This is a genomic window from Aquimarina agarilytica ZC1 (genome assembly GCF_000255455.1).
GTDB lineage: Bacteria > Bacteroidota > Bacteroidia > Flavobacteriales > Flavobacteriaceae > Aquimarina > Aquimarina agarilytica.
The window spans coordinates 20,484-78,154 of sequence record NZ_JH621262.1 but is presented as its reverse complement, the minus strand read 5'-3'; the positions used below and the strand labels follow the sequence as shown (position 1 = coordinate 78,154).

Annotated in this window: 59 protein-coding genes and 2 tRNA genes (1 of these 61 only partly in view); 39 read left to right on the top strand and 22 right to left on the bottom strand. The window is 32.5% G+C overall.

Translation table 11 applies throughout. From position 1 onward, the window contains the following. A protein-coding gene (locus tag KQA_RS0210895) for a hypothetical protein (RefSeq protein ID WP_010181033.1) crosses the window boundary here: on the bottom strand, positions 1 to 463 show its 5' portion. It extends 338 nt beyond the left edge of the window; only the first 463 of its 801 coding nucleotides appear in the window; the start codon lies at positions 461 to 463; its stop codon lies beyond the left edge, outside the window. Positions 464 to 727: 264 nt separating this feature from the next. Here KQA_RS0210895 and KQA_RS0210890 point away from each other — a divergent pair, with 264 nt between their 5' ends. Both KQA_RS0210890 and KQA_RS0210885 read left to right on the top strand, forming a co-directional pair. Next, the gene (locus KQA_RS0210890; protein WP_010181031.1) at positions 728 to 1,687 is read left to right on the top strand and encodes a calcium/sodium antiporter; all 960 of its coding nucleotides are present in this window, start codon (positions 728 to 730) and stop codon (positions 1,685 to 1,687) included. 74 nt (positions 1,688 to 1,761) lie between these two features. Next, entirely contained in the window at positions 1,762 to 2,358 is a 597-nt protein-coding gene (locus KQA_RS0210885) for an SRPBCC family protein (protein WP_010181029.1), read from the top strand. A gap of 56 nt (positions 2,359 to 2,414) precedes the next feature. Here KQA_RS0210885 and KQA_RS0210880 read toward each other — a convergent pair whose 3' ends face one another. Next, positions 2,415 to 3,422, bottom strand: a complete 1,008-nt coding sequence (locus KQA_RS0210880) for a glutamine synthetase beta-grasp domain-containing protein (RefSeq protein ID WP_010181027.1) — start codon at positions 3,420 to 3,422, stop codon at positions 2,415 to 2,417. 314 nt (positions 3,423 to 3,736) lie between these two features. On the opposite strand from KQA_RS0210880, the gene KQA_RS0210875 reads away from it, so the two are divergent. From KQA_RS0210875 to KQA_RS0210855, 5 genes are all read left to right on the top strand, one after another. After that, positions 3,737 to 4,918, top strand: a complete 1,182-nt coding sequence (locus KQA_RS0210875; RefSeq protein ID WP_010181025.1) for an AIR synthase related protein — start codon at positions 3,737 to 3,739, stop codon at positions 4,916 to 4,918. Positions 4,919 to 5,202: 284 nt separating this feature from the next. After that, positions 5,203 to 6,366, top strand: a complete 1,164-nt coding sequence (locus tag KQA_RS0210870) for a cytochrome-c peroxidase (protein WP_010181023.1) — start codon at positions 5,203 to 5,205, stop codon at positions 6,364 to 6,366. A gap of 193 nt (positions 6,367 to 6,559) precedes the next feature. Then, positions 6,560 to 7,504, top strand: coding sequence for an expansin EXLX1 family cellulose-binding protein (locus KQA_RS0210865; RefSeq protein ID WP_010181021.1), 945 nt, complete (start codon positions 6,560 to 6,562; stop codon positions 7,502 to 7,504). Between the two features lie 301 nt (positions 7,505 to 7,805). Next, positions 7,806 to 8,738, top strand: coding sequence for a peptidylprolyl isomerase (locus KQA_RS0210860; protein WP_010181019.1), 933 nt, complete (start codon positions 7,806 to 7,808; stop codon positions 8,736 to 8,738). A gap of 126 nt (positions 8,739 to 8,864) precedes the next feature. After that, positions 8,865 to 9,668, top strand: coding sequence for an endonuclease/exonuclease/phosphatase family protein (locus KQA_RS0210855; protein ID WP_157366653.1), 804 nt, complete (start codon positions 8,865 to 8,867; stop codon positions 9,666 to 9,668). Here the strand turns inward: KQA_RS0210855 and KQA_RS0210850 are convergent. The 12 genes from KQA_RS0210850 to KQA_RS20260 all read right to left on the bottom strand — a co-directional run bounded on the left by KQA_RS0210850 (position 9,665) and on the right by KQA_RS20260 (position 18,482). Next, positions 9,665 to 10,570, bottom strand: coding sequence for a hypothetical protein (locus KQA_RS0210850; RefSeq protein WP_010181015.1), 906 nt, complete (start codon positions 10,568 to 10,570; stop codon positions 9,665 to 9,667). The two genes, KQA_RS0210855 and KQA_RS0210850, sit on opposite strands and share 4 nt — an antisense overlap. Before the next feature lie 4 nt (positions 10,571 to 10,574). Continuing rightward, a complete protein-coding gene (locus tag KQA_RS0210845) occupies positions 10,575 to 11,837 on the bottom strand; it encodes a hypothetical protein (RefSeq protein WP_010181013.1) in 1,263 nt (420 codons plus the stop codon). Between the two features lie 2 nt (positions 11,838 to 11,839). Further along, complete coding sequence (locus KQA_RS0210840; protein WP_232285885.1) at positions 11,840 to 12,310, bottom strand: hypothetical protein; 471 nt, start codon at positions 12,308 to 12,310, stop codon at positions 11,840 to 11,842. Further along, on the bottom strand, positions 12,261 to 12,632 hold the full coding sequence (locus KQA_RS19590; RefSeq protein WP_010181009.1) for an excalibur calcium-binding domain-containing protein: 372 nt from the start codon (positions 12,630 to 12,632) through the stop codon (positions 12,261 to 12,263). Before KQA_RS19590 ends, KQA_RS0210840 begins: the two co-directional genes overlap by 50 nt. Then, positions 12,622 to 12,927, bottom strand: coding sequence for a membrane protein insertion efficiency factor YidD (gene yidD / locus KQA_RS21015; protein ID WP_010181007.1), 306 nt, complete (start codon positions 12,925 to 12,927; stop codon positions 12,622 to 12,624). Before yidD ends, KQA_RS19590 begins: the two co-directional genes overlap by 11 nt. Next, positions 12,927 to 13,166 (bottom strand): hypothetical protein, encoded by a 240-nt coding sequence (locus KQA_RS0210825; protein WP_010181005.1) that lies wholly within the window; start codon positions 13,164 to 13,166, stop codon positions 12,927 to 12,929. Before KQA_RS0210825 ends, yidD begins: the two co-directional genes overlap by 1 nt. Before the next feature lie 134 nt (positions 13,167 to 13,300). Continuing rightward, positions 13,301 to 13,471 (bottom strand): YjzC family protein, encoded by a 171-nt coding sequence (locus KQA_RS20265; RefSeq protein ID WP_010181003.1) that lies wholly within the window; start codon positions 13,469 to 13,471, stop codon positions 13,301 to 13,303. A gap of 95 nt (positions 13,472 to 13,566) precedes the next feature. Next, positions 13,567 to 15,174, bottom strand: a complete 1,608-nt coding sequence (locus tag KQA_RS0210815) for a DUF4041 domain-containing protein (RefSeq protein ID WP_029209561.1) — start codon at positions 15,172 to 15,174, stop codon at positions 13,567 to 13,569. A gap of 35 nt (positions 15,175 to 15,209) precedes the next feature. Then, positions 15,210 to 15,428, bottom strand: coding sequence for a hypothetical protein (locus KQA_RS0210810; RefSeq protein WP_010180999.1), 219 nt, complete (start codon positions 15,426 to 15,428; stop codon positions 15,210 to 15,212). 147 nt (positions 15,429 to 15,575) lie between these two features. After that, positions 15,576 to 16,244, bottom strand: a complete 669-nt coding sequence (locus tag KQA_RS0210805) for a response regulator (protein ID WP_010180997.1) — start codon at positions 16,242 to 16,244, stop codon at positions 15,576 to 15,578. Between the two features lie 12 nt (positions 16,245 to 16,256). Continuing rightward, positions 16,257 to 18,179 (bottom strand): tetratricopeptide repeat-containing sensor histidine kinase, encoded by a 1,923-nt coding sequence (locus tag KQA_RS0210800; RefSeq protein ID WP_010180995.1) that lies wholly within the window; start codon positions 18,177 to 18,179, stop codon positions 16,257 to 16,259. Between the two features lie 129 nt (positions 18,180 to 18,308). Beyond that, positions 18,309 to 18,482 (bottom strand): hypothetical protein, encoded by a 174-nt coding sequence (locus tag KQA_RS20260; protein WP_157366652.1) that lies wholly within the window; start codon positions 18,480 to 18,482, stop codon positions 18,309 to 18,311. A gap of 340 nt (positions 18,483 to 18,822) precedes the next feature. On the opposite strand from KQA_RS20260, the gene KQA_RS0210790 reads away from it, so the two are divergent. Continuing rightward, positions 18,823 to 19,758 carry a hypothetical protein gene (locus KQA_RS0210790; RefSeq protein ID WP_010180993.1) on the top strand — a complete coding sequence of 312 codons (936 nt, stop codon included), beginning with the start codon at positions 18,823 to 18,825 and terminating at the stop codon, positions 19,756 to 19,758. 129 nt (positions 19,759 to 19,887) lie between these two features. Here the strand turns inward: KQA_RS0210790 and KQA_RS0210785 are convergent, their stop codons facing one another. After that, a complete protein-coding gene (locus KQA_RS0210785; protein ID WP_010180991.1) occupies positions 19,888 to 20,277 on the bottom strand; it encodes a PUR family DNA/RNA-binding protein in 390 nt (129 codons plus the stop codon). 73 nt (positions 20,278 to 20,350) lie between these two features. Further along, positions 20,351 to 22,111 carry an ABC transporter ATP-binding protein gene (locus KQA_RS0210780; RefSeq protein ID WP_010180989.1) on the bottom strand — a complete coding sequence of 587 codons (1,761 nt, stop codon included), beginning with the start codon at positions 22,109 to 22,111 and terminating at the stop codon, positions 20,351 to 20,353. 199 nt (positions 22,112 to 22,310) lie between these two features. On the opposite strand from KQA_RS0210780, the gene KQA_RS0210775 reads away from it, so the two are divergent. Genes KQA_RS0210775 through yajC form a run of 3 tightly spaced genes read left to right on the top strand, consistent with a single transcriptional unit; the run spans position 22,311 to position 24,054 of the window. Beyond that, positions 22,311 to 23,222: a transcription antitermination protein NusB gene (locus KQA_RS0210775; RefSeq protein WP_010180988.1), complete on the top strand. Its 912-nt coding sequence runs from the start codon at positions 22,311 to 22,313 to the stop codon at positions 23,220 to 23,222. Positions 23,223 to 23,276: 54 nt separating this feature from the next. After that, the gene (locus KQA_RS0210770) at positions 23,277 to 23,750 is read left to right on the top strand and encodes a DUF1573 domain-containing protein (protein WP_010180986.1); all 474 of its coding nucleotides are present in this window, start codon (positions 23,277 to 23,279) and stop codon (positions 23,748 to 23,750) included. Position 23,751: 1 nt separating this feature from the next. Next, positions 23,752 to 24,054: a preprotein translocase subunit YajC gene (gene yajC, locus KQA_RS0210765; protein ID WP_010180984.1), complete on the top strand. Its 303-nt coding sequence runs from the start codon at positions 23,752 to 23,754 to the stop codon at positions 24,052 to 24,054. A 304-nt stretch (positions 24,055 to 24,358) separates the two neighbouring features. On the opposite strand, the gene KQA_RS0210760 is transcribed toward yajC, so the two are convergent. Both KQA_RS0210760 and pepT read right to left on the bottom strand, forming a co-directional pair. Then, the gene (locus KQA_RS0210760; RefSeq protein ID WP_010180982.1) at positions 24,359 to 24,883 is read right to left on the bottom strand and encodes a DUF3575 domain-containing protein; all 525 of its coding nucleotides are present in this window, start codon (positions 24,881 to 24,883) and stop codon (positions 24,359 to 24,361) included. 7 nt (positions 24,884 to 24,890) lie between these two features. Continuing rightward, complete coding sequence (pepT, locus tag KQA_RS0210755; RefSeq protein WP_010180980.1) at positions 24,891 to 26,129, bottom strand: peptidase T; 1,239 nt, start codon at positions 26,127 to 26,129, stop codon at positions 24,891 to 24,893. 106 nt (positions 26,130 to 26,235) lie between these two features. Between pepT and KQA_RS0210750 the strand changes: the two genes are divergently transcribed. Together KQA_RS0210750 and KQA_RS0210745 are read left to right on the top strand one after the other, a co-directional pair. Beyond that, positions 26,236 to 27,267 carry a quinone-dependent dihydroorotate dehydrogenase gene (locus KQA_RS0210750; RefSeq protein WP_010180978.1) on the top strand — a complete coding sequence of 344 codons (1,032 nt, stop codon included), beginning with the start codon at positions 26,236 to 26,238 and terminating at the stop codon, positions 27,265 to 27,267. Between the two features lie 400 nt (positions 27,268 to 27,667). After that, positions 27,668 to 28,183 (top strand): hypothetical protein, encoded by a 516-nt coding sequence (locus tag KQA_RS0210745; RefSeq protein ID WP_010180976.1) that lies wholly within the window; start codon positions 27,668 to 27,670, stop codon positions 28,181 to 28,183. On the opposite strand, the gene KQA_RS0210740 is transcribed toward KQA_RS0210745, so the two are convergent. After that, on the bottom strand, positions 28,173 to 28,982 hold the full coding sequence (locus KQA_RS0210740; protein WP_010180974.1) for an HAD family hydrolase: 810 nt from the start codon (positions 28,980 to 28,982) through the stop codon (positions 28,173 to 28,175). The two genes, KQA_RS0210745 and KQA_RS0210740, sit on opposite strands and share 11 nt — an antisense overlap. Positions 28,983 to 29,053: 71 nt before the next feature. Between KQA_RS0210740 and KQA_RS0210735 the strand changes: the two genes are divergently transcribed. Together KQA_RS0210735 and KQA_RS0210730 are read left to right on the top strand one after the other, a co-directional pair. Beyond that, positions 29,054 to 29,476, top strand: a complete 423-nt coding sequence (locus KQA_RS0210735) for a secondary thiamine-phosphate synthase enzyme YjbQ (RefSeq protein WP_010180972.1) — start codon at positions 29,054 to 29,056, stop codon at positions 29,474 to 29,476. A 7-nt stretch (positions 29,477 to 29,483) separates the two neighbouring features. Further along, complete coding sequence (locus KQA_RS0210730; RefSeq protein WP_010180970.1) at positions 29,484 to 30,347, top strand: hydroxymethylglutaryl-CoA lyase; 864 nt, start codon at positions 29,484 to 29,486, stop codon at positions 30,345 to 30,347. A 22-nt stretch (positions 30,348 to 30,369) separates the two neighbouring features. On the opposite strand, the gene KQA_RS0210725 is transcribed toward KQA_RS0210730, so the two are convergent. The 3 genes from KQA_RS0210725 to KQA_RS0210715 all read right to left on the bottom strand — a co-directional run bounded on the left by KQA_RS0210725 (position 30,370) and on the right by KQA_RS0210715 (position 31,447). After that, positions 30,370 to 30,618 carry a hypothetical protein gene (locus tag KQA_RS0210725; protein WP_010180966.1) on the bottom strand — a complete coding sequence of 83 codons (249 nt, stop codon included), beginning with the start codon at positions 30,616 to 30,618 and terminating at the stop codon, positions 30,370 to 30,372. Between the two features lie 105 nt (positions 30,619 to 30,723). After that, complete coding sequence (locus KQA_RS0210720) at positions 30,724 to 31,092, bottom strand: hypothetical protein (protein WP_010180964.1); 369 nt, start codon at positions 31,090 to 31,092, stop codon at positions 30,724 to 30,726. A 4-nt stretch (positions 31,093 to 31,096) separates the two neighbouring features. Beyond that, the gene (locus KQA_RS0210715) at positions 31,097 to 31,447 is read right to left on the bottom strand and encodes a DUF6686 family protein (protein WP_010180962.1); all 351 of its coding nucleotides are present in this window, start codon (positions 31,445 to 31,447) and stop codon (positions 31,097 to 31,099) included. A gap of 180 nt (positions 31,448 to 31,627) precedes the next feature. Between KQA_RS0210715 and KQA_RS0210710 the strand changes: the two genes are divergently transcribed. The 24 genes from KQA_RS0210710 to KQA_RS0210595 all read left to right on the top strand — a co-directional run bounded on the left by KQA_RS0210710 (position 31,628) and on the right by KQA_RS0210595 (position 57,617). Further along, positions 31,628 to 32,851 carry an imelysin family protein gene (locus KQA_RS0210710; protein WP_010180959.1) on the top strand — a complete coding sequence of 408 codons (1,224 nt, stop codon included), beginning with the start codon at positions 31,628 to 31,630 and terminating at the stop codon, positions 32,849 to 32,851. A gap of 111 nt (positions 32,852 to 32,962) precedes the next feature. Beyond that, positions 32,963 to 34,375 carry a di-heme oxidoreductase family protein gene (locus KQA_RS0210705; protein ID WP_010180958.1) on the top strand — a complete coding sequence of 471 codons (1,413 nt, stop codon included), beginning with the start codon at positions 32,963 to 32,965 and terminating at the stop codon, positions 34,373 to 34,375. Between the two features lie 20 nt (positions 34,376 to 34,395). Beyond that, positions 34,396 to 35,535: an imelysin family protein gene (locus tag KQA_RS0210700; protein ID WP_081483254.1), complete on the top strand. Its 1,140-nt coding sequence runs from the start codon at positions 34,396 to 34,398 to the stop codon at positions 35,533 to 35,535. A 59-nt stretch (positions 35,536 to 35,594) separates the two neighbouring features. Next, complete coding sequence (locus KQA_RS0210695) at positions 35,595 to 36,038, top strand: heme-binding domain-containing protein (RefSeq protein WP_010180954.1); 444 nt, start codon at positions 35,595 to 35,597, stop codon at positions 36,036 to 36,038. A 385-nt stretch (positions 36,039 to 36,423) separates the two neighbouring features. Continuing rightward, positions 36,424 to 36,981, top strand: a complete 558-nt coding sequence (locus KQA_RS0210690; protein WP_010180951.1) for a hypothetical protein — start codon at positions 36,424 to 36,426, stop codon at positions 36,979 to 36,981. 400 nt (positions 36,982 to 37,381) lie between these two features. Continuing rightward, on the top strand, positions 37,382 to 38,623 hold the full coding sequence (locus tag KQA_RS0210685; RefSeq protein ID WP_010180949.1) for a DUF4856 domain-containing protein: 1,242 nt from the start codon (positions 37,382 to 37,384) through the stop codon (positions 38,621 to 38,623). 92 nt (positions 38,624 to 38,715) lie between these two features. Then, positions 38,716 to 39,792: an imelysin family protein gene (locus tag KQA_RS19585; RefSeq protein WP_010180947.1), complete on the top strand. Its 1,077-nt coding sequence runs from the start codon at positions 38,716 to 38,718 to the stop codon at positions 39,790 to 39,792. 7 nt (positions 39,793 to 39,799) lie between these two features. After that, a complete protein-coding gene (locus KQA_RS0210675; RefSeq protein ID WP_010180945.1) occupies positions 39,800 to 41,167 on the top strand; it encodes an HTTM domain-containing protein in 1,368 nt (455 codons plus the stop codon). Next, on the top strand, positions 41,100 to 43,598 hold the full coding sequence (locus KQA_RS0210670; RefSeq protein WP_232285884.1) for a TonB-dependent receptor: 2,499 nt from the start codon (positions 41,100 to 41,102) through the stop codon (positions 43,596 to 43,598). Before KQA_RS0210675 ends, KQA_RS0210670 begins: the two co-directional genes overlap by 68 nt. Positions 43,599 to 43,709: 111 nt before the next feature. Then, on the top strand, positions 43,710 to 44,222 hold the full coding sequence (locus KQA_RS0210665) for a PAS domain-containing protein (protein ID WP_010180941.1): 513 nt from the start codon (positions 43,710 to 43,712) through the stop codon (positions 44,220 to 44,222). Between the two features lie 454 nt (positions 44,223 to 44,676). Then, positions 44,677 to 45,201, top strand: a complete 525-nt coding sequence (locus KQA_RS0210660; RefSeq protein WP_010180939.1) for a hypothetical protein — start codon at positions 44,677 to 44,679, stop codon at positions 45,199 to 45,201. Between the two features lie 293 nt (positions 45,202 to 45,494). Continuing rightward, on the top strand, positions 45,495 to 48,152 hold the full coding sequence (locus KQA_RS0210655) for an Ig-like domain-containing protein (RefSeq protein ID WP_010180937.1): 2,658 nt from the start codon (positions 45,495 to 45,497) through the stop codon (positions 48,150 to 48,152). A gap of 135 nt (positions 48,153 to 48,287) precedes the next feature. After that, positions 48,288 to 49,571 carry a DUF2851 family protein gene (locus tag KQA_RS0210650; RefSeq protein ID WP_010180936.1) on the top strand — a complete coding sequence of 428 codons (1,284 nt, stop codon included), beginning with the start codon at positions 48,288 to 48,290 and terminating at the stop codon, positions 49,569 to 49,571. Positions 49,572 to 49,962: 391 nt separating this feature from the next. Beyond that, positions 49,963 to 50,430, top strand: coding sequence for a hypothetical protein (locus KQA_RS0210645; RefSeq protein WP_010180934.1), 468 nt, complete (start codon positions 49,963 to 49,965; stop codon positions 50,428 to 50,430). 201 nt (positions 50,431 to 50,631) lie between these two features. After that, positions 50,632 to 50,850 carry a PspC family transcriptional regulator gene (locus tag KQA_RS0210640; RefSeq protein ID WP_010180933.1) on the top strand — a complete coding sequence of 73 codons (219 nt, stop codon included), beginning with the start codon at positions 50,632 to 50,634 and terminating at the stop codon, positions 50,848 to 50,850. A gap of 2 nt (positions 50,851 to 50,852) precedes the next feature. Next, positions 50,853 to 51,875, top strand: coding sequence for a potassium channel family protein (locus KQA_RS0210635; RefSeq protein ID WP_010180931.1), 1,023 nt, complete (start codon positions 50,853 to 50,855; stop codon positions 51,873 to 51,875). An 80-nt stretch (positions 51,876 to 51,955) separates the two neighbouring features. Continuing rightward, positions 51,956 to 53,575, top strand: coding sequence for an alanine/glycine:cation symporter family protein (locus KQA_RS0210630; RefSeq protein ID WP_029209559.1), 1,620 nt, complete (start codon positions 51,956 to 51,958; stop codon positions 53,573 to 53,575). Next, positions 53,575 to 54,207, top strand: coding sequence for a ComEA family DNA-binding protein (locus KQA_RS0210625; protein WP_010180926.1), 633 nt, complete (start codon positions 53,575 to 53,577; stop codon positions 54,205 to 54,207). Before KQA_RS0210630 ends, KQA_RS0210625 begins: the two co-directional genes overlap by 1 nt. A gap of 292 nt (positions 54,208 to 54,499) precedes the next feature. Continuing rightward, positions 54,500 to 55,639, top strand: coding sequence for an acyl-CoA dehydrogenase family protein (locus KQA_RS0210620; protein ID WP_010180924.1), 1,140 nt, complete (start codon positions 54,500 to 54,502; stop codon positions 55,637 to 55,639). A gap of 130 nt (positions 55,640 to 55,769) precedes the next feature. Next, positions 55,770 to 55,964: a 30S ribosomal protein S21 gene (gene rpsU / locus KQA_RS0210615; protein WP_010180922.1), complete on the top strand. Its 195-nt coding sequence runs from the start codon at positions 55,770 to 55,772 to the stop codon at positions 55,962 to 55,964. A 100-nt stretch (positions 55,965 to 56,064) separates the two neighbouring features. After that, positions 56,065 to 56,961 carry a tyrosine-type recombinase/integrase gene (locus tag KQA_RS0210610; protein ID WP_010180920.1) on the top strand — a complete coding sequence of 299 codons (897 nt, stop codon included), beginning with the start codon at positions 56,065 to 56,067 and terminating at the stop codon, positions 56,959 to 56,961. 36 nt (positions 56,962 to 56,997) lie between these two features. Beyond that, positions 56,998 to 57,303 carry a ribosome hibernation-promoting factor, HPF/YfiA family gene (hpf, locus tag KQA_RS0210605; RefSeq protein ID WP_010180918.1) on the top strand — a complete coding sequence of 102 codons (306 nt, stop codon included), beginning with the start codon at positions 56,998 to 57,000 and terminating at the stop codon, positions 57,301 to 57,303. A gap of 112 nt (positions 57,304 to 57,415) precedes the next feature. Then, a tRNA-Thr gene (locus tag KQA_RS0210600) sits at positions 57,416 to 57,489 on the top strand. A 46-nt stretch (positions 57,490 to 57,535) separates the two neighbouring features. Beyond that, a tRNA-Tyr gene (locus tag KQA_RS0210595) sits at positions 57,536 to 57,617 on the top strand. Positions 57,618 to 57,671 lie beyond the last annotated feature (54 nt).

The window sequence follows — 57,671 nt, the reverse complement described above, 5'->3', positions numbered from 1 at the left end:
TACTAAAAGAAAAAGAAAAGGGATGTTCCGATAAAAAGGAGTCAAAGGATTCATTTGCTTTTTCAAATTCGTCCATAATAGCACTTATTCGATCCGATTGTAAGTTACCTTTAGTGGTGATATACAATGAACCATTTTTACTACCTAATTCCAAATCAGCAATAGGAACGTTGGATGACATGGCATAATTACTTTTTTGACTCCCTTTTTGGAGTAAAATTTTGATGCCTATAATTTCATCCTTCTCATTGTAGTTTACTTCCGAAATATCAAGTTTTAGTTCATTTTGCTTAAAATAAGCAATCAAATCTTCAAATTGTTTTTCGGTAGTATTTTTAGAAATTGTACCAATTACCTCTTCAGCAGTTATTTGCTTGTAGGTTGTGGTAGTGTGTATGTTTGAATTCGCATAAGTGCTATACAAAGCACAAGAACTAAAAATTAATAAGCATAATCGTTTCATGGCGCTGTAGTTTTTGTTTTGTTTCTGTAACTTATATACGAAAAAGCCTAAAATATGTGACAAATTTTTAGTGATTGAATTTATTTAGTTGTTTGGAATATAATTTTTTAAGGCTACATGTGTGGCTGTTAATGGTTTTTGTAGACTTTTGAAATACAGTATTATAAATTTATTTTTTCAGAAAATATGTAGTGTCTTAGGTAGAGTTTGTTGATTGAGTCTGGGTATATTTTTTCTATATTTGTTGCTTCAAAAAAAGAATCTATGAGTGTTTTTTATATTGTTGTTGGACTAGTTTTATTGGTTGTAGGCGGGGAGTTTTTGGTGCGATCTTCGGTAGCATTGTCTTTTAAATTCAATATTTCTAAAATGGTCATAGGGCTTACGGTGGTCTCTTTCGCGACATCGGCTCCAGAGTTGCTGGTTAGCTTACAAGCAGCCATGGATGGGTATTCATCAATATCATTAGGGAATGTAATAGGATCTAACATAGCTAATATAGGATTGGTTTTGGGTATTACAGCTATTTTAGGTTCGTTGTATGTAGAACGTGATTTTTTTACCATGCATTGGCCTTCAATGATAGTCTTTTCGGGGCTACTTTATTTGTTTTTAGTTAATGATAATGTATTGTCTTTTTACGAAGGAGGGATGCTATTAGGAGCAATTATTATTTTTCTGGTAGTGTTAATTAGAAGTGCTAAAAGAAGTTCATTAAAAGGAGAGGAATCTGTAAGCGATGAAGTTGATGAAAATTTAGAAAGTGTTTCATTTTTTAAAATTATGATGTGGTTACTCATTGGAGGAGCGGCTTTATATTTTGGTTCGGAATTATTGGTAAAAGGAGCCGTTGATTTGGCTACATTAATGGGAGTTAGTGAGCGCGTTATAGCGGTAACTATGATTGCGGTAGGAACAAGTGTGCCAGAGTTGGCAGCTTCAGTCATAGCGGTATTAAAACAAGAAAAATCAATATCTATAGGGAATTTAATAGGTTCAAATATATTTAATATAGGTTCTGTACTAGGAATTACTGCTTTGGTACAACCAATTAAAGTGGAAAGTGCTCAAATTGTTACCAATGACATCTTTTGGATGTTGGCTTTTGCACTTGTTTTATTGCCAATTACATTACTTCCACAAAGGAATGAAATAAATAGGCTAAAAGGAGGAGTGATCTTTTTGGGGTATGTAACCTTTATAGCCTTAACCTTTTTAAAATAGAAATTGAGTAGGATATAGTACGAGTAAATGGATTATGAGTATATTAAGCTATTGATTAATAGTATTCATAACTCGTGAATTTTAAATTAGTAGTATTTTTTGTTTTAATTATTTCTTTGAGTAGAGCTTGTTCTGCTCAAGGCTGGAAAGTGGTTGCTCAAAAAAAAGGGATACTTATTGAAAAAAGTAGTAAAACCAAAAATGATACCTATCATTTTAGAGCAACAGCAAAAGTAAAAGCTTCACTAGTCGAACTGGAAAAATTAGTTGAAAACATTCCTAATTATTCCAATTGGTTGTATAAATATGAACTTGCCGAGGTGTTGGAAGCTTCGGGAAACATTCATGTTTTTAGAGCAAAAATACTAGCGCCATTCCCACTGAAAAATCGAAAACTTCAAATTAAATTAATTAAAAATAAAACAGAAGACTTTGTAAGTTACCAAATGCAAGGTATACAGGTAGCCGATGAACAGTTTTGTATAGCATGTGAGGAGGTCGTAGGGATTTCTGGTAGTTGGGAATTAAAAAAAATAACAGATCAATTAACAGAGGTGAGAAATACCACAAAAGTGATCGTTGATTTGCCCTTGCCAAAGAGTTTGCTTTATCCTTTGTTTTATAGAGCACCTCAAAAAAGTTTTGAAAATCTTTTGAAAATGTATCCATAAAAAAAAAGGCTTTCAAATAAATGAAAGCCTTTTCAATATGTTGCTTATTGTACTGATTAAACTTTAGCAGTTTTAACAGTTTTGATAATACGTGCAGCAATTTTGTATGGGTCTCCGTTTGAAGATGGACGACGATCTTCCAGCCATCCTTTCCATCCTTTTTCCACAGTAATAATTGGAATACGGATAGAAGCTCCACGGTCAGATACTCCATAACTGAAATCAGTAATAGCAGCAGTTTCGTGCTTACCAGTTAAACGTTGATCATTGTATGCTCCATAAACATCGATGTGTTCTTTAACAAATGGACGGAAAGCCTCACAAATAGTTTCGTAAGTTTCTTTAGATCCACAAGTTCTTAACGTAGTGTTAGAGAAGTTAGCGTGCATACCAGAACCATTCCAGTCAGTATCACCAAGTGGCTTAGGGTGCCATACAACTTGTAAACCGTAAGACTCACCAATACGCTCTAATAAGTAACGACATACCCAGATTTCGTCACCAGCTAACTTAGCTCCTTGTGCAAAACATTGGAATTCCCACTGTCCAGCAGCAACTTCAGCGTTAATACCTTCAACATTTAATCCAGCTTCTAAACAAACGTCTAAATGCTCTTCAACCATATCACGTGCAAATGCATTTTTAGCACCTACAGAACAGTAAAACTGTCCCTGTGGAGTTTGGTCTCTTGGGAAACCAACAGGTAAATTAGTTTCTACATCATATAAGAAGTACTCTTGCTCAAATCCAAACCAGAAATCATTATCATCATCTTCGATAGTAGCACGTGCATTATCTGCATGTGGTGTACCATCAGCATTTAAAACTTCTGTCATTATTAAATATCCACCTTTACGTTGTGGATCAGGATAAATAGCAACTGGCTTTAATAAACAGTCAGAATTTCCACCTTCAGCTTGGTTAGTAGAACTTCCGTCAAAAGACCACATTGGGCAATCTTCTAATTTTCCACTAAAGTCATCAACAACTTTAGTTTTACTTCTCATACTAGCAGTTGGCTTTGTACCATCTAACCAGATATACTCTAATTTAGCTTTACTCATAATAGTATATAAAACAATTAAACTTTACTCTTGGAGCGCAAATATAGAAATATTTACGTAGTACTACTTAATTTTTATCATTCAAATTAAGTAAGCCAATTATTTTTTTATTAATCTTAAAAAAAAAGGTGTCTTTTTGATAAGTTTTGATTTTTTTATAAAAATTAGTTCGACCGTTTATTTTTTTAAATATTTTTTTTCAAGTTAAGTTTCATTGATTAGGTGCCTTATACAAGGAGTGTATATCATATTATGTATTCAATTTTTTTTTACGTTTTTGTATTATAGTATCTTTGCAAACCAATACCTGATTTATGAGTCAAGAAGTTAGTAAAAGATATGCGCAACGAGGTGTTTCTGCCTCAAAAGAAGATGTACATAGCGCCATAAAAAACATTGATAAAGGTTTGTTTCCTAAGGCCTTTTGTAAAATTGTGCCCGATTATTTAACAGGGAGCGACGATCATTGTTTGATTATGCATGCCGATGGAGCAGGAACAAAATCATCATTGGCTTATATGTATTGGAAACAAACAGGTGATATTTCTGTTTGGAAGGGAATTGCACAGGATGCGTTAATTATGAATATTGACGATTTGTTGTGTGTAGGAGCTACGGATAATATTATGTTGTCTTCAACTATAGGTAGAAATAAAAATTTAATTCCCGGTGAAGTTATTTCGGCTATAATTAATGGGACGGAAGAACTGCTTGCAGATTTAAAAAAACATGGAGTAACTATTCATTCTACAGGAGGTGAAACAGCCGATGTAGGGGATTTAGTGCGTACCATTATAGTGGATTCAACGGTTACTGCTCGTATGAAAAGAGCCGAAGTAATTGACAATGCAAATATTCAACCAGGTGATGTTATTGTCGGATTAGAGTCTTTTGGTCAAGCTACTTATGAAAGTGAGTATAATGGCGGAATGGGGAGTAATGGCTTAACATCTGCGCGTCATGATGTATTTGATAAAGAATTAGCTTCTAAATTTCCTGAAAGTTTTGATGCGGCAGTGCCCGAAGATTTAGTGTATTCCGGAAAAACAAAATTAACAGATGCGGTTGAAGGCTCACCAATAGATGCGGGTAAATTAGTGCTTTCGCCTACCCGAACGTATGCGCCAATTATTAAGCAAATTTTAGAAAAATATACTAGTAATGATGTTCATGGAATGGTGCATTGTAGTGGAGGAGCACAAACAAAAATTCTTCATTTTATAGATCAGCATCATATTATAAAAGACAATCTTTTTGATGTGCCGCCTCTATTTAAATTGATTCAAGAAAATTCTGGAACCGATTGGAAAGAAATGTATCAGGTATTCAACATGGGACATCGAATGGAGTTGTATGTGAATCCAGCTGTAGCTGAAGATATAATAGCCATTTCGAAAAGCTTTAATGTAAATGCACAAATTGTAGGTCGTGTAGAAGCATCTGAAACTAAAAAATTAACCATTAAGAGTACTTATGGTACTTATGAGTATAATTAGAATGAGTATCTGATTTTTTAGAAAAGTAGTTAAAACTATGCACTTAGTGCTTTTAGCTTTTAAAAATAGTATAAAGAGCTATTGGTAGTTAGCTTTTAGCTGTTGGCTTTTTAAATATTTATAAAAGAGCTAATGGCTGATAGCTAAGAGCAAAAATGGATGTTTAAAAAGATGTCGATTTTCAGTCCATAGTAGTTCATTTTGGTATAGATTTAGAATAGACTCACGAGTAAGTGAGTCTATTTTTTTTGTGCTATTTCTATTTCTTAACGTAATTTTGAGTGATGGGATTTGTAAAGTGTATAAAATATGTAGTTTTTGTAGTATGTATAGTAAGTTGTAAAAAGCAACAAACGTTTACTTTGGTTGCCGAAAAAGAGGCAGTCTATCTACCACTCCCTCAAAAAGTGATTGCTCCTTTAGATAATCAAATGACTAAAGAGAAAATAGCTTTAGGGAAATTATTATTTTTTGATCCCATTCTTTCCGGAGAAAAGAACGTAGCCTGTGCTACATGTCATCATCCAAAAAATGGTTATACTGAATTTAGAGACCTTTCAATTGGTGTAAATGGGAAAGGCTTTGGAGCAGATCGAAAAATGGTCAAAATGGATAGTATGTTGTCATTTGTAAAGCGAAATGCACATACTATTTTAAATACCGCTTTTAATGGCATTTCGGAAACAGGAAAAATTTCTATTAAAAAAGCTCCTATGTTTTGGGATAATAGAGTGGAAAGTTTAGAGACACAAGCGCTCGAGCCTATAAAATCCCTAGAAGAAATGCGTGGATTCAGAATAGCAGAAAAGGCTATTTTAGATTCCATTGTTTTAAGGTTAAATAGCAATAAGCGATACAAAGAATTGTTTAAAAATGTTTTTGATACCAAAGAAATTAAAGCCACTCATTTAGGTAAAGCCTTAGCTACTTTTGAACGGAGTCTAATTACTCCAAATTCGCGTTTTGATCAATTTTTAAGGGGGAATGATCAAGTGCTCTCTCTTTCTGAAAAAGAAGGCTTTAAAACTTTTAAAAGAGTGGGTTGTGCTAATTGTCATAATGGTCCTATGTTTTCCGATTATAAATTACACACTTTAGGAATGGTGGAAAATGAAAAATTGACATCACCCGACAAGGGAGCGAATAATCAGTTTCAATTTAGAACACCAACATTGAGGAATTTACAATTTACAGCGCCATATATGCACAATGGGAAGTTCAATAGTATAAAAAGAGTATTGGAATTTTATGAGGAAATCGCAGGGAAAAAAGTAAAAAACCCTAATGTAGCAGTAAAAGATTTAGATACGTTGATTAATAAAGTGATTATTACAGCAAAGGATATTAATTTGATTGAGTCTTTTTTGAACTCGTTAAATGATACCGATTTTGATAAAGAAGTTCCTAAATCCGTACCTTCAAAATTACCTGTGGGGGGTGATATTTAAAAAAAGTAAATTGTACTAAGTGTATTAAGAATCTAATCTTGGTACGTATTTCTTTACATAGAGTGATCCTAAGTCTTTATCGGATACTTATGATTTTTTTATGATATTTATAGGTAAAATCCTACTTGTTATAAGTTGAAAGCGATGAAATTATGCCTAGTATAGTGTTTGAAAACCGATCACACCAAGCACTATGTTTTTACTTAAAAAATCAAGGTTATTATTAAAATTAGTTATTGCGTTGTTTTTTACAAATGCAGTAATACAAGCTCAAAACTGTAGCGATGGGATTCATAAAGGGGAAGGGACATTTTATGGAGGAGTAGCAGGAAGTTCGGGAGGTAATTGTGGTTTGCCAGTGCCTGCCGATGATTTTTTACATTGCGCATTAAATACAATTGATTATAACGGAAGCGAAGCATGCGGAGCCTGTATTGAGGTGGAAGGAACAAAAGGAAAGTCAATTGTGTTAAAAGTAGTTGATCGTTGCCCCGAGTGTAAGGAGGGAGATGTTGATTTACACGAAGATGCTTTTGCGTTAATCGATGATCCGATTTCGGGTCGGATTCCAATTACTTGGAAATATGTTTCTTGCCCATTAAAAAATGACAACAAGTTTATACATATCAACTTTAAAAGTGGCTCTACTAAATATTGGACAGCTATTCAGTTAAGGAATATTACTCAAGCTATTAAAACATTAGAATATAAAGATGCCAGTGGTAGTTGGGTTGCAATTAATCGAGTTTTGTTCAATTTTTTTATAGAAACTAAAGGAATCGATACCCCAATGACGCTTAGAGTAACTTCGGTTTTGGGAGAACAATTGTTATTTGACAATGTTGATATTGATGTGGATAATGATTTTAATACGAATCAGCAATTCGAGAATTTATGCGATGAGGTTGTATTGTCAAATTTTCAGCCAACATATACGGAGCAAATAGTACAAGCTACTTTTTTAGAGAATGAAATTAAGCTAGATATTCCTTCTCAGGAATGGGAAATATATGATATGTCAGGTAAAAAAGTAAGTTCGGGTAAGCAATCCAACAGAATAGATATTTACTTTTTATCTAAAGGAATTTATTTTTTGAGAGTTGATATGCATAAAACAATTAAGTTTTATAAAGATTAAACCCGAATTATTAAGAAAATAGATGCGGTTAAACCCGAATTATGCATTGAAACTTTGTCATGAGGCTGTGATATACAATGAATACTAGTGTTTTCTTAATTTCAGCATAGCACCGTTATGGTTAAATTAAAAAATACAGTTTACGATAGTATTTGAAGTAGATCGCAGACGTAATAGATTTTTTAATGCATAATTAGGGTTTAATAAAAAAGTTTAAAGCACATCATTGGATACCTCACATAGGGCAAGTATATTTGCAACTTGTAATACCAATTTTATAATATCATAACAATCAAGTAGTATGCAAAACGGATTATACGCTAAATTCAACACTACAAAAGGAGCGATTTTAGTCAATTTAGAGTTTGAAAAAACACCAGGAACAGTAGGTAATTTTGTTGCTTTAGCAGAAGGGAATTTAGAAAATTCAGCTAAACCTCAAGGGGAAAAATATTATGATGGATTAAAGTTCCACCGTGTAATTCCTGATTTTATGATACAAGGAGGCTGCCCTCAAGGAACCGGTACCGGAAATCCAGGTTATAAGTTTGATGATGAAATTCATCCAGATTTAACACACAGTGGTCCTGGAATATTGTCAATGGCTAATGCTGGTCCTGGAACAAACGGGAGTCAATTTTTTATTACGCATGTTGAAACAGCATGGTTAGATGGGAAACATACCGTTTTTGGGAATGTAGTAGAAGGTCAGGATATCGTTGATGCTATTGCTCAAGGTGATTCCATTGAAACTTTGGAAATTGTAAGAGTAGGAGCAGCAGCAGAAGCTTTTAATGCGGTTGAAGCATTTAGACTATTTAATGGAGCAAAAGCAGAAAGAGAAGCGGCAGCAAATAAAGAAGCTGAAGCTTTGATAGCAGATTTAGCTGTTGGTTTTGATAAAACCGATAGTGGATTACATTATAAGGTAATCAATAAAGGAAGTGGAGCACAAGCAGAAAAAGGAAAAACCGTATCAGTACATTATAAAGGATCATTACCAGATGGTACTGTATTTGACTCTTCATACAAACGTAACGAACCTATAGATTTTCCATTAGGAATGGGGCATGTTATTGCTGGTTGGGATGAAGGGATTGCTTTGTTACAAATAGGTGATAAAGCTCGTTTTGTAATTCCTCCGCATATCGCATATGGAGCACAAGGAGCGGGAGGAGTAATTCCACCTAATGCTACTTTGGTTTTTGACGTTGAGTTAATGGATGTGAAATAATATAATAGTTTAATTATATTCTTAAAAGCCCTAGATGGAATTTTTCTATCTGGGGCTTTTATATTTATGGCTTTATGTAAAAAATAATTAAGATTAATGTTTATGTTTGTTTTTAAAATATTAAAAATGAATAGGTTAGTGTGTATTTTTTGCTTTATTTCAATTTCCTTTTATGCTCAGAAAGATGAATTAGCTATAATTTCATGGAATATTCAGGATTTTGGAAAAACAAAGAATGAAGAAGAAATTATGCGTATTGCCAAAATTGTAAAAGAGGCAGATATAATAGCAATACAAGAGGTAGTTGGGGGATATGGAGGTCCGCAGGCAGTAGCACGCTTATCAGATCAATTAAACCGAATGGGAGATAAATGGGATTATGCCGTGAGTAATCGTACGGATAGTCCTAAATATATGACAGAACGCTATGCTTTTATTTGGAAAAATAAGTTTATAAAAATTAAGGATAGGGGTCGTTTAATGCAGTTGGATACGATTGTTTATAGGGAACCTTTTATACTAGATTTTTATGTTGGGGAGAAAGAGTTTTCAGTAATAAATTATCATGCGCGCAGACATAATTTAAACCCTAAAGAAGAAATTCGTCCCATACTTAACCAAATTAAAGATGCTGTTATTAAACCAATGTTTTTGGTCGGTGATTTTAACTTAATTCAAAATGATCCTATTTTTATAGATTTTATTTCTAATGGTTATGGAGTGGCACTAAAGGATCAAAAGACAGTGTTAAAAAGATCGTGTAAAAATAGTGAGTATTTACACCATGCCATTGATAATATATTTTATTCTTCAAGTATTGATGTGTTGAAAGCTAAAGTCATTGATTACATAGGTTTTTGCGATCGATTAACTTTAGCTAGAGAACTTTCGGATCATTTGCCCGTTTTTATAAAGTTTAAGTTTCATTAATTGTTAAGGATGAATTCCTTAATAAGCTTATCCATATCAGAAGGTAAATTGGCTTTTTTTATTTCAAATTGTTTCACGCCCATTTTGGTGAGCCAATTTTCCCAATATATTTTAATGACATCTTCTTCATAAGGGTTTTTCTTATTTGGATTAATCCCTAAAACAAGTATTTCCAAATTAGATAGTTTATTTGTAGCGGGTATAAAGCCAAAATTTTCTTTTTCAAAACGAGTTTTCCATGTAGGAGTATTTAGTTGAAAACTTTTTATGGTTTGTGGTGTTAAATAGGTGGTTTGATTGGCTTCTCTAATTTTTGAATTTTCATGATAAATATAGCCATCTGTTAAAATGATTAGTATATTTCGGTATCCAGTTTCAATACAATAATCTTTAGCTTTATTTTTAAAAAATTTCCAAGTATCCGAGCCTATATATCGGTTGTCATTAATAGCCAGTTCATATATTTTTTCGGGAAATGTAGCATATGCTTTTTTAATTTTATCTAAAATTTCAAGTGAGGCAGTTGCTTTTGTGATTTCAATTTTTAAATTTTTTGAGAGTAAGTTTATTTCAGGATTTAAAGGTTCAGGGTCAAAAAATAGTTGAATTTTATCGTTCATATCCTTTACTTTTTTTGTGCGTAAATGAGTATCAAATGACTTGGCTACAGTTTTTATATAAGCGGCATCTCTTTTATAAAAATCCATAGTAGGATTAGGGTGTTTTTTAGGATCAATTCGGTCCGATAAATCTAATAACAAGCTTATGTTTAGGTTGTTATTATTTGTTTCCTTTTTTGAAACCGCAATATTTTTTTTTAGAACAGTCTTGTTTTTGTCGCAATGACAGCATGATGCTACTAAGGATGAGATTATTACAATTGAAGTGAATATAGGTTTCATAAGCTTAGTTTTTAGGGAATAATAAGTGTTGAAAATCGATATTGTTGAGTTGATGTTGTTCTAAATGAGTTTTAGAAACTTCTTCACATTGTTCTAGTAATTCTGTTTTTTCTTTGTGAGGAAGTGCTATTTCAGCACTTATGGCTTGATACCATCCTTCTTTATATTGGTAGTGATAGTGTAAATATTCTCTAATAGGAAAAATAAAACCATCAATTTTGGATTGTAATTGAGAAATTTCTCCATTAATGGTTGTTAACTGCTGTTTTACTTCATTAATTTTTTCAATTAATGCCTCTTTTTGAAATACAAGATTCTTTAATTCTTCTTTTTTAGTTTTAATAAAAGCCTTGATTTTATCTATGTTTTCATACTCATGCATCACAAAGTCAAAAACTAATCCCCATATGATATAAACCACAAAACCAGCAAAAATAATTCCCCAAAAATTGACACTTTTTAAAGCAATTTCGGGGGTGAATTGTTCGCCTAAAATGGCATCATATAAAAATATCTTACGTTCAATTAAGTAGGCGAGTATAACATCAAATACAAAAGTTAATAGGAGGAGTGAAACAATTTTTAAAGAAGCTTTTCTACTTTTTCTTTTTTGAAACATGTGAATTAAATAGCCTAATCCCATAAAAACGAAGGGAAGAGTTCCCACAAAAATAGATTCTAGCAGGCCATCGGAAAGAGCTTTACTCAATGCATTTGCATCAAAAATAGCAGCGCTTAAGTTGTCATTTTCGAAATTTTTAAAAAAGCTGGAATATGAAGCCGAAATATAAAAAACAAAAAGATAAATAGTGATGGGAGCTAATAAAAACAATCCAATATAAAATTGCGCTTTTGGTTTTTTGTCAGTGGAAATACCATAGGAATTGGGGTTTTGTTTGGCGTCAATAATTTCAAATTTTTTAGTTTTGATACTAGAATTGATCGTGTTTTGTTGTTCTTCAAAAATACTGAGCGCTGTTTCGCGTTTTTTTAGTTCTGTACGTTGTCTTTCTTGTTCTTCTCTATAAGGTTGTTTTATACGCTCTTGTTCTATTGATTGTTTTCGGCATTGTTCCTCAAAACTATTATATAAATTATTAAGCCCAACACCAAAGGTAATGGGTCTGCCCGAAGCTTTTTTTGAAGCGCCAAAGCCAGTTTGGTAATACGTGATTCTAATTTGTTCACGGTCTTCTTCTTTATCTTCTGAAAAGTCAATTCTAGGTGTTTTGTTTTTTATTGTAAATAGTTTTTTTATGGACTCCATGCTTAGTTATTTATATGGTTAATAATATCTTCTTTACTAACACCTTCTTTTACACAATCAAGTAGGTATTCTGAAAGGGTATCAATATTTTCATCAAGGAATTCAAATTTTACACAGTATTTTTTTAAAGTATTGCGTTCGTCTTCGGTAATAATTTCGTCGGCCCAAATCATTCGAGCCAAGTCATATAAATACTCAATGCGTTTATCTAAACTTTCGGGAATACTAGATTCGTGATGGACAGGGTTCAATAGTAATTTTTGAATTTCTGATTTAGGAATACCACGTTCTTCAGCAAAATGATAAAGCATATTAAGTTCCAGTACATCAAAATTGTCATCGGATAGGGCCATTTTGTAAAGGCGTAGGAAATGGCTTTTTAGTTCGGCCGAAATAGTATCGTTTTTCATGTGTTTGTTGGTGTTAGTTGCATTTACAGCCATCTCCAATTCGCCATTTACAACATGGATCATTTTCGCAAGCTGATTTTCTTTTTCCAGAGCAACCACAGTTAGCAGTTGTAGCGCATATAGGTTTAGGTTCTACATTGTTTCCAGGCTCTTCACAGGCTATACCGTCATTATCTAAATCTAGTTTTGTGAAAAAAATTGGATCACTATCAAAAGCAGCTTGAGCTTCATTTTGAGAAGGGTAATTAGCACAGTTGGTTTTTTGTTTATTAAATGAAGAGGAGTTGTTAATTGCAGAAGAATCTTCATCGTTAGAACAAGAATTCACAAAAAACAGAAATGATAAACCAGTAATAATGAGAAAAAGAATATTTTTAAAAATCATGATTTTTGTTTTTTTTTAAGTGAGTAATAATTCGAGTATCTATTTCATTTTGTTTAAAAACAAAATGGTTTACAGAAATTAAGAGTAGACCATCTTCACTGTTTATTAGATTGTAATTAGGGCGACAATGCTTAAAGCGAAATTTGAATGCCTTCAAACCAGAGATTATTCCATTCCTTTTAGTCATGTCAAAAACAAAATGAGAACAGCTTTTTTTAAAGAGACATTTACCTCTAATTTTTTTAGGAATTATTGCCCAATAAATTTTGATGATTAATAAAAGAGAGTATTTCATTATGCCTCTTTTTTAAAAACAATCATTTGTCTTGAAGTAGTGTAATCAGGTTTAGCACCACTACCAAAGCATCCACCATTATCAGGTTGCACATAAGTGATTACACTTTCTAAGCGAACATATTTCCAACCTTTATTTGAGAAATTTTTAGTAATTTCTTCTAGTTGTTCAGCTACATGTTTAGAGTTACCTTCTTTAGAATCTATTGAGGCAACAAAAGGTATTACTTTGTATTCCATGGTTTTAGTTTTAGTTGTTCAAACTTAAAACCATTGTAAATGTGTTTGTTACGGAATTCCGTAAAAGGAAAAAATCCCTTAAAAAATTAAGAGATTTTAAACAAAAGTTCTAGAGAATAATTAGCTTTAAAAGATTATGCATAAGCAGTTAATTTCCATGTTACACCTTGGTTGTTATAAGGAGGAAATTTTTCGCCTTTACTTAATGGAATTGTGGTCGAAGGTGTACTGAGTGATTTCCATACACCAGATTCAGGACATTTTTCACCAGTTTTTCTTGTTGTTCCTAACGGTTCTTTAGCCATAATTATAAATTTTAAATGATTGAATATTTTAACCGTAAATGCATTAATAGTCAGTTATTTGGGGTGTTCATAGTTAAGTGTTTTTTGTCTCATTTTTAATTTAAAATACTTCTATTGTCTTGTAATTTTTTTTCAATTATGAGTTTGCTCTCCTGGTACTCTAATGCTTCAGCTTTCATTGTCCAATGTGTTTTTAATCCTAATTCTTCTATTTTGGATCTTATTTCAGAAAGGGTAATAGAGAAGAATTCTTTTCTGTAATTGACTTTGTTAAGTCTATTTATATCAAAAGCTTGATGTAATTTTTTTTCTAAAGTGGGTGCATCTTCTGAGTGAATCATGGCATGTACATCAAAGGAAAAAGGAACTGAAGCATCACCTAACTCTTTGATTCTGTCCAAAGGTTCTAATCTTCGGGTAAGACCTATTTTCAATACGTTTTCACCAAATGAGCCTACATTTGAAATTACATATACGTGACCACGTTTAGTTTGTTGAGCCATTGACATGGCGCGTTGTCCTTTGGCTTCAGCTTCCAATAGTTGTTGCTTTATTTGTTCTAATTCTTTTTCAAATTTAACTTTGTCCTCTAGTGCAGCTTTTGATAGTTTTTCTTCAATTTCCTTTCTAGCAGTTTCCAGTAATTTTTCTTCTCTTTCAGCTTCTTTTTTAGCCTTTTCAAAATCTCTTCTTGCTTTTTCTTCTTCGCGCATAGCCTCTCTAATTTCTCGCTGTTCTAGTAAATCCTGTTTCTTTATTTCATGAATTGTGACACTAATTTTTAACTTTTCCATAATTGCATCAAAATAACGTTGTGTAATATGTGTGTTTCTAAAAGGAGCTGCATTATGGTTTACTATATGAAAAGCATCATTTAAAGTTTGTTGAAGTTTTCCAAAATTGTCATGCTTTACTTTAGATAATATGGTGTTAACTTTTCCATTAAAGGCATCTAAAACAAATTCAATAGCTTTTTGTTTTCTTAAAGGTTCCGAATAATCGGAATTAGCCGCTTCATTATTTTTAATAATTGATTTTATTAATGTATTTGTTTGTTTAAGTTGTTGACCTGCTTTCATATGGCTATAATCTTCAGCAAGATCATCTATTAATGAGTGATTTGGAATTAAATAGTCATCCCCATAACCGTTAATAATATTTTTCATTGCAGCTACAGTAGCTTCGTACTGCTCTGCATTTTGTTTGATTGTCCAAGCTTCGGCAGCTATTCCTTGTGCTTTTATTTTTGATTCTTTTTCTATTTTAGATGCAATTGTATATGCGTTTTCCAATATAGTTTCTGCCTTTTTTTTGATTCCTCTTGCTTCTGTTCTAGCTTCTTTTTTAATAAATTCTGCTTCTAGGTAGGAGGCTGCTACAATTTCTTCCATTTCAGCTGTGACGTCGTACAGTTCCTTTTTTATATCAATAATAGCTTGATATTTCTTTAAAGGCTCCGCAATTTTTTTATATTTCGAATATTCATTTTCTAATTCATCAAATTGCTCTTGTAGTATTTTTAAGTTTTCACTAGTAATTTTTAGGGCATTTAGTTGGATAATTAATTCATTTTTTTTGAGATTTAGTTGATCAATATTTTTTTTAAGTTCTAAATTTTCTTTGGTTAATTTTTTTTTCCTAAAAATCATTGCTATTAGTATGACAATGCATATGATTAAAGCAGATAGTATATTGTTTTCCATTTCCTTTTTTTATGATATTAAACTTTTAAATCTTCTTAATCCTCCCAACCACAAATTGTTCGGCCAATTTTTCTAGCTTCAGATTTAGAGACTTTGTAAATTTTGGTAGTACAACTGTTTAGTCCACGACAATTGGGGCTAAAATGATAACGCTTGCTGCCCTTTCCTTTGCATATGTATACTTCGGTGGTTGTTTTTATGGTAGCAGCGGTTAAGGAAAATAATAGGATTGCTAGAACACTAATTTTTTTCATGATGTTTAGTTTATATGTTGTTCAAAACTAAACTCATTGTAGGTGAATTCTTTGTGGAATACCGTAAAGGAATATTATATATGAGTTTTGTAAGTAATTGTAGTTGAATTAAACAATGTTAGAGGTGTTTTTAGGAATAATGTATGCTTAAATTAGCCCATCTCCTTGGGCGATAGCTACTAAATGAACTGTATTTTTTGCATTAAAAGATATATATAGCTTTTGTAATCTTTTTTCAATGGAGCTAACACTACTTGGTTTTATGTTTTTTTGTTTAAATAGTTCAGACACTTCTTCCTTGGTTAGTCCTTGGGAAATATAGGTTAGTATTTTTTTATCATAATTTTCTAATACCTGTAAATCATCTTTTTTTATACGTTGCTCTAATTCAAATGGGAAATAAGCATCGCCTTGATGTACTTTTTTTACTGCACTTGTTAATTCTTTTAAGGCGGATCGACCTTTAGGAATAAAACCATTAATGCTATAATTAGTTATCAGCTGTTTTATTTTTGATGGACGATTTTCCATAGAAAATACAATTACTTTAATGCTTGGTTGGATGTTTTTAATAGCTTCAATTAATTCCGTTCCCTTAGTTAGTTTTTGAGTACGGTGGTCCTTTGTAAAGGAAAGGTCGGTAATTAATAGCTCAAAAGGAGCATGATCAAGTTGTGCTTTTCTGAATTTTAAAAAAGCATCATCACAATAAAAGGCACTTTCTACATGAGTAATTTCTATATCTTGTAATAATAATTGAACTAGTTGTTTATTGTTGGTGTCAAAATCTTCGGCTATTAAAACTTTTTTAAACATTAAGTGTTGATTTTAAGTAGGTATTTTAAATGTAATTTGTAATCCTTTATTTGGATTACTTTCAAAAGTAAAAGTTCCTTGTATGCTTTTAATACGGTTTTCCACATTTTTTAGGCCTGTGCCTAATACCATTTCTTTTTTTAAAAATCCTTGTCCGTCATCCGAATAGGAAATATAAAGTTTCTCTTTTTTTAAGTTAAAGTTGATCTGTACAACTTCAGCGTGACTATGTTTTTTCATGTTTACCATCAATTCATTTAAAACACGAAAAATGGTTTCTTTTTTAATAGGATTTATTTTATTCCAATAAATAGTTTTAATACCATTAATTAGAATGCTAACAGTATTGGTTTGGTAATCTTCCAACATACCTTGTAATTCCATAATATATCCCGAACCGAGATCAATTTCACTAATTTGATGCGAAATATCACGGGTTTTTTTATAAATATGATCTAATTTATCAATATAGTTTTGAGAATTAGGAGTGTTTTCATTTTCAACCTGAGCCATTACTTGGAAAATACCATTGGCAACTTCATCATGGATTTTTTTTGAAATTCCTGTTTCAGTTTTATATACTGCTTGTAATTTTTCTTGTTCATACCTTTGACGTACTTGTTTTCGTTTTTGGAAAGTGTGATATATGTAAAAGGTAAGTATCAAAAATGCAATTACAGCAAGTAGTGCATAACGGGTTTTTAACAATTGCTCATAATTGTTTTTTTGCTTTAAAGTTTCATTTTCTTCTAAGGCTTGTTTGTTATCATATTTAATTTTAGCGTATTGGTTTCTCACTTTTGAGTGGGCTAGATCTAAACTATCTTTTAGGTGAATATATCGGTTCCTAGATTGCGTGTCTTTGGGGTGTATATTCATCATAATTTTTAAAGCTTTCAATTCCCCATTAGGGTGTACTGCTAAGCGAGAAGCCTTAGTTAATTGATTGGCATAGTTGATCGCTTTTTTAGGATTTTTATTTGAAAAATAATGGGCTAAATGCTCATAGCTATCTATTAATCCTTTAGTGTTATTTTCTTGTTTTCGAATTTGGAAAGCTTTATTTAATTCATTTTCAATGTTTAATTTTGGGTTTTGAAGCCATTTTGCATAAGCTAGATTATCAATAATCAAAGCTTTATCTTGTATTTTTTTAGTGCCGTTTTGATCGATAGAATTGTAAATAGTAATAGCTTTATGAAATTCTTTCTTTTTAATATAAAGATTGGCAAAGTTGTTCAAATATATAAGTAGACTTCTTTTGGAAGTAGCTATGGATATAGCCTTTTTATGGTTCTTACTAGCTTTTTCAAATAAATCAAGTTTGCTGTAATTTCTAGCAATTAAGTCATATGCAGAAGCTATATATTTTGAGTCGTTTTCTTGGGAAAGAAATTTTAAAGCTTCGGTACATGAATTAATACTTTCATGATAGTTTATTGATTCGTATTGCATATAAGCTAAGTCTAATGAGCGTTTACCAACATTACTACTATCGTGTAATTGTGAGAAGTATTCCTTAGCTTTTGTCATATGGTAAAAAGCACTATCTTTTTGTTTTACTATAAATTCATTATAATAACTGCTGATGTAGTGGGATTTAGCTTTGAAATAATTAGAATTGGTGTTTTGTGAATAAAAGTTGAGTAAGTTGTTGAAGTGGTTGAGTTTCTGGTGTTGATCTAAATCAGAATGAATTTGTACTTTTCTTAAAATTACAGCTAAAGTACTGGAGTCTATTTTTGTTTTATCTATATGTTTATAGGCTTTATTGATTTTAATTAATCGATGATGATATGATAATTCTTTATTTGTGCTTTCATTGTAGTAATAAATGAGTGAGTCTTTATTGGTCTTATTAATAACTAAGTTTTTTTTTCTTTTACAAGAAATTTGGACTAAAATAGAGAAAATTAAAAGTGTAAAATATTTCAATAGTTATAATTAGCTGTTGGTTAGTAAATTAAATTTACTAAAAACAAATTATTAATTTATAGTAAAAAGTAAGAGACTGTCTTTTATTGACAGTCTCTTATAAAATTTAGAGTTGATAAACATTAAGAATTAATCAGAAGTAGGTTTTTCTCTAACATCTCCTTCCCCTTCTATTGATTGTTTTTCAAATCGTTCTATTTCTATATCATCTTCGGTAACTTTTTCAGGATTACAAGAAAATAATGAACTAGTAAATATTACTGCTATAACGGTTACTTTTATAAAATTTTTCATTTGTATCATTTTTAAAATCGGCCATAGGAATGGCTGTCTGGAGATTTTTTCCAGATTAGATTCATGTTAGAAACACGATGTCCCTTTGGTTTTGGGAAGAAGGGAAAGGCTAATGCAGTAATAGTGTCAAACTACTTCCCTTTAGTGATAACTATACCACATTATGGCTTTCCGTAACAACAAGTTTTGTACAATAGTTATGTTAGCAATATATAACTGGAACTTGTTGTTGGTACAAATGTATAGCAGTGTAAAACCTTTGTTAGTAAGGGATTCCGGTGTATTCCGATAATTCGAAAGATTTCGGTAAATTACAGTAGATTCCGATAATTAATAGGTTGTGATTCTGATGAAAACTGATGTAACATATAAAAAAGAGATTCTTGAGAAGTATAAACGAGGGGATTCAGATTACTTAAAAGAACTATCACCTGCTAAAATAAGAAGGGATTGTCTTTTAAAATACGAAGAAGGATTAGTGAAGAAAGATGAATTGAAGTTTTATGCTTTTTTTAATTTAGAGGAAGAAGGAAGTACACGTGATAACATTAGAAGAATTAAGGAAATAGATATTGATAGGTTTAGGCCTTTTAAAAATTTTTTAATAGGAAAAACATCGGATACCCTACATGATAATATTGAGTTGATAGCTATCTTAATTAATTTTGAGCCTAGGCCTTTAAATAATTATAGAAATTCGGAGTCAGTAGGAGCTATAGATCATGTTTTTGATGAGCAAGATCAGTTTGAATTGAGTAATAAGTCTATTGATATAAAAGAATCAAGATCGATACACAAAACTTTGTTAGTGGAGGATGTGAAAAAAGAGGACAAAGCAAAGTTTAAAAAAGAAATATTAGTAGCTGGTTTTGGTATTACAGCAGTTGTCGTATTTATTTTAATAACAAATTTCTCAAAATTAAAACCAGCAGTAACTGTGCATACTCAAAAATGCATGATTTGGAAAAATGATAGGTATAAAATAGCTTCATGTCATCAACTGATATCATCAAAAACATGCAATGCACCTATAGCCTATAATGAAGTTAAGTTTAATCATTTCAAAAAAATAGAGGTTTCAGCTGCTTATCCTTTTTTTTCAGAAACAAATCAGCCACAGGTTTGGTATCAAAAAAAAGGAAAATATGAAGTAGAATTTTTTTCGGCTCCAGGAATACATCCATTAACCTGTAAAACATTAAAGCCAGTTACAGCATATATTGTAGAAAAGTATGTTCCAGTCCATAACATTAGTGATTCTAGTTTAGAATCTTTAGTTAGGTGACTTAATGCTGTAGGGAAGTGTAATTGTTGGCTCTTAATGTATTAAAAAAATAAAAGCGGCTAAATTCAATTGAATTTTGCCGCTCTTAAGTTAGTTAGTGGTTGTTGTTTTTAAAGAGTTTGTCCTTCCTTAAATGTCATCAAAACTTACATTTGTAAAATCACTAGCTTTATCATCTGTATTGGCTGTTTCTAGCGTAGTGTTTTCTGTTTCGTATGATTTTTGGTAATCTTTTTGGTGACGTTCACTAATCACCTCAAGGCCTTTTTCTTTAATGACATAATCAGTCATCTCATTTAAAATTTCGGTAAATCCTTCAAAATCTTCTTTGTATAAATAGATTTTGTGTTTTTTGTAATGAAAGGAACCATCGTCATTAGTAAATTTTTTACTTTCTGTAATGGTTATGTAATAGTCATCAGCTTTAGTTGCTCTAACGTCAAAAAAATAAGTTCTTCTTCCTGCTCTTAAAACTTTAGAAAAAATTTCTTCTTTCTCCATCGTTCCGTAATCCCCCATAATATTAATTTCTAGTTTTGGTTAATTATTGTTACTCAAAAATGAAAAAAAAACTTATAGAATCAAAAAAAAATTACATTTCTTTTTGCTGTGACTGTTTGTTGTATAAATCTTGATAGTATCCTTTTTGGTTTATAAGTGATTGATGATCACCTTTTTGAATTAATTTTCCGTCGCCTAGAACAAGAATTAAATCGGCGTTTTTAACAGAAGAAATTCGATGACTTACAATAATTGACGTTCTTTTTTCTGACAAAGTTTTAAAATTATCAATGATTTGCTTCTCAGTTTCGGTATCTACAGCAGATAAACTGTCGTCTAAAAGTAAAATACTAGGTTTTTTTAGCAAAGCGCGTGCAATAGATACACGTTGTTTTTGTCCTCCAGAGAGGGTAACACCTCTTTCACCGAGTAGTGTTTTGTAGCCATTTTTAAAGTGTATAATATTTTTATGTACCGATGCTATTTTAGCGACTTCAATCATTTCGGTTTCTGTGGCGTTATTTTTACCAAAACAGATATTATTTTCAATAGTATCACTAAACAAAAAGGCATCTTGGGGCACATAGCCCATTTGCGATCGTAAATTTTGTAAATTAATATTTTGTAATGGGATATTATCAATGGTGATTTGTCCACCTGTAGGGTCATATAATCTGCCAATAAGCTCTAGTAAAGTTGATTTTCCCGAACCTGTGTTGCCTACAATGCCAATAGTTTGCCCTGGAATTATTTTAAAAGTTAAGTTGGTTAAAGCTTGAATACCTGTATCTGGGTAGGTGAAGGTTACATTTTCAAAACTAATTGCTCCAGTAATAGTAACTGGAATAGCGTTTTTATCATTTTGAATTTCTGGCACAGTTTCTAAAAATTCATTGATGCGTTTTTGTGAAGCTTCTGCTTGTTGGATAATAGAAGAAACCCATCCCACAGTAGCGACAGGCCAGGTGAGCATGTTTACAAAAATGATGAACTCAACCAAAATACCAAAATCACTAATTTGTCCATCAAGGTATTGTTTTCCTCCAATATAGATAACGATTATGTTACTCACGCCAATAAGGCAAACCATTAGTGGGAAAAATAAAGCTTGGACACGTGCTAAATCAATACTTTTTTGTTTGCTCTGATTGGCAAGTTTATTAAAATCAGTATTTGTGCGACCTTCTATTTGGTAGGCTTTTAAAACGGCAATACCACTAAAGGATTCTTGCGTAAATGTGGTCAATTTTGAAAGATACTCTTGAACAACCGTAGTGCGTTTGTTGATAGCAACACTTAAATAATATACACTTAATGACAGTACAGGAAGTGGTGCGATAGTATACAAAGTAAGCGTGGGAGCAATACTGCTCATGTAGGTAAGTACTACTGCAAATAAAGTAATTGTATTTACACTATACATTAATGCAGGTCCTGCGTACATTCGAACTTTACCAACATCTTCACTAATTCGATTCATTAGATCACCAGTACGGTTAGCTTTGTAAAAGCTTAATGAAAGTTTTTGATACTGTTCATAAATTTCATTTTTTAGATCATATTCAATAAAGCGCGAAACAACAATAACGGTTTGACGCATTAAAAACATAAAAAAACCAGACAGTAATGCACATCCAATAATGATTAGGATATTAATTAAAAGACTTGATTTTACAATTTCGATATCGGTAATTTCACCTTTTATATATTGTTCAATTTCGGCAACCGAATCCCCAATAAATTTAGGAACAGCAACAGCAAATAATCTTGATGTGACAGCAATGAGTAGTCCTAGAATAAGACGAATTCTGTATTTTATAAAATATTTATTGAGGTGTTTTAAGGATTTCAAAAGCAGCTTATTTTAAAACAAATATAAGTGTTTTCGGAGCGAACTATGGGTACATATTTTAGGTTTAAGCTAAAGCTAGAAGTTATTTTGCTTTTTGTGATGCTCTCTTTTTATAATTGTAGTACTTTTGCAGTAACAAAATGTATAATAAACGTTCTTATATTTTATGCTTACTCGAAGACATATTCGTATAAAGGTGATGCAATCACTTTTTGCAATGAAACAAAAACAAAGTGACCAGTTGGATGTGGAATTAAAGTATTTAAAGGAAAGTATGAATCAAGTACGTGTCCTTTTTATTGCGAACTTAGATTTACTTGTCGCACTCCGTAAGCATGCCGAATACATTTTGAATGCTAATAAGAAAAAACAATTAGCTACCGAAGCAGAAAAAAATCCAAATAGTAAATTTATTGATAATGCGTTGTTAAAGTTATTAGCAAGCAATTTAGAATTAACCGAAGCGGTTGAGGATTTAAAAATGAACTATTGGGACTTAGATGATGACTATGTAAAAATACTTTACAAAGAAATTATTGAGAGTGATTTGTATGAAGAATACATGAATGCTGAAACTAATTCTTTTAAGCAGGACAGAAATTTTGTGCTTGATATTTACAAAGAAATTATAGCGCCAAATGATAAACTTTATGATTATTATGAAGATAAAAAATTATCATGGGCCGATGATATTCCTTTGATAAACACTTCAATTTGTGCTTTTATAAAAAGATTAAAAGCATCGGATGATGAAACATTGCACCTTCCAGCTCTAGTAAAGGATAATGACGATATTTTGTATGCTCAGGATTTGTTTAGAAAAACTAAATTGCATGAAAATAAATTTTCTGCAGAAATAGAAGGGAAAACACCAAATTGGGATAAGGAACGTATTGCTGTAATGGATCAAATTATGATTCAATTAGGCATATGCGAATTTTTAAAATTTCCATCAATTCCAGTTAAAGTTACTATAAATGAATACTTGGAGATAGCAAAGGAATACAGTACTCCCAAGAGTAGTATTTTTATTAATGGTATATTAGATAAGTTGTCAAAAGAGTATAATACAGCCGGAACGTTAAATAAAATGGGAAGAGGTTTAATGTAAATTAAAAAATTTATTACTTTAGAGCTTTATTAAAATAACAAATAAATAAAAACCATGAAAAAAGGAATTTTGATTTTTGCAGGTGTTTTTGCCATGAGTTTGGTTTCATGTAAAAAGAATGCCGCAGATAAAGTAAGTGAAGAAAAAGTAGTTGAAGCAGCAGAGCGTGATGCAAAAGCAGGGGATTTTCCTGTAATGAAGTTTAATGAGCTTGAACATGACTTTGGAACCATTAATGAAGGAGATGTAGTTGAGCACTTATTTACATTTACAAATACAGGGAATACGCCATTGGTAATTACAGATGCTAAAGGAAGTTGTGGATGTACCGTACCAACATACCCTAAAAACTCACCAATTGCTCCAGGGGCAACAGGTGAAATTATGGTAAAGTTTAATAGTACAAACAAACCAAATCAGCAGCAAAAAACAGTTACTATTACTGCAAATACAGAAACTGGAAAAGAGCGTATAAAAATAAAGGCATCGGTAACACCTAAGCCTAAAACAGAAGAAGCAGGTAGCTAAAATGGGAGATATTCAACAGTTTTTGCCAATTATTTTAATGTTTGTAGTGGTGTATCTATTTATGATACGCCCGCAAATGCAACGACAAAAAAAGGAAAAGCAGTTCGCTGCAGATTTAAAAAAAGGGGACAAAGTAATAACAAAAAGTGGATTGCATGCCCGTATTTTTGAAATAAGTGAAAAGAGTGATGCTGTTGTTTTAGAAACCACAGCAGGTAAGCTTACCTTTGATCGTTCGTCAATTTCATTAGAATTGTCAAAAAAATTAAATGCTCCTTCGGAAGCAACTTCTAAAGGAAAATAAATTAAAGAATAACTATATTTTATTTCAGTTACAAAAAAACAAAGGCTTTTCAATTCTGAAAAGCCTTTGTTTTTTTAACCCGAATTATGCATTGAAACTTTGTCATGAGGCTGTGATATACAATAAATACTAGTGTTTTCTTAATTTCAGCATAGCACCGTTATGGTTAAATTAAAAAACACAGTTTACGATAGTATTTGAAGTAGACCGCAGACGCAATAGATTTTTTAATGTATAATTCGGGTTTAAGTATTTAAGTAGTTATACGAAATATTTATTCGTTAATCGTATTAATACCAAAGATTTAAAAAAAGCGATATCCTAAGTTAATCCCCCAATTGATAAAAAAGTCAGGAGAAGCATCGTCAATTTTAAAGTTACGTCCTACTCCTGCACCAATGTCAATGCTAAATCCACTATTCGTTAACCATTTTAAACCTCCGCCAAAACCTATTCCTAGGTCACTATAGTCGTCAAGTTTATCTCGTTCTGTAGATCCAAAAAGATTAGTGTCATCATTACCAGTTGCGTATTGTAATAGAGCTTCGATATAAAATCCTTTTTGTCCATATTCACGATTATTGTAAAAATATTGACGAAAATAAGGAGCAATAGAGAATTCTCGATAATTATCATCTGGGGCATTTAATCTAAAAAAGGTAGCTAAACCAACTCCCGATGAATTTCCAAGCGCATATTCGTAGCTTAACTCAATGGCTGGAGTAACTAGTGCCGAAAGTGCATCAATTTTTATTTCATGTGCTTTTTCAGATTGAGACCAACTAAGTGCTGATGTGAATAAACAAAGTGATACTAAAAATTTTTTCATAAGTAAATTAAGGTGTTTTAGTGGTTAATTCGGCTATTTTTACAATAACCTCGCTCGCTTTTTGCATACTTTCCACAGGGATATATTCGTATTTTCCATGAAAATTATGACCGCCAGCAAAAATATTTGGGCATGGTAAGCCCATAAAGCTTAATTGAGCTCCGTCTGTTCCCCCACGTATGGGTTTTATAATGGGTTTAATTTTTAAAGCTTCCATAGCTTTTTTTGCAATAGTAATAATATACATATTAGGCGCTATTTTATCTTTCATATTGTAATACTGATCATGTATATCAATTTCAAGTGTGCCTTCACCATATTGTTTGTTTAATTCTTTAACAAGAGCAATCATTACCTGTTTTCTGGCTTCAAAATGTTCCTTTTCATGGTCACGGATTATGTATTCGAGTGTGGTTTTTTCAACCGATCCATTGATATCATGTAAGTGAAAAAAGCCTTCTCTATCCGAGGTGTGCTCTGGTGTTTCTAACTGTGGCAAAGAACTAATAAAATCTTGAGAAATCAACATACTGTTAATCATTTTGCCTTTTGCATAGCCAGGATGCACAATTCTTCCATTAATGGTAACTACAGCTGCAGCTGCATTAAAATTTTCATACTCTAGTTCGCCAATTTGACTTCCATCCATGGTATAGGCATAATCGGCTCCAAATTTTTCAACATCAAACAAATGAGCACCACGTCCGATTTCTTCATCGGGGGTAAAGGCAATTCTAATTTTACCGTGTACTATTTCTGGGTGTTTAATTAAGTATTCCGCTGCCGAAACTATTTCTGTAATTCCTGCTTTATCATCGGCCCCCAATAAAGTGTTACCATCAGTAGTAATTAAAGTTTGTCCTACATATTGTTTTAAATCTTCGAAATATGAGGGAGATAGGATAATATTTTTTTCTTTGTTAAGAATAATATCTTTACCATCATAGTTTGCTAAAATTTTAGGGGATACATTCTCAGCAGTAAAATCAGGGGAAGTATCATAATGAGCAATAAAACCTATGGTAGGGGTGGTTTTAGTAGTGGTTGCTGGTATGGTAGCCATAATGTAACCATTATTGTCAATAGAGACTTCCTGTAAGCCAATTGCATTTAATTCGTCTACTAGTAAATGAGCTAAGTTCCATTGCTTATCTGTGCTAGGGGTGGTATTGCTTTTAGGGTCGCTTTGGGTGTCAATACTAACGTAAGTTATAAAACGATCAATAATAGCTTCTTTTGAAAACATGATGCGGAATTTGAAAGTAAAGATACAAATAGTCCGTGTTTTTAAAAGTAGTTTTTAGGCGGTATTCCCACACAAAATAGTATTTTTGCAAAAAACAAAATCCAATATGTATCAAACGCTAATTCGTCCCTTATTATTTAAGTTTGATCCCGAAAAAGTACACTACTTTACTTTTTCATTAATCCGTTTTTTAAACAAAATTCCAGGAGTAGCGTCAATTTTTAAAGGCCTTTACAAAGTAGAGCATAAAAGTTTAGAACGTAAGGTTTTTGGGCTAACATTTAAAAATCCAGTAGGTTTAGCTGCAGGTTTTGATAAAAATGCCGTGTTGTTTAATGAGCTAGCAAACTTTGGATTTGGATTTATTGAAATAGGTACCGTAACTCCAAAGGGACAAGTAGGGAACCCCAAAAAACGTTTGTTTAGACTTCAAGCAGATGAGGCCATTATTAATAGGATGGGCTTCAATAATGAGGGAGTTGAGATTGCTATTGAACAATTAAAAAAGAATAAAAAGCAACTCATTATAGGTGGGAATATTGGTAAAAATACCAACACAGATCCCAAGGATTATACACAAGATTATTTGGAATGTTTTAATGCCCTACATCCTTATGTGGATTATTTTGTGCTTAATGTAAGTTGTCCAAATGTATCTAGTCATGCCAAATTGAATGACAAAGAATATTTAGAAGAACTTATTGGTGCTGTTCAAGAAGCGAATACTAGTTTTGAGATTCAAAAACCGATTTTATTAAAAATTGCTCCCGATTTAAATAAAAATCAATTAGATGAGATTGTAGTGCTTATTAAGGATACCGGTTTAGATGGTGTTATAGCAAGTAATACATCAACATCACGAAGTAATTTAAAAACACCTCAATCACGTTTAGATGAAATTGGAAACGGAGGTTTAAGTGGTAAACCTTTGGCAAGTAAATCTACAGAAGTAATTAGGTATTTGTCAGAAAAAAGCAATCAGTCTTTTCCTATCATTGGTGTAGGGGGAATTCATACAGCGGAGGACGCTCTAGAAAAAATTAACGCAGGAGCTACATTAGTTCAAATTTATACAGGTTTTATCTATAGTGGCCCTAAATTGATTAAGGATATTAATACCAAATTAATAGTTAAATAAGCCTAATATAGAGGGGCTTTATAAGCTAGGAATTAGCCGTACTTTTTTAAATTTCCTAGCACTAAAACGATGTAATTGACGTTTTTGGCTAAGAATCAGACTACAAAGATTGTTAAAATAGATGTTTTTTCTCATTAATTATTAAGTTTTTTTCTGTTAAAAAGCAATTTTTTGACTTAATATTTTTTTAAAATATTGAAAATTTAACAATTTTTAAGATTTTGATATTCAGTAAGTTGTATTTGATTTTTTCGGTATTTCTATAATTTATATTTTTTTAATTATACCAGTTGATACCGGAGTTGATAGGTGGAAAAGGTTGATTTTGTGTAATGTATGTTTTTTTTTTATACATTGATAAACAATAAACCAACTAAGTGTATGATCAAAATTTTACATTATGAGAATATTTTTACTCACATTATTTATTACCACTTCAATCCATGCCCAACATTTTGTAGATCTGTCCCATAGTCTTTCCAATATTGAGCGTGGAATGGTGATTAATGGGAATGATTACTCCGTAAAAGATCAGGTGATTATAAACACCTCCTCTATGAACTTTGTGAAACCGGCTTACGTTACTTTTTATAACGTACTAGTTAATGTGGATGCTCCTATTAAAGGAAAGGGAAAGTTTAAATTAGAAGGCAGCTCGCGCATTTTTATTAAATCAAGAGATAAAAATGTAGCCGCGAGTAAATTAGTATCTAAAAAACCTTTTGGCGAGGAGTTTTTATTGGATATGTGTACTTTATTTGCCAAAGTACCGCGTGGAACCGAGTATACTATTTGGTATACCAATGGTAAGGAATACTTAAAAGGACAAGTGGGGGATGGACAACTTATACGTCGTATGTATTACAACGTAAAGCTAGGGAAACGATTTTTGGATAAGCAGTTTTTTACGGATTAATACTTGCAATAAGTTTTTGTAAAATAGCTTCAACACCATTATTGTCATTAGTTAATGTTTGGTAATTTGCTACTTCTTTTACATTGGGATGTGCATTTTCCATGGCATAACTGAATGATGCTTTTTTTAGCATTTCAAGGTCATTATTGTAATCACCAAAAGCCATAGTTTGAGCTTCGGTAATACCGTGTTGCTTTTGAATTTTAGCGATTGCATTGCCTTTGTGCGAAGCGTGTTGTGAAATATCAATCCATAATTTACCCGAAACTTTTATTTGCCAATCATTTTCTAAATGTTGTACATAAGGATATATAAACTCCTCAGCACCTCCGTGATGGCATAGAGCAATCTTAAAAAAATCATCTTTAGGCAATTCATCAAAACTATGGAGTACTTTGTATTCGGTATAATATTCAGCTATAGTATTTTGGAATTGTTCGGATTCATTTAAAATATAGGCCTTGTTTTTTCCGCATACTACTAAGTGAACTCCATCAATGTGATTACATAGTTGGAGTAAGTTTTCTACATCATTTTGTGAAATGGCGTTAACAAATAATTCTTCATCATTTTTAACAATATAGGCGCCATTTTCGGCTACAATAGTTATGTGTTCTTTTATAGCAGCAAGTTTGTCTAAAATGCTATGGTATTGACGTCCACTGGCGGCAACAAAATGAATATTATTGGCTTTTAGTAGTTCAAATAACTCAAAAAACAAGTCGCTAACTTCGTGTTTTGAGTTTAAGAGTGTGCCATCCATATCTGTGACCACTAATTTTACGTCTGATAAATTCATTTTTGTTAATTTAGTAAAATACAAATGTACTGTTTTGTAATTCATACAAACCTATCCGTAAATTAACTTTAATGCATTTTTTTCAAAAAGAGATTCGACTAAAAGCCTATCGACGTGGTTTTCATTTAATAACTTCCGAAATTGAGCAGGCAATACCAGAACTTTCTCGAATTAAAATAGGTCAGTTACAAGTATTTATTCAGCACACATCCGCTAGTTTAACCATAAATGAAAATGCAGATCCAACGGTGCGTACAGATTTTGAAAGTCATATGAATGTAATGGTTCCGGAAAATGCGCCCTATTATATCCATACCTACGAAGGTCCAGATGATATGCCAGCGCATATAAAGTCATCATTAATGGGAGCATCAGTACAAATTCCCGTTACTAATGGCAGATTAAATTTAGGGATTTGGCAAGGGGTTTATCTGTGTGAACATCGAGATTATGGTGGAGAGCGGAAGTTAGTTTTAACACTTTTTGGCAACTAATGAACAGATGAAAAAGTTGAAACTAATAGAATGCCCAAGAGATGCAATGCAAGGAATAAAACAATTTATTCCTACAAAGACTAAATTACAATATTTACAAATGTTAGTTAATTGTGGTTTTAACACCTTGGATGTAGGTAGTTTTGTTTCGCCTAAGGCTATTCCGCAAATGGCCGATACCAAGGAGGTAATTGAACACTTAGATTTGTCTAGTACGCAAACAAAATTGTTGACCATTGTGGCTAATACCCGAGGAGCTTTAGCTGCTGCAGCAATGCCACAGGTATCGTACATAGGCTTTCCTTTTTCAATTTCAGAAACTTTTCAAATGCGTAATACGCATAAAACAATAGCAGAATCCGAGGCTATATTGAAAGAAATAATAGGGATTGCCAAAACATCTAATAAGCAGGTAGTGGTGTATATAAGTATGGGCTTTGGAAATCCTTATGGAGAACCTTGGAATCCATCAATTGTAAGTGAATGGGTAGCAAAAATTGCTGCTATGGGAGTTGCTGTTATTTCATTAAGTGATACGGTGGGTTCATCAACAAGCCAAACAATAACGGAGTTATTTTCGGCATTAATCCCTGCCTATCCAAACATTGAATTTGGTGCGCATTTACATACGTCATTAAGTACTTGGTTCGAAAAAATAGATGCAGCTTACCTAGCTGGATGTCGAAGGTTTGATGGAGCCATACAGGGCTACGGAGGTTGCCCAATGGCCGGTGATGCTTTAATAGGGAATATGCCAACCGAAAAAATGATTTCTTACTTTACTACACAAAAAGAGGTGTTTGATGTAGATGTAATGCGTTTTGAATCGGCACATAATCAAGCCACGGTATTGTTTTCTCAATACCATTAATTCAAGTTATTTATTTCCTTTTTTAAGCCATAGCATTTTGTGGTGCCCAATGAGTACATAACATTCCAGGAGCAGCAGCTTGCGGGTTGGCACAATCAGTTTCGTGAAAACGAGAGCAAGTCACACAATTTCTATCATCTTTTAAAGTAGCTTTCATAGTAAAATGATCACAAGTGTAATTGTTACTCACCGCAACCATATGAATTTTACATTCTTTTTTTTCGGTCAAATTTTCACAGTTCATACAACTGTTTCCTAATCTAATAGCCATAACATTAATTTTTTGTTTGTAAAGTAGTTTGTAATCTTCTTTACAAGATTTATTAGTATAATTTACAGTTAATTAAATAAAGAAACAATATAAATAGCTGTAGCACTATTGTTTGTGAATGGTGTTTATTTGCAAAATAGTATCCAATCCTAATTGGAATAGTGTGCCATTAACTAAATCATACATGTCATTAAGTTCCTTATAACTCATGGCAAAACTAATTTGTGTTACAGGCGTTTCTAGCAAAATGGACTTGCACGAAATGTTGTTTTTACAATCATTACACATCGACGGTCTTTTTAGTGCATCAGTTACATTTTTTGCAAATAAAAGGAGTTCATCATAGTTCAAGTATAAACCTGTATTTTCAAAAACAAGTTGCACCTTGTTTAAGTCTTTTGCTTCCGTTCTTTTCCATTTAAAACTAATGCCAAAGGAGTTATTGTAAATGGTGATGATATCTTTGTCTGCCATGGTTTTAATTTTTTAAAAATTGATATTCAATTTCATAGCCTTTAATTAGAGGATACTGTGTTTTGGAAGTACCAAAAACTAATTTTTTTAAATCTTCAAATTCTTGTTTTTTAAATATCAAGAATAAATTCTGCTGCAATGTGGGTATCGGTATTTTATGATTAGTAGTGTATTCAAAACCTTTTTCGTTGTGCTTAGTTTCTAAAAACTCTAAGTAGCTTCTAAAACTTTCAAATTCTTTTGCTGTAAATTCAAGTAGTATGTTTTTGTAAACCAGTTGAAAAAGGTCACATTCGTTACATTTATATAGTATGCCTGCTCTTGTTTTTGTAATAGAGGTGATGTTTTTACACATTCTTTTTTTTGTTTAGAATTATTCCAAATAATAATTCAAATATATATTAGAATTATTCTAAATAAAAGTATTTTGCATATTATTTTTATTTGGAATAATTAAAAATAATTTTTGTTATTTAGGTTTGAGACATATATTTGCATTAAAACACTATTTAAATACAATCTTAATAAAAATAAAATGAAGCTGACAAAAATTAGTTTAATAGGGATACTGGCAATAGGAATGACTATTATTTCATGTTCTGATGATGATTCAAATACAGAAAAAAAAATAGAAGACAAAAATGAAACTGCGGTAGCAAAAAAGGAGGTAATTGAAAATTATGTGAATTTGGTATTAAAAAATTATCAAGATGCATTTGATACAGCTAAGCTTTTAGATGAAAAGATAGCTGCATTTGTAGCAACGCCAACCGAAGCTAATTTTGAAGCAACAAAGCAAGCTTGGTTAGAGGCTAGAGAACCTTACGGACAAACAGAAGCATTTAGGTTTGCAGATGGGCCTATTGATGATGAAGATGGTCCAGAGGGCTTGTTAAATGCATGGCCTTTAGATGAAAATTATATTGATTATGTTGCGGGGAAAGAAGATTCGGGCATAATAAATAATCCTGCGGATTTCCCAACAATTACTAAGCAAGTTTTATTAGACCAAAATGAAGGAGGTAATACCGCTAATGGGGATCAAGATGAATCTGAAAAAAATATTAGTGTAGGTTATCACGCTATTGAGTTTTTATTATGGGGACAGGACAATACAAGTCCTACAAAAAAAGAAGCAGGAAAAAGACCTTTTACGGATTTTGTTGATGGAGGAACTGCAGAAAATCAAGCAAGAAGAAGAACTTATTTAAGTGTTTGTTCAAAAATTTTATTGGATAATTTACAGTCTTTGTTGGATGAGTGGAATGCTAATGGTCCTTATAGACAAACGTTTTTGGCGTTAGAAGAGGATGTGGCATTGAAAAATATGCTTACTGGTATTTCTAAACTAGCAAAAGGAGAATTAGCAGGGGAACGTGTTTTTGTGTCCTTTGATAATAGAGATCAAGAAGATGAGCATTCTTGTTTTAGTGATAACACACATCGCGATTTACGTTTAAATTTAGCCGGGGTAGCCAATGTGTACCGTGGTAAGTATGCTAGTATAAGTGGAAAATCACTTGAAGATTTGATAGCAGCAACAAATGCTACTTTAGGAGCAGAAATCTCTACACAACTAGCCAAGGCGGAAACAGCGGTTAATGCCACAGCAATACCTTTTGATTTTGCCATATCAGATGATTTGGTTAGACCAGCGGTGAGAATTGCAGCAATTGAATTGCAAAATTTAGGAGATAAATTAGTCGAAGGAGCAACTGCTTTGGGCTTATCGGGTGTAGTAGCAGATCTAGAAGAATAAATAATTAGTTTTTTATTTTGTTTGTAATCACTTGTGAATTGCAACATGCTTATCTAGTTGAAAATCGGGGCTTTTTTTAAGCCCTGATTTTTGTATTTAAAACAGTTTGTTATGAATTTAAGAAAGTTTTACAGTTGGTTTGTTGTATTGTTAATAGTAGGCTGTAGTAGTGATGATAATTATGAGGATGTGCCTGAAGTAATTCCTAATATTGCTATTGATCCAAGAGAAGAATTTCCTGGTGGAGCAGTGACTGTTTTTGATAGATCACCAAATGCTTTTGGAGCGGCGGCACCTAATTTGAATGATGAGAATAGTTTGTTTTTCTTTACAGGAAACTCGTTATTTAATCAAAGTTGGGTTACTGCACCAGCTTCTACCACAGCACGCGATGGTTTAGGGCCATTTTTTAATTCCAGAGCTTGTTCTAGTTGTCATTTTAAGGATGGTCGTGGGCGTCCGCAAACTGATAGCGGGAATAAATCATCAGGAATTTTATTTCGCTTAAGTGTACCTGGGCAAGATGAGTTTGGACGAAATTTCCCCGATCCCATTTATGGAGATCAATTTCAAGATCAGTCTGTACAAGATTTAGAGCCCGAGGGGAATGTAAAAATAACATATACGCCATTTGTAGTTACTTATCCAGATGGTGAAACAATAAATTTACGTAGGCCTAAGTATATATTTGAAAACTTAAATTATGGGGAATTGGCCACTAATTTACAAGTGTCACCACGAGTAGCCAATCAAATGATCGGTTTAGGTTTGTTGGATGCTATTGCTGAAACTGATATTTTTAAAAATGCAGATGTAGACGATATTGATAATGATGGTATTTCGGGAAAACCCAACCGAGTTTATGATCTAGCAACAAATTCAATAAAATTAGGGCGATTTGGCTGGAAAGCCAATCAGTCTACTTTGAGGCAGCAAGTAGCTGCGGCATTTGCTGGTGATTTGGGAATTACATCATCATTGTTTCCTAATGAAAATTGTCCTACTGGAGTGGATTGTGATACAATTATTAATGGAGGCGAACCAGAAATTACCGATCGAAATTTAGGAAGAGTTACGTTATATGCATCAACATTAGCTGTGCCAGCTAGACGTGATTTTGATAATGAAGCAGTTCAACAGGGACAACAATTATTTGAGCAGGTCAACTGTGTAGCATGTCATATAAAAACATTTACCACAGGAGTATCGGAAATAAAAGCATTAGAAAATCAAGTCATTTTTCCATACACCGATTTGTTATTACACGATATGGGTGAGGACTTGGCGGATCAGACTCCCGACTTTGAGGCTATGGGAACAGAGTGGCGTACGCCTCCTTTATGGGGAATTGGATTAATACAAACAGTAAATAATCATTCGGATTTACTACATGATGGACGTGCTCGTGGAGTAGAAGAAGCCATATTATGGCATGGAGGCGAAGCTGAAAATTCAAAGAAACTCTTTATGAATTTAAAGGGAAGCGAAAGAAAGAAGCTGATTGCTTTTATTGAGTCATTATAAAACGATGAATAAAAAAGGAAATGATGAAAACAAAAGATAAGGTAGTACGAGTATTAATGGTTCTAGCTGTTGCTATGATTTTTGGTTGTAGTAGTAATGATGATCAAAAAGAAACTTCTGAGAAGGAGGTAATCAATAAGGATGTAGCAATTTTAAAGCGCAAGCAATTTGAGCAAATATATCAACATGAAATATCAGTTTTATTGGCAACACTAGATACCAAAGCAGAAGAAATTGTTTTACAAGCCAAGTCGTTCCAAAATACTCAGAATGCCAATAGTTTGAATGATTTACAGGCGGCATGGAAAGAGTTGCAATTGATTTGGAAGCCATTGGAGTTATATGATATAGGTCCCGTATCACAAACATTTATCTCTTTTGAATTAAATCGTTGGCCGACAGATGTATCAAAAATAGAAGACACTATTTTGAGTGATGAAGTGATTAATGAAGCTTTTGTGAATTCAAAGGGGTCTTCGCAAAAAGGAATTTCGGCATTAGAGTATTTACTTTTTTTTGAAACTGATAGCCTTAGTCCTTTAGCGCGCTTTACTTCTAGCGAAAGCGGAATACGTAATGTAGCTTATTTAGTAGCAGTAACTGAGAATTTGAAGACTAATGTGGAGCGCTATAAGGAGGCATGGGAGCAATATAAAGCGCGATTTATGATGGCCACAGAAACAGGAATAAGCGGAAGTCAAAATCGATTGATCAATACGATGATTTCGCTTACTGAGGATATTATTTTGGAAAAATTAGGCGTTCCTTTAGGCGATAAAGATGGAGGGGAAATAGCAACAAATACGGTGGAGTCTCCTTATGCAGAATTTTCAAAAGAGATTATACAATCGCATGTAACAGCTATGGAGGAATTATTTACAGGTAATTTTAATGGTATTTCGGAAGAAAATGTTGGTTTTTCAAATTTTTTAATACTTAATGAACGGCAAGATTTAGTGAATTCTTTTGAAAAAGCATTTGTCGATTGTAAGACCAAATTAAACGCTATTGAGGGGTCATTAGCTAAAGAGTTAGTGCTTAATAAATTGGCTGTTTTAGAACTTAAGGATAGTTTTGTAACACTAAAAAGATTGTTAGAAGTGGATATGGCTAGTGCACTTGGGTTTACCATAACGTTAAATGATAATGATGGGGATTAATAAATGGAAGTATTTTTAAATTATTCTAGTAACTTTGGAGTTGAATTAATTTGTATTTAATGAGCGTAAAAAAAATAATATTGGCAGTTGTTGTGCTAACGGTAGTAGTACTTCAGTTTTTTGTTAAAAAAGATAATGTGTCCTCTTATGAAAGTGTGGCATCATTCGAAAAATCGTTTAATGTACCAGAGGAGGTAAAAACAATTTTTAGAGCATCTTGTTATGATTGCCATAGTAACCATACCAAATATCCTTGGTATGCTTCTATAGGAGCAGTTAATTTATTATTGGATCATCATATTGAAGAAGGCAAGGAACATTTAAATTTTTCGGAATGGAGTACCTATCCAGAAGCACGACAGTTACATAAATTAGCTGAGGTGTATGAAGAGGTGGAAGAAGATGAAATGCCCCTGAAAGTATATCGATTAACACATGGCGATTTATCTGAAAAAGAAAAAGAAACATTGATTTTGTGGGCAGCGCAATTTAAGGAACACTAAAGCTTAGTTTGAATGCGATAAAGGAACCAGTAAAAATGTTAAGTTTTTACTGGTTTTTTTAGTTTAATAGGCATATTAATAGCGAAGAAGCCTTTTTTGTAAAATGCAAACTAGTTCAATTTTGGTTTGAATAAGTGGCTGTGATTTTTCTTATTTTTTGTTAGAATAAAGATGTTATGGCAATATAATTGCGTGGTTTATTTAAAAGTTTAATCCATTAATGCACTGTATTAAATACGTTATTGATTTGTCAACTATTCTTTTAATTAAGAGCATTATTTTACAAAATAGGAATCATTTTTTAATGAGAATTTAAAATACTAAGGTTCATAACTGGAGATCGATTTGTTAAATTTCTCAGTATTTAATTTTCAAATTTTAAAAAATGAAATTTTCACAACTATTTAAGTTATTGGTACTAATCTTTTTTTTAGGAATACAAGGATGTTCTTCTGATGATTCCATAACTGATACTGGTAAAAATGAAGAAATGAAGCCTTTACCTACTTCAAAACCCATAGATACTAAAACACCTATCATTTGGGATGGTTCTAAAATTATATTTACAAAAGAAATAGGAGCCGACCCCATGTTGGAAGCAAATCAAGATCGTATCACAGAAAATATATGGTTAACTCGTGCAAATAGTGGGGGAGAATTATATAATGCCAAAATAGAAACTGATGCTGCGACTAATAAAAGTCCTTTAGGAACAGAGTGGGCAAAAGGGGCAATGGCTTCTTCTGATTTGAGCACTTTAAATTTCCAATCTTTAAGGAGAACAATAAGGCCTTTTGAAATTATTGATCAAGACTTGATACTTCACCTTATTGAAGAAGATATTTATATGGATATAAAATTTTTAAGTTGGTCAAGAGGGGGGAAACAAGGGAATAGTGGAGGTTTTTCTTATGAACGTTCTACGATATCTCAAACGCCATAAAAATGTATTATAGTAATTTTTCCATTTTTTAAGTATGACTATACATTCTACTTTTCCTTAATTGGCGATTCATTTTTTTAATGAAAGTCTTTTTTAGTATATCAATTAATGTATAATGGTTTATCTGAAAAAGAAAAAGAAACATTGATTTTATGGGAAGAGCAATTTAAGGAATATTAAGGCTTATTTTGAATACGATAAAGGAACTAGTGAAAATGTTGAGTTTTTACTGGTTTTTTGTATCAAATAGTGGGTATTTTACAATAAATAATAAGATTTTTTATCAAATACAAATTAGTTTAATTTTATTTAGAATAATTTAATATAATGTTTGTTTAGAATGGATATGGATAATATATTTGCAGCATCAAAACAAACTATTCATATTAAATCTAAATAAATGAAATTAGGAAATATATTAAAATTTGGAGTTTTAACTACAGCTATAGTGGCATGTAATTCTGATGATAGTTCAATGGCTCCAAGTGATCAGTTAGATGTTCCTGCAAAATATGAATTCACTAGGAATGGAGAAAGTACAGTGAGTTTTAGCGGACAAACGACACGCTTAAAACAAGGTGCTGAAATTTTAAAGGATTTCACAACATTTGGGACAGATGAAGCAACAATTGATAGGAAGTTTGCTGATGGAGAAGGTTTTGCTGATACTGCCTTAAATGACACCAAAAATATAAGAACAAAAGTAGCAGAATCTGTAGACTACTTTAAAACAAATTCGGTAGAGCAAGCTGAAATTAGAGGTGTTTTTGATGGATATATAGCAGAACAAGTAGCTATACTTTTATCTAAATACGCTAGTGCCGATGAGGTGCCAGTAGCAACTAGAGGTACAGTAGGGAAGTTAGAAGGTCGTTTTGTAAATGAAAAAGGATTAGAGTTAAATCAAGCTTTTAATAAAGGCTTGATTGGGGCCTTAACCTTAGATCAAATTATCAATGATTATTTGAGTTTAACTGAAGGAGCTGCTATTAGAGAAGCAAATGATGCAGGAACTTTGGACGAAGGAAACCCATACACTGAAGCAGAACATTTTTGGGATGAAGCTTATGGGTATTTATATGGAGCATCTGATGCAGATGTATTGAGTGATCCAAATTCAAAACATTTAGAAACAGTTGTGGATAATTTTTTATATAAATATGTACAACGTGTTGAGGGAGATAAAGATTTTGAAGGTATAGCAGATCGTATTTTTCAAGCGTTTAAAACGGGTAGAGCAGCTATAACAGCAGGGAAATATGAGGAATCTGAAAAGCAAGCAGATATTATTCGTTTAGCATTGTCGGAAGTTATCGGAATACGTGCTGTATTTTACTTAAAACAAGGAGCTGATAAAATTAGAAGATCTGGCTTTAAAGCAGTAACTGATGGTACCGCTTTTCATGATTGGTCTGAGGGTTATGGGTTTATATATTCATTACGTTTTACTCAAGACCCTGGTGGTAAACCTTACTTTTCAAAAACTGAGGTAGATGGGTTTTTAGCAACATTAAATGCAGGAGATGGTTTTTGGGATTTAGCTGATAAGCTAGAAACTGTTGATAACATGGCAGAGCAGATAGCCGAAAAATTTGATTTTACAGTAGATCAGGCTAAAGATACAGGTGCTGTAAATAAGTAAATAGAATTGTTAATATGTATGGGTAACCATAAGCTTTTTTTGATACTTCAATTAAAGTTTATGGTTATTTTTGCACGAAAATGGAGTAGGATATGGTAAAAAAAATAGGAATTTTAATAATAGCATTTTGCTCTTTATTGGTATTGAGTTGTGATGATGAATTGAAGCCTAGTGAAAATAATGTTTTTGACGCTATTCCATTACTGGAAAACATTGTTGATAATCATATTTTGCCAGAATATGACGCATTTAATAAAGATGTAATCAATCTAGTCGAGGCTAAAAATACATTTATAGCGAACAATACAGAAGCAAACTTAGTAAGTTTACGTGAAACCTATTTGCAGGCATATACTACATTTCAGGCAGCAGGTAAATACGATTTTGGTTTAGCTAATGATATTCGTTTTTATCTCAATTTGAATTCACATCCATTGGATATTGGTAAAGTTGAAAATTTCATATCCTCAACAGAAAGTACTAATCTAGAAAAAATAGAGTTTCAGGCAAGCCAAGGGTTTCCTGCTATTGACTATTTGTTAAATGGATTGGGAGCATCAGACAGTGAAGTTCTAGCTTTTTATACTGGAGGGAATGCGGAAATTTACAAGGACGTTTTAAGTAAAGTTGTTGATCGAATAGCCAATTTAACTCAGCAAGTAGTAATAGATTGGAATACTAATTTTGCAACTGTAGTAAAGAGCGATGCAGAATTTGCTGATTTGATTTATAACAATTATGTTGAATTTTTTGAAAGAAGATTGAGGTCAACTAAAATAGATTTTCCCGCGGGAAAATTTAGTGGGATACCTAATTCAACTATTATAGAGTCTGGATTTAAACCGGAAGAATCGCGAAGATTGCTTGTTGAAGCATTTAATAGTGTAAGAACCTTTTATTTGGGAACAGAAAATAGTTCGTCTAGCTGGTCAAAAATACTTTTAAGCTTAGGTGAAAAAGGATTAGATGCTCGCATTAAATTAGAATTTCTTGAAGCAGAAATAGCGCTGAATGCGTTAAATGAGAATTTAGCAACACAAGTAGAAACAGATAATACATTAATGCTTGCAGCGCGTGACGCCCTACAAGATTTGGTCATATTGTTTAAGGCAGATGTGGTTTCGGTGTTGGAAATTCCTATTACTATTGTTGATAATGATGGCGATTAATTGACCTATGTTTGCCGATTACTTACATAAAACCACAAAGGCAGCACCTATTGCTGTCTTTCGTATTTTGTTTGGATTACTTATGTGTGCCAGCATGATACGTTTTTGGAGAAAAGGCTGGATTGAACAGTTATATATTTTACCTAAATTTCACTTTTCATATTTTGGTTTTGAGTTTGTAAAGCCTTTAGGGAATTGGACGTATTTGCTTTTTGTTATTTGTGCTTTGTCAGCACTTACAGTGGCCATAGGTTATAAATACCGAATAAGTATAATCGTATTTTTTATAAGTTTTACGTATATCGAGCTTATTGATAAAACTACTTATTTAAACCATTATTACTTTGTTAGTGTTTTAAGTTTTTTACTCATTTTTTTACCGGCGCATGTGTATTACTCAATTGATGCGTTAAAAAATAAAAAGTTACAAGTAACAAGTATTCCACAATGGTGTATTGATGTGTTAAAGTTGATTTTGACTATTGTGTACATATATGCAGGCTTATCAAAGATAAATTCGGATTGGTTGTTAAATGCGCAGCCTCTAAAAATATGGTTACGTACCCGTAGCGATTTTCCTATTTTAGGGAGTATACTTCATTATAGTTGGATGCACTATTTTTTTAGTTGGTTTGGAATGTTATACGATGTTTTTATAGTATTCTTTTTATTAAAAAAGTCTACTAGGTTATATGCTTATTGTATAGTGATTGCATTTCATGTATTAACACGGATGTTGTTTCCTATTGGAATGTTTCCTTACATCATGATTGCATGTACATTAGTGTTTTTTGAGGCTCCATTCCATGAAAAAATAATCATACTTCTCCGTAGAGGGATGGTAAAATTAGGCATTAAAAAACACGAGATTAATATCCAGGATAGTCAATATAGGTATTCGCCTATTAGTTTGAAATTAGTTCAAGGAATTTTAATACTGTTTTTTACGATTCAGTTACTTTTGCCGTGGCGTTATTTAAGCTATCCGGGAGAATTATTTTGGACCGAAGAAGGCTACCGTTTTTCGTGGCGAGTTATGCTTGTAGAAAAAGTAGGAATAGCCACTTTTACAATTGTAGATCCTGATACAGGAAGAGATTTTGAAATTAGAAATAATGACTTTTTAACTAGCGTTCAAATCAAGCAGATGAGTACGCAGCCCGATTTTATATTGGCGTATGCGCATAAGTTACGAGATCATTACATAAAAGAAGGCATAACTACACCTGAGGTGTATGTGAAATGTTATGTTACATTAAACGGTCGTTTAAGCAAAGCGTTTATCGACCCAACTATTAATCTTGCAAATGAAAAAGAATCATTTGCTCATAAAAAATGGATACTACCATTCGATGGAACAATTAAAGGAATTTAAATTAGTAGTATTAGTGTGGTTTATTGTACAAATCATGCAAGCGCAAGTTGTAGTGACTGGAGTGGTTACTGACGGCGGGACACAAGAGCCACTTCCAAATACAGAAGTATATAGTAAAGCTTTGGTAAAAACGGTGCGTACGGATGACACTGGAAAGTTTCAAATGTCATTGGAACCTATTGAGCAAACATTGGTTTTTATTAATTATGGGTATAAAATTTTAGAATATAAAATTAATCCTCTTAAAAAAAATAGTTTAGAAATTAAATTGGAACCATTAGGAGAAAACTTAAATGAAGTGGTGATTAATCAGCAACGTCAAAAGGTTTTTGGGATAAAGAAACTTAAAGATGTTGAAGGAACTGCTATTTATGCGGGAAAGAAAACTGAGGTTGTTTTAATAGAACAGCAAGTGAGTAATAAGGCTTCGGGAAACCCAAGGCAAGCATATGCCCAAGTAGCAGGATTAAATATTTATGAAACAGAGGACGCTGGGTTACAGTTAAACATAGGAGGTAGAGGTTTAGATCCCAATCGTTCTGCAAATTTTAATACGCGTCAAAACGGCTATGATATTAGTGCAGATGTATTAGGCTATCCCGAAAGTTATTATACGCCTCCTTTAGAAGCTTTGGAAGAAGTTCAAGTGATACGCGGAGCGGCTTCATTACAGTATGGAACTCAATTTGGTGGTTTAGTGAATTTTAAGCTAAAAGAACCAAATCAAACTAAAGAAGTTGAAGTAATATCAAGGCAAGGGATAGGTTCTTTTGGATTATTTAACTCCTTTAATAGTTTAAGTGGAACAGTGGGTAAAGTTAGTTATTACACCTATTTTCAATATAAGGAAGGAGATGGTTTTCGACCTAATTCAGGCTTTGATTCTCAAAATTTTTATGCAAATGTGGGATATCAATTTACCGATAACACTAAGTTGACTTTGGAAAGCACATACCTTACTTATTTAGCGCAACAAGCAGGAGGTTTGACAGATAAGCAATTTGAAGAAAATCCAATTTTTAGTAACAGAGCACGTAATTTTTTTGCTGTTGATTGGGTACTGTTGAATTTGAAATTAGAGCATCAATTTTCGGAAAATACAAAAGGAAGTTTGAATGTATTTAGATTAGATGCACAACGAAATGCATTAGGATTTAGAGAGGGAGGGCGTCCAAGTGCACCTGATTCTCCCGATAGACCAAGGGAACTTATTATTGATGAATTCAATAATTTTGGTACGGAATTACGTGTATTAAGTAATTATCATCTTTTTGGAATAAGGAATATATCATTATTAGGAGCTAAGTACTATCAGTCAGATAATAGATCTCAACAAGGTATTGGGAATGTGGGTTCAGCAGTCGATTTCTCTTTTAAAAATGAAGAGTTCCCCAATGCCATATTAACACAATCAAATTTTGACCTTCCTAATTTGAATGTAGCACTATTTGGAGAGCATATTTTTAAAGTTACTGATAACTTTTCTGTAACTCCAGGTTTTAGATTTGAATATATAAAAACAGAGAGTGAAGGTGCTTTTGTAGAACGAACACCAATAGATCAAAATACGGTTGCAAGTGTGATTACCGATGAATCGAAATCTTTAGAAAGAAACTTGTTTTTATTAGGTTTAGGTGTAAGCTATAAGCCATCAAAATCTTTTGAAGCTTTTGCAAATTTTTCACAGAATTACCGTTCTGTGACTTTTAGTGATATTCGAATAGTGAGTCCTAATTTTATTGTTGATCCCAATATAAAAGACGAAACAGGTTATACTTTTGACTTGGGTATACGTGGAGTTATTGATGATATTATACGCTATGACGTGAGTGGATTTTCTTTATTTTATGACAATCGAATTGACGTAGCTAGAGGGAATCAATCTTTTAGGGTGTTGAGGTCTAATGTGGGAGCTGCACGTATTTTGGGTGTAGAGTCATTAATAACAGCTAATTTTTCGAATTGGTTATTTAATGACAATACGGGCTTTCATTGGCAACATTTTTTAAATTTCGCCTATACAGATTCTGAATTTACGGATATTTTTCTGCCAGAAGAATTTCAAAATAATGGGCTAAGAGAAGGTAATGAATTACAATTTGTGCCAAAGGTAAATTTAAAAACGGGAATTGAATTAGGCTACAAAAATTTTAGATCAAGTCTTCAGTATACTTATATTTCTACTCAATTTACGGATTCGAATAATACGCCAATTTCGGTGGCAGCTGCTGGTGTAACTGGCGAAATTCCAGCATACACTATCATGGATTTTTCTGCAGAATACACCTATAAAAATTGGACCTTAGAAGCTGGTGTAAATAATTTGCTGGATGAATCTTATTTTACTCGAAGAGCAACGGGATACCCTGGTCCAGGAATTATTCCATCGGCACCCAGAAGCTTTTATGCGGTATTACAATTTAAGTTTTAGCGTCCCAAATAAGGTAACAAATGTTAAAAATAGCTAATATTTTAGATATTAACATTTGTTATTGTGTCAATAGTTTGGCTTCTTGGTAATTTAGCCTTAAACATAATAATCATGAAATTTTTGGACACTTACGAAGATAAAGTAGATAATCACTCGAAGGAGCAAAAGCACTCCGTGTTGCCATTATTAAGTTGGGATATTCACATGATGAATTATGTTGATAAAAATCAATTAAATAAGGATGTTTCTGGTTTAAAGAAACTAATGGATAAACTGAAAGTAGAAGTAAGTGTAATTGATGAATTAGTTCAAAATAATGCTGTTATCGTTGTTACAGATGTGAATCTTACCATAGAATATGCAACGAGTAATATGCTAGGGATGTCGGGATATTTGTCCGAAGAGGTTTTGGGAAAATCGCCAAAAATGTTTCAAGGTCCAGCAACAGATAAGGAATTATCTAAAAAAATTAGAACTTCAGTTAATAGAGAGGAATCTTTCGAGGCTACACTTATTAATTATAAAAAAGATAAATCGGTTTACAGTTGTCACATCAAGGGCTATCCCGTTTTTAATGCGAAAGGAGAGCTTGTTAAATATGTGGCTGTTGAACACGCAGCGTAACAAACTTAAACCGATACATGAAAGTCGATTATTTTCTAAAAAATAATCGACTTTCTATTTTTAGGTAATTAACCATTGGTATTCGGCTTTAAAATATTTTTTTAAATGGGGCACTTGAGGATAAATTCTTTAAATAAGTACTATTTCAAAATTTAAAAAAGGAAACGTTTTTTTTAGGTTATGAATCAAGTCTTGGTTCGTGTTTCTTGATGTAAAGTGATCTTGAATCTTTAGTGGACACCAATGATAATTTACAAAACTTTATTATTTTAGTGATAAAAGCGATTTACGAGTAAGGATTTTAAGCTACTATCTCGAAAAAAACTTCATCAGCTAAGCTAAAGCCTAATTAAGCTATAGTTTTTTATATGAACATAAAAGTAAAAGGAATAGCTTATATACACTATCGTTACTTGTGATTTTTTATAATCTAAAATTAGAAACCTATTATATTATGCAGCCGATACAAAAATGGTTTAAAAATTCTACAAAAGTAACCGAAAAGGCGACACATAATTATCGTTCTAGTTTTGAGTATGAATTAGCTATACGTAAGGAAATGCTTAAAGATTTTTTTGAAACTGCGTATGAGTTAGACGTGAATAATGATCAAGGGGTTTATAAAATCATGGGGCAAAATCCAGATGATCCAGAATCTTGCTATATCGGTAATGTTGTGATCGAATATGACGAAGATACATGGTTAGCTACCTGGTACATTTCTGGTTTTATGCATTATGCTTATGGGATGCAAGTAAGTCCAAATATTTTAGTTTTTAATTTTTCATACCTAGACACAGATGAAAATCCTCATACAGGTTTAGTAGCCTATACTTTTTTGTCAAAAGATGTAGTAAGAGGCGAGTGGATTGAAGAAGGATATGCAGAAAAAGGACTTGAGGAACTACGAAAATTAAAAGATGATGAAGAGGATTTTAATGATATGCATGATGCTAATTTTGGTTTTAGTTTAAATTAATTTCTTGTCAATTATGCTATGTTATGAGTTGCTTAATACAAACTTTTTAGCGTATTGACTTTCGTTAGTTTGTGTAAAGCTAGTTGATAATACGGTTAGTTGCATTTGAGTTTTTGTAAATAAGTGATTTTTTAAATAGTTTATTTTGTGTGGGTTACCTTTAACTTTATCCTAGGTATACTGATATGTAATGCTACATTAATTGTTGTTTTTTCTTACATAATGAATTGATGCCTAGATAAAAGGAAAAGCTTTTGGTTTTATATTTGATTCGTTAAACAATAAATCAAATTATGAAAACATTCTCATCCTTTTTGGTGTGCTTATTTTTGTCTCAACTAATAATTTCAGGACCACCAGAACCCAAAGTTGGTTATCGTTGGGTGCTTAACAAGCAATATTCAGATGAATTTAATGGAAATAGTTTGGATGCTTCCAAATGGAATAAAACATTCAAAGGCTGGAAAGGAAGAAGACCAGCTAAGTTTGAACCTAAAACCATATCTGTAAAGAATGGTACCATGCAAATAAAAAATCAAGTGTCAACCAATCCTGGAGATGGGTATACAATTGATGGTGGAGCTGTACAATCAAAAGAAACCACTGCTCACTTTGGTTATTATGAGTGTCGCTTTAAATCTTCGCGAATTGCTATGTCAACTACATTTTGGTTGTCAAACCCTAAAAAAGCAGTTAATTTTCCCACTAAAAAGAGTAATGGACAAAATTGTTCAAGAGATAGTTTTAGTCAAGAATTAGATATAGCGGAAAGTATAGGAGGAGTTTTTAATGGAACAAGTTCATTCCGTAATAATATGAATTTTAATACACATTACCGCTATGTTGATTGTAATGGTGGTAAAGAAAAATTCTTTTCTAGAGGGAATAATTCAGTAGAAGGAAGTGGAAAAAATAATGCCAAATTAAGTAGTGAGTCATGGCAAGATTTTCATACATACGGTGCCTATTGGAAAAATGCCAATGATGTATCTTTTTATGCAGATAATAAATATGTAGGTGATGTTAAAGTAAGTACAGAAGTGGTAGATAAACCCTTTCCAGATCCAATGCGTATTAATATGGTTACAGAAACCTACAATTGGGCAAAACCACACCCGTCTCCACAACAATTAAGAGATAATAAGATAAATACATCATATTATGATTGGATAAGGGCATACGAATTGATTCCGATTGAAAAAGCACCAAAATCATCAAAGTTTAAAGCAGGTAAGGTATTTAAAGAAACTATTTCGTTTTTTGAAAATACGAAGTTGATTGATGGGAATAAAAAAGCGCAGGTGTCATATTTATATGCTGCTAATGTTGATAGGGAATTTAGATTAAGAATAGTAGATGCAAATAAAAAAGAAGTATTTAATTCTGGATTTAAAGTTTTAGAAGGCTATGGGAAAAATAGAAAAACAATAAACTTAGGAAAGGTTTTATCAAATGGGAATTATACATTTATTGGTGAATTAAGAGAACAAGGAACGAATGAATTAATAGCTTCAACAAGTAATAATGGAGTAGTAATAGGTAGCAATCCAGAGCCACAACCTAAGCCAACACCAAAACCACAACCTAATCCAACTCCACAACCTAATCCTGTGCCATCAAATAACGACAATCCAGCTGTAAGCTTTATTAAGCCAACTTTGTTTAATTTGGTTGAAGGAGCAAATATTTCGGTAGAGGTTAAGGCTACCGATAAGGACGGTATTCAAAATGTAAAGTTATATTTAGATAATAAGTTTGTAGGTCAGCAAGGGTCAGTACCTTATAGATTTGGATTTAGGGAACAAGCTTTAAAAAGTATAAAGCCTGGTACCTATGAATTAAAAGCCGTAGCAACGGACAGAAAAGGGAATATGGGTGAGGTTAAAATTACATTAAATGTAGCATCTAAAAATGCACCAACACCAAAACCTGTAACACCGAAACCTACACAAGCCAATAATTCGAATGTAAGTTTTTCAAAGCCTACCAATTTAAATGTTCGAGTGGGAGCAACTGTTAATGTTGATGTGAATGCTATTGCTAATGATGGAGTGGCTAATGTAAAGTTATATGTAAATAATAAGTTTGTGCGTCAGGAAAATGTTAAACCATATACCTGGGGTGGGAATGATAATGCTTTGAAAAATTTAAAAGAAGGTACCTATGAGCTAAAAGCAGTAGCTACAGATAAAAAGGGAAAAACAACTGAGGCCAAGTTAGTGGTGACTGTTTCGAATCAATCAAATTCTAATGGAAGTGAAACAAGTGTATCTCAAAATTTAAGTGGGACTTATAGTATTAAGCTTTCAAAAACAGGGCAACGTTTATTGTCAAGAGATAAGGAGCAATTTAATGTAATAACACATAATTATGGTAACTGGGATGATCAGTTATGGGTTATAAAGTTGGTGAGCGGTAATTTATATACGATTCAAAATAAAGGAAACAAACGCTATTTGTCTGTTGTAGATAACTGTAAAGGAGGAGCTAATGTTACAGCGACAAATGGAGCTAAGGGATCGAGCAGCACATGGGAAATTGTAAAAGTTGGAACGCAATATCAATATTCATTAAGACCGCAAAAATGTAAATCTTTTGCATTGGATGTTGAAAGAGGAAGTGTTGATGGGAATGTTCAATTATGGAATTTAGATACCAAGAGTAACAATCAAAAATTCGAACTAATTAAAGTGTCGGGGAATAAGGTATTAACAACTGATGGCGAAAATCTAAAAGTAAGAATAGCTCCAAATCCAGCACAAGCTTATGTTGAGATTGAAGGAGTGACAATTGATGATGTGGTAGTACTAACCAATTTACTAGGTCAGGAATTACAGGTTTTAGTAGCTAAAAGTGAGACGGAACGTATTAATTTACAAGCTTATGATAGCGGAGTATATTTTATTAAAATAGGAAATAGTTTAGCAAAACGATTAGTGATATCAAATTAAGGCTCACTAGTGTTAAAGGCTATTTTATAGTGTAAAATGATTTAAAAATCAGCCTATTGTGTTATATTGTCATAACGCAACAGGCTGATTTTTTTTATTTATACGAAATTTTTGTTTGTAAATTGTATACTACTAATGAAAGAAGATTTTCTGTATTATTTGTGGAAGTTTCAAAAAATAGATGTTTCACAATTGTATACTACCCAAGGGGAGCAGGTAGAAATAATTTCATTAGGCACACATAATACGCAGTCACCTGGACCGGATTTTTTTAATGCACAACTAATTATAGGTGGTCAAAAATGGGCCGGAAATATTGAAATGCATGTAAAGTCTAGCGATTGGTTTGTACACAAGCATCAACATGATACAAATTATAATACGGTAATTTTACACATAGTTTGGGAACATGATATTGATGTGTTTCGATCTAATAATACTGCAATTCCGACACTTCAATTAAAGGACTATGTTTCAGAAGTCGCTCTTAATTCTTATCAAAAATTATATGAAAATGCCTCGGAGAAATGGATTAATTGTGAAAAACAGATAGCAAGGATACCCCTATTTACCATGAATAATTGGTTGGAGCGGGTTTATTTTGAACGCTTAGAAGCGAAGTCCCTACCGATACTTCAACTATTAAAAGCACAACGTAATGATTGGGAGGCTGCTTGTTTTGCTATGTTGGCAAAAGCTTATGGAGGTAATACTAATGGAGCGGTTTTTTTTAAAATAGCGCAATCCATCCCATTTACAATAATTCAAAAAACAAATACTATATTTCAGTTAGAGGCGCTGCTTTTTGGGCAAGCAAACTTATTACAAGAGCATTTAGAAGATCCCTATTATCAGTCACTTCAAAAAGAGTATAATTATTTAAAGCACAAATATAAATTGGGGGAATTAATTGGTTTGCAGGTACAGTTTTTTAAGTTACGACCCTCAAATTTTCCAAGTTTACGTTTATCGCAATTAGCCGCTTTTTATGTTTCAAATAAAAATGTGTTTACGCTACTTATGAGTTTGAATAAATTACATGATATAGAAAAGATACTGCAGGTAAAATCATCGGAATATTGGGAAACTCATTACACTTTCGGTAAAACATCTAAAAAAAGTATAAAAAAGGTGTCGAAAGCTTTTGTGGAGCTCTTACTTATAAATGCAATACTACCTTTGAGGTTTGTTTATGAGAATTCACGACAAAAATTTGATTCCGAAAACCTATTGAACTTGTTAAAGCTGTTGAAATTTGAAAAAAACACAATAAGTAATCGATATAGGGATTTAGGAGTGCCTATGGAAAATGCATTACATTCTCAAGCTTCTCTAACACTTAAAAAAGAATATTGCGACCAACATAAATGTTTAGATTGTGCTGTGGGATATCAGCTTTTAACCCAGGTTATGCAATAGGATTTTGTTATGAGTATGGAACGCTTAATGAAATCTAAGGGTTTCTTAATTTTAATAGAACACAGTTGTAATGTCTGTATAGGGTATCTTGATTTTGATGAAAATTAATGCATTAGATTTATGTAAGTTTTTTCTTTGTTATTTTGCCCCTGTCTTCTCTTTTATTAAATTTAGGTGAATAACCACCTTAGATGTAGATGAATAATGCTTTTTTTTGTTATCGATGATGTGTTTTTTATGTCTGATAAAATTAGCAATTGGTTTGTTTTATTCTTTCCAAAATCTAACTATATATATGGGTATTTCATGTTGAAATTAGAAATGTAGCATGTAATTACAGCAAAAGTTATTTAGAACACTATTTTAAAATTATTAACCAACAATAACTAATATGAAGAAAATTACTATAGTAAGCTTATTATTGATGCTTTCTCAATTTTGTATAGCTCAAAAAGTAGATGTGTATGATTTAGATCAAATGCATACGCGACGAAAAATAAGAGAGCATAAACAAATACCTATAATAGAGTATGTGGTTGAAACTGCCGTGGGGTATTCTGTTAATGGTAGCGTGGATAATCCATCAAAAATTAGTGGTCAGTTCACAAAACTAGGAAGGTATTTTGTGGTTAAAAAACAATATAATACATTGTTTTTCCCAGGTCAGTTGCTAACAATTAACGAGGTGTCCAAATACAATCTGTTAGTGAGTAATCATGTCGATGTTGCTCAAGTTTTATTTGAGGATGTAAAAACAAAAAACAAATATATTGCTAATACAAGTTTTTTACAGCACTATGCATTTTCAATAAATGGGAAATACAATAAGGAGGGTGATCGCATTGTAGCTTCTAATTAATTTTGTTAACAAAATAAAGAAGTGCTTTTTTTGAATTAAATAAAAAAAATAAAAGTATTTTATGAGGTGGTTTTTTACCGCCTCTTTTTTTACAGATAATTTAATTCTGAATAAAATAAATTAGATATAACGATTTTGTTAAAAGCTAAAGGGTGAAAATAATCAAGTAAGAATACTTATTTTTGAGTAAATTAAATGCAAATGTATAATTTAAGACATTTTTTAGAACGAAGAGGATATTATGTATGTTCTCGATTGGCAGAGCGTTTGGGAATGCGGACAAAAAATGTAAGGATATTTTTTATTTACGCCACTTTTGCAACGGTAGGACTAAGCTTTTTTGTTTATCTCACTTTAGCATTTTGGTTAAAGCTTAAGGATTTAATTTATACAAAACGAACTTCGGTGTTTGATATATAGTTATGCTGGCATTTTTAAAAAATAAAGTGTATCTGGCTATAACTTTGTTAGCATCGTTATTGTTAACGGGGACTTTAGGTTTTCGGTATTTTGCAAACTATAATTGGATTGATTCCTTATATATGACTGTGATTACTGTGGCAACAGTAGGTTATGGCGAAGTTGGTCCGTTGGATGATACAGCAAAGTTGTTTGCTGTATTTTTAATTTTAACTAGTTTGGGTGTAATTGGATTTTCGCTTTCGGTGATAACAGAGTATATTGTAAGTAATAGCAATCCAAAATTAATTGAATATAAAAAAATTCAAAAAATGATTTCAACCTTAGAGGATCATGTCATTATTTGTGGTTATGGTAGGAATGGGAAGCAAGTAGCCAAAAAGTTGCATGAACACAACAAACCATTTTTGATCATTGAGCATGAAAAGGAAGTCATTGATAAATACCAATCCATAGACAGACCTATGTTGCATGGTGATGCGATTGAGGATAATGTACTAAAACAAGCTGGGATTTATAAAGCCAATTGTTTGATTTCAACATTGCCTGAAGACGCAGGTAATTTGTTTATTGTCCTTTCAGCAAGACAAATGAATAAAAACTTAAAAATAATAAGTAGGGCTTCCAAAACATCATCTTATAAAAAATTGCGATTGGCAGGGGCAGATAATGTCATAATGCCCGACAGTATAGGGGGGGACCATATGGCTTCATTAGTGGTGGTGCCCGATTTAATCGAATTTCTAGATAAACTTTCATTAGTAGGTAAAGGGTCAGTGAATATTGAGGAGGTGCCTTCAGAAAAATTAATTAATGGAAAGGAGCACCAGAGTATCCGAAATTTGGACATACGATCTAAAACAGGGTGTACTATTATTGGCTATAAAACTCCTGAAGGGAAATATATAGTTAATCCGGATGCGGATCAGGTAATTGAATACGGGTCAAGAGTGGTGGTACTTGGAAATAGGCAACAGATCGAAACATTAAATGGAATTTATAATATATCGGTAGATTTCGAATAAATAACTCATAAAAGGAAAGTAATATGCTCCGTATGGGGTATAAATAATAAGTACAATTAATAGTAAAGAATAGAATACCTATGATAAAACGAGTAAGTCTTTTTGTAATACTAGTAATGCAAAGTATTGCAGCCTTAGCTAGTAGTCAATCCATTGATGAAAAAATAGAATCATTTTTTGGGCCAGTAGCAGAAGCTGTTGGAGGTGTGGTGTTTTTTCCAATTCTCATTTCTGGTAAAAAAGTACCTATTGTGCTTATTATTTTGTTGCTAGGAGCTTTGTTTTTTACATTGTACAATAAATTTGCTAATGTTAGGCTATTAAAGGTTGCGATAAAGGCAGCTAAAGGAGATTACGATGACATTGATCTGCGTCAAGTGTCACAAGTTGAAGGAGATGCTACTAGTAATGATGAGAATATATTTGAATCGCCACGTGCGGAACCTGTAGTAGGCGAGGTAACTCACTTTCAGGCGTTAACAGCAGCTTTATCAGCTACTGTAGGTTTAGGTAATATAGCAGGGGTTGCGGTGGCTATTGCATTAGGTGGACCCGGTGCAACAATTTGGATGATATTAGCAGGTTTTTTAGGGATGTCTACTAAGTTGGTTGAAGGGACATTAGGAGTAAAGTATAGAGAGGTTGACGAAAATGGGAAAATTTATGGAGGTCCCATGTACTATCTTAAAAAGGGTTTGGCAGATAAAAATTTAGGAGGTTTAGGAAAATTTTTAGCTGTTTTTTATGCCATAATGGTTGTAGGAGGCTCTTTTGGGGGAGGTAATATGTTTCAGGCAAATCAAGCAGCAGCTCAAGCCAAACAATTATTTAATGTAGATTCAGGATGGTTTTTTGGTGTAGTGATGATGATTTTAGTAGGATTTGTAATCATCGGTGGAATTAAACGAATTGGAAAAGTAACCGAAAAAATAGTGCCATTTATGGGGATTATTTATGTAGGAGCAGGATTTGTTATTTTAATGATGAATATAAGTATACTACCCGAAGCTTTAAGTAAAATTTTTGTTGAAGCCTTTTCTCCTCAAGCTGCATTAGGAGGAGTTGTAGGGGTAATGATTCAAGGTTTTAAAAGAGCGGCCTTTTCTAATGAGGCAGGAGTTGGTTCGGCATCTATAGCACATGCTGCGGTAAAAACACGTTTTCCTGCAAGTGAGGGTATCGTAGCCTCAATCGGACCATTTGTAGATACTGTAGTTATATGTACTATGTCTGCTTTGGTGATCGTAGTAGTTAATATTAAAGAAAACTTATTTAGTTATGGAGATGTAAAAGGATCTACGGTGGTGCTTAATAAAACAGGAGAGTCTATAGGAGGAGTTGATTTGACTTCTCTAGCTTTTGAAACTGCAATTCCTTACTTTTCATATATTTTGACTATTGCAGTTATTTTATTTGCTATTTCAACAATGTTATCTTGGTCTTATTACGGTTTGCAAGGCTGGAAATACCTTTTTGGGAAAGGAAAAATAACAGATTTAACATATAAAGTAATTTTTCTATTTATGATTTTGGTAGGGGCCTCTTCAAGTTTAAATTCTGTTGTAGATTTCTCTGATGCCATGATTTTTGCAATGGTTTTTCCAAATATGATTGGCTTGTTTATTTTAGCTCCTAAGGTGAAAGATGAAATTGTAAAATATTTAAAGGCAATAGGTCATTCTTCGGTTAAGAGTGAATAATGATTTTAAATAATCAACATAAACTAGGAATAATTAAGCTGGGTATTTTATTAGGAGTAATCTGTTTTTTAATAGTGCTCTATAATAAATACGCTAACATAGGTGCTTCATTTGTTTTAAATGAAGAAGCGCAATGTTTTGTAGATAATCAGCAATTACTTCTTGCGGAAGCAAAGTCAAAAAAAGAATATACTTATTATGTAAATTCAATATCAGATTATTCTGGATATCAATTAGGATTATCACTAGAGCAAATTGACCGTTTATTCGCTTATCGCGAAGCTGGGAATCGAATACAAACAGAAGCCGATTTTAAAAAAGTGACAAATATTAATGAAGCACATTTGGATACCATTAGGCAATTTTTGCGTTATCCAAAAAAGATATTCATAAAAATTAAAAAGGGGCAATGGAAAACTAAGCCTATAATGTTGAAGCAAAAACTGGAAATGAATACAGTTACGGCCATAGAGTTACAGCAAAAACTAAAATTACCAGAATTTTTAGCCAAACGAATTGTGAAATTTAGAAGTTCATTAAACGGGTTTGATTCCCTAAAGCAATTGGAAAAAGTGTACGGGATATTACCTTATCAATTGAAAAGAATAAAAGCAAATGGCTTTTTAAAATAAAAGAAGTTCGTTTGGGTAAAGAATAGTGTTTTTTTATGTTTAATGATTTTTGATATCAATTAAACACTTTGGACAATTCATAAAGTTTGTAAAATTAGCTGTATAATCAAATTTGTTTAACGATTTACTAAAAAATGAGGGTGTAGCAATTACTAAGATTGTAAGATTACCACTATCTTTGACCTTAAATTAGTCATGAACCTATCTTGAATTTTATACAACGCAATTAATTCATGTAATGTGATTTTTTGTTGATTTGTTTAAAAGTTTCAATATCATATTTAGTCTATATATGAATTTCGATTATTCTGAAACGCAGCAAATGGTTGCTGAAGCGGCAAAAAACTTTGCAATACAATATATTAAACCTCACGTAATGGAATGGGACGAGAGTCAGACATTCCCAACACACGTGTTTAAAAAAGCAGGTGAGTTAGGTTTTATGGGGGTGCTGGTGCCAGAGGTTTATGGTGGATCGGGTCTAGGATACCATGAGTATATTGCCATTATTGAGGAAATTTCAAAAATAGATCCTTCCATAGGGCTTTCCGTTGCTGCTCATAATTCATTGTGTACCAATCATATTTTATCTTTTGGTAATGAAGCACAAAAAAAGAAATGGATTCCTAAGTTAGCTTCAGCTGAGTTAATAGGGGCTTGGGGGCTTACAGAACATAATACAGGGAGTGATGCAGGAGGAATGAATACTACCGCAGTGCTTGATGGTGATCATTATGTGTTAAACGGAGCTAAAAACTTTATTACGCATGGAGAAACAGGTGATATAGCAGTTGTGGTAGCGCGTACTGGAGAAAAAGGCGATTCGCATGGCATGTCTGCTTTTGTTGTAGAAAGAGGCACTAAAGGTTTTTTAGCAGGTAAAAAAGAAAACAAACTAGGAATGCGCGCCAGTGAAACGGCAGAATTGATTTTTCAAGATTGTAGAATTCCTAAAGAAAATTTATTAGGAGAGTTGGGTGATGGTTTTATTCAGTCAATGAAAATTCTAGATGGAGGAAGAATATCTATTGGGGCACTTTCTTTAGGGATTGCCAAAGGTGCAGCGGAAGCGGCGATAAAATATTCAAAGGAGCGTGAGCAATTTGGTAAGCCAATAAGTAAATTTCAAGGCATAAGTTTCAAGTTGGCAGATATGGCAACTAAAATTGAAGCGGCAGAATTGATGTTGCATAAAGCGGCTTATTTAAAAAATAAGGGAGAAGCTGTTACAAAGATTGGAGCAATGAGTAAAATGTATGCTAGTGAGATTTGTGTGGAGATTGCTAATGAAGCGGTACAAGTGCATGGAGGTTATGGGTATACCAAGGATTATCCAGTTGAAAAATTTTACAGGGATGCTAAGTTGTGTACCATTGGAGAGGGGACAACTGAAATTCAGAAATTGGTAATCGCAAGAGAGATTTTAAAATAAATAAGTAGTCAGTAATTATTTTTAAAATAAACTAACTACTTAATAGTAAAAATAAAAGAAAAAACTTTGTGGGTTGTAAAAAGGTAGTATATTTGCAGCCTAATAATTCTTAAAGAGAGGAGGTCAAACTATGTTAATTATACCAATTAAAGACGGAGAAAATATAGATAGAGCGCTAAAGCGTTTTAAGAGAAAGTTCGATAGAACTGGAACCATGCGTGCACTTAGAGGGCGTCAGCAATTCAAGAAGCCTTCTGTAGTTCGAAGAGCTCAAATTCAAAAAGCTCAGTATATACAAGGACTTAGAGATGCAGAAAATATCTAAGCCGTTCGTATAACAACGTCTTTTATGATATAAATATATAGCCTTACTCGAAAGAGTAAGGCTTTTTTTGTTTTTTAAATCTTTGTGTTAACTTGTGTGTATGTTGATAGATCAGTACAGTGATTATATGTTATTGGAGCGTAATTGTTCGGAATTAACAGTGAAGGCCTATGTGTCGGATGTGAAAGCTTTTGTTTTGTTTTATGAAGCTGAGTATGGTGTGGTGGATTTGAAAAGCGTGAATTATCCTGAAATTAGACAATGGATTGTTGAGTTAGTGAATGAAGGGATTTCAAACCGGAGTATAAATCGAAAGCTAGCTTCGTTAAAATCGTTTTATTTGTTTCTTCAAAAAACAGAAGTGATTCAGGTAAGTCCATTAGTAAAACATAAGCCGTTAAAAATGGAGGTAAAGGCAAAATTGCCGTTTTCGGAAGTGGAGATTGCTGATGTTTTTGAATTGTTTGAAAAAGACTTGAGTGATTTTTTTAAATTAAGGGATCGTGTTATTATCGAACTTTTATATACAACGGGAATGCGTAGGGCGGAGCTTGTTGGTTTAACTATAGGGAGTGTTGATCTTGTGTCAAATAATTTAAAGGTGTTGGGTAAGCGTAATAAAGAGCGTATAGTCCCTTTGTTGGAGGTAACGGTACGGTTGCTTTCAAAGTATATAGACGGGTATAAAGAGCGATATAATTCGGAAATTTTGAGCCCTTTATTTTTGACAAATAGGGGTGTTAAAATTTATGAAAACTTTGTGTTTCGCTTAATAAATTCATACTTTGGTAAGGTATCTGTTAAAAACAATAAAAGTCCACATATATTGCGTCATTCTTTTGCGACTCATCTATTAAAGAATGGTGCGGATTTGAATTCTGTAAAAGAATTGTTAGGGCATTCGAGTTTGGCGGCAACCCAAGTGTATACGCATAATAATATTGCGGAATTAATCGAGGTGTATAGGCAATCTCATCCACGCAATAAAAAAGTTTAAACAGGTACACATTGTCTAATCTTAAATAAAACGTGTATGAAAGTAAATGTTCAATCTGTAAATTTTAATGTAGATCAAAAGTTAGTTTCGTTTACAAAGGAAAAATTAAACAAATTAGAAGGGCACTTTAGTAAGATTATTTCTGCGGAAGTTTTTATGAAAGTTCAAAATACAAGTGCAAAAGAAAATAAAATCACAGAAATTTTATTGAATATTCCTGGAGGTGAGTTTGTGGTGAAAAAAACATACAAAACTTTTGAAGAAGGTGTTGATCAATGTCTTAGCAGTCTAGAGCGTCAGTTAGGTAAATTTAAAGAGAAACAAAAAATGAGATTAGTTTGATTTTTTTTAAAAAAATCAAAAAAAAGTTTTGGTGAAACGTAAAACAATTATATATTTGCATCCCGTTAGCAATAACGGGGTGCTTTTTTAAAAGTACCAAACGGTAAAAAAAGCCGATATAGCTCAGCTGGCTAGAGCAGCTGATTTGTAATCAGCAGGTCGTGGGTTCGAGTCCCTCTATCGGCTCTTTTTAAAAGGTGTTAAAGCCTTTATTATTTGAAATATTGTTTTTGGGAAGATACTCAAGCGGCCAACGAGGGCAGACTGTAAATCTGCTGTTTTTAACTTCGCAGGTTCGAATCCTGCTCTTCCCACAATTTTCAAATTAAATTATTATATATTTGCAGCCCTAACGAGTTGTAATTTAG

Coding starts and splice junctions, on each gene's coding strand:
- KQA_RS0210890 (WP_010181031.1), top strand. CDS start 728: ATGAGTGTTTTTTATATTGTTGTTGGACTAGTTTTATTGGTTGTAGGC.
- KQA_RS0210880 (WP_010181027.1), bottom strand. CDS start 3,422: ATGAGTAAAGCTAAATTAGAGTATATCTGGTTAGATGGTACAAAGCCA.
- KQA_RS0210875 (WP_010181025.1), top strand. CDS start 3,737: ATGAGTCAAGAAGTTAGTAAAAGATATGCGCAACGAGGTGTTTCTGCC.
- KQA_RS0210870 (WP_010181023.1), top strand. CDS start 5,203: ATGGGATTTGTAAAGTGTATAAAATATGTAGTTTTTGTAGTATGTATA.
- KQA_RS0210865 (WP_010181021.1), top strand. CDS start 6,560: ATGTTTTTACTTAAAAAATCAAGGTTATTATTAAAATTAGTTATTGCG.
- KQA_RS0210860 (WP_010181019.1), top strand. CDS start 7,806: ATGCAAAACGGATTATACGCTAAATTCAACACTACAAAAGGAGCGATT.
- KQA_RS0210855 (WP_157366653.1), top strand. CDS start 8,865: ATGAATAGGTTAGTGTGTATTTTTTGCTTTATTTCAATTTCCTTTTAT.
- KQA_RS0210850 (WP_010181015.1), bottom strand. CDS start 10,570: ATGAAACCTATATTCACTTCAATTGTAATAATCTCATCCTTAGTAGCA.
- KQA_RS0210845 (WP_010181013.1), bottom strand. CDS start 11,837: ATGGAGTCCATAAAAAAACTATTTACAATAAAAAACAAAACACCTAGA.
- KQA_RS0210840 (WP_232285885.1), bottom strand. CDS start 12,310: ATGATCCATGTTGTAAATGGCGAATTGGAGATGGCTGTAAATGCAACT.
- KQA_RS19590 (WP_010181009.1), bottom strand. CDS start 12,632: ATGATTTTTAAAAATATTCTTTTTCTCATTATTACTGGTTTATCATTT.
- yidD (WP_010181007.1), bottom strand. CDS start 12,927: ATGAAATACTCTCTTTTATTAATCATCAAAATTTATTGGGCAATAATT.
- KQA_RS0210825 (WP_010181005.1), bottom strand. CDS start 13,166: ATGGAATACAAAGTAATACCTTTTGTTGCCTCAATAGATTCTAAAGAA.
- KQA_RS20265 (WP_010181003.1), bottom strand. CDS start 13,471: ATGGCTAAAGAACCGTTAGGAACAACAAGAAAAACTGGTGAAAAATGT.
- KQA_RS0210815 (WP_029209561.1), bottom strand. CDS start 15,174: ATGGAAAACAATATACTATCTGCTTTAATCATATGCATTGTCATACTA.
- KQA_RS0210810 (WP_010180999.1), bottom strand. CDS start 15,428: ATGAAAAAAATTAGTGTTCTAGCAATCCTATTATTTTCCTTAACCGCT.
- KQA_RS0210805 (WP_010180997.1), bottom strand. CDS start 16,244: ATGTTTAAAAAAGTTTTAATAGCCGAAGATTTTGACACCAACAATAAA.
- KQA_RS20260 (WP_157366652.1), bottom strand. CDS start 18,482: ATGATACAAATGAAAAATTTTATAAAAGTAACCGTTATAGCAGTAATA.
- KQA_RS0210790 (WP_010180993.1), top strand. CDS start 18,823: ATGAAAACTGATGTAACATATAAAAAAGAGATTCTTGAGAAGTATAAA.
- KQA_RS0210785 (WP_010180991.1), bottom strand. CDS start 20,277: ATGGGGGATTACGGAACGATGGAGAAAGAAGAAATTTTTTCTAAAGTT.
- KQA_RS0210775 (WP_010180988.1), top strand. CDS start 22,311: ATGCAATCACTTTTTGCAATGAAACAAAAACAAAGTGACCAGTTGGAT.
- KQA_RS0210770 (WP_010180986.1), top strand. CDS start 23,277: ATGAAAAAAGGAATTTTGATTTTTGCAGGTGTTTTTGCCATGAGTTTG.
- yajC (WP_010180984.1), top strand. CDS start 23,752: ATGGGAGATATTCAACAGTTTTTGCCAATTATTTTAATGTTTGTAGTG.
- KQA_RS0210760 (WP_010180982.1), bottom strand. CDS start 24,883: ATGAAAAAATTTTTAGTATCACTTTGTTTATTCACATCAGCACTTAGT.
- pepT (WP_010180980.1), bottom strand. CDS start 26,129: ATGTTTTCAAAAGAAGCTATTATTGATCGTTTTATAACTTACGTTAGT.
- KQA_RS0210750 (WP_010180978.1), top strand. CDS start 26,236: ATGTATCAAACGCTAATTCGTCCCTTATTATTTAAGTTTGATCCCGAA.
- KQA_RS0210745 (WP_010180976.1), top strand. CDS start 27,668: ATGAGAATATTTTTACTCACATTATTTATTACCACTTCAATCCATGCC.
- KQA_RS0210740 (WP_010180974.1), bottom strand. CDS start 28,982: ATGAATTTATCAGACGTAAAATTAGTGGTCACAGATATGGATGGCACA.
- KQA_RS0210735 (WP_010180972.1), top strand. CDS start 29,054: ATGCATTTTTTTCAAAAAGAGATTCGACTAAAAGCCTATCGACGTGGT.
- KQA_RS0210730 (WP_010180970.1), top strand. CDS start 29,484: ATGAAAAAGTTGAAACTAATAGAATGCCCAAGAGATGCAATGCAAGGA.
- KQA_RS0210725 (WP_010180966.1), bottom strand. CDS start 30,618: ATGGCTATTAGATTAGGAAACAGTTGTATGAACTGTGAAAATTTGACC.
- KQA_RS0210720 (WP_010180964.1), bottom strand. CDS start 31,092: ATGGCAGACAAAGATATCATCACCATTTACAATAACTCCTTTGGCATT.
- KQA_RS0210715 (WP_010180962.1), bottom strand. CDS start 31,447: ATGTGTAAAAACATCACCTCTATTACAAAAACAAGAGCAGGCATACTA.
- KQA_RS0210710 (WP_010180959.1), top strand. CDS start 31,628: ATGAAGCTGACAAAAATTAGTTTAATAGGGATACTGGCAATAGGAATG.
- KQA_RS0210705 (WP_010180958.1), top strand. CDS start 32,963: ATGAATTTAAGAAAGTTTTACAGTTGGTTTGTTGTATTGTTAATAGTA.
- KQA_RS0210700 (WP_081483254.1), top strand. CDS start 34,396: ATGATGAAAACAAAAGATAAGGTAGTACGAGTATTAATGGTTCTAGCT.
- KQA_RS0210695 (WP_010180954.1), top strand. CDS start 35,595: ATGAGCGTAAAAAAAATAATATTGGCAGTTGTTGTGCTAACGGTAGTA.
- KQA_RS0210690 (WP_010180951.1), top strand. CDS start 36,424: ATGAAATTTTCACAACTATTTAAGTTATTGGTACTAATCTTTTTTTTA.
- KQA_RS0210685 (WP_010180949.1), top strand. CDS start 37,382: ATGAAATTAGGAAATATATTAAAATTTGGAGTTTTAACTACAGCTATA.
- KQA_RS19585 (WP_010180947.1), top strand. CDS start 38,716: ATGGTAAAAAAAATAGGAATTTTAATAATAGCATTTTGCTCTTTATTG.
- KQA_RS0210675 (WP_010180945.1), top strand. CDS start 39,800: ATGTTTGCCGATTACTTACATAAAACCACAAAGGCAGCACCTATTGCT.
- KQA_RS0210670 (WP_232285884.1), top strand. CDS start 41,100: ATGAAAAAGAATCATTTGCTCATAAAAAATGGATACTACCATTCGATG.
- KQA_RS0210665 (WP_010180941.1), top strand. CDS start 43,710: ATGAAATTTTTGGACACTTACGAAGATAAAGTAGATAATCACTCGAAG.
- KQA_RS0210660 (WP_010180939.1), top strand. CDS start 44,677: ATGCAGCCGATACAAAAATGGTTTAAAAATTCTACAAAAGTAACCGAA.
- KQA_RS0210655 (WP_010180937.1), top strand. CDS start 45,495: ATGAAAACATTCTCATCCTTTTTGGTGTGCTTATTTTTGTCTCAACTA.
- KQA_RS0210650 (WP_010180936.1), top strand. CDS start 48,288: ATGAAAGAAGATTTTCTGTATTATTTGTGGAAGTTTCAAAAAATAGAT.
- KQA_RS0210645 (WP_010180934.1), top strand. CDS start 49,963: ATGAAGAAAATTACTATAGTAAGCTTATTATTGATGCTTTCTCAATTT.
- KQA_RS0210640 (WP_010180933.1), top strand. CDS start 50,632: ATGTATAATTTAAGACATTTTTTAGAACGAAGAGGATATTATGTATGT.
- KQA_RS0210635 (WP_010180931.1), top strand. CDS start 50,853: ATGCTGGCATTTTTAAAAAATAAAGTGTATCTGGCTATAACTTTGTTA.
- KQA_RS0210630 (WP_029209559.1), top strand. CDS start 51,956: ATGATAAAACGAGTAAGTCTTTTTGTAATACTAGTAATGCAAAGTATT.
- KQA_RS0210625 (WP_010180926.1), top strand. CDS start 53,575: ATGATTTTAAATAATCAACATAAACTAGGAATAATTAAGCTGGGTATT.
- KQA_RS0210620 (WP_010180924.1), top strand. CDS start 54,500: ATGAATTTCGATTATTCTGAAACGCAGCAAATGGTTGCTGAAGCGGCA.
- rpsU (WP_010180922.1), top strand. CDS start 55,770: ATGTTAATTATACCAATTAAAGACGGAGAAAATATAGATAGAGCGCTA.
- KQA_RS0210610 (WP_010180920.1), top strand. CDS start 56,065: ATGTTGATAGATCAGTACAGTGATTATATGTTATTGGAGCGTAATTGT.
- hpf (WP_010180918.1), top strand. CDS start 56,998: ATGAAAGTAAATGTTCAATCTGTAAATTTTAATGTAGATCAAAAGTTA.